The organism is Clavibacter sp. GW821-FHT01D01 (assembly GCF_059422605.1).
The window spans coordinates 1-42,821 of the sequence record NZ_JBWKXC010000015.1; the positions used below are offsets into that span (position 1 = coordinate 1).

Annotated in this window: 47 protein-coding genes; 17 read left to right on the plus strand and 30 right to left on the minus strand. The window is 70.6% G+C overall.

Annotated elements, in window-relative coordinates:
• Window positions 1-429: 429 nt before the first annotated feature.
• Window positions 430-828, minus strand: a complete 399-nt coding sequence (locus AC07VC_RS15095) for an SdpI family protein (RefSeq protein WP_494676397.1) — start codon at window positions 826-828, stop codon at window positions 430-432.
• A gap of 142 nt (window positions 829-970) precedes the next feature.
• A complete protein-coding gene (locus AC07VC_RS15100) occupies window positions 971-1,474 on the minus strand; it encodes a helix-turn-helix domain-containing protein (RefSeq protein ID WP_494676396.1) in 504 nt (167 codons plus the stop codon).
• A 206-nt stretch (window positions 1,475-1,680) separates the two neighbouring features.
• Between AC07VC_RS15100 and AC07VC_RS15105 the strand changes: the two genes are divergently transcribed.
• Window positions 1,681-2,442 (plus strand): alpha/beta fold hydrolase, encoded by a 762-nt coding sequence (locus AC07VC_RS15105; protein WP_494676395.1) that lies wholly within the window; start codon window positions 1,681-1,683, stop codon window positions 2,440-2,442.
• A 315-nt stretch (window positions 2,443-2,757) separates the two neighbouring features.
• On the opposite strand, the gene AC07VC_RS15110 is transcribed toward AC07VC_RS15105, so the two are convergent.
• The gene (locus AC07VC_RS15110; protein ID WP_494676394.1) at window positions 2,758-3,000 is read right to left on the minus strand and encodes a hypothetical protein; all 243 of its coding nucleotides are present in this window, start codon (window positions 2,998-3,000) and stop codon (window positions 2,758-2,760) included.
• 513 nt (window positions 3,001-3,513) lie between these two features.
• Here AC07VC_RS15110 and AC07VC_RS15115 point away from each other — a divergent pair.
• Window positions 3,514-3,930 carry a hypothetical protein gene (locus AC07VC_RS15115; RefSeq protein WP_494676393.1) on the plus strand — a complete coding sequence of 139 codons (417 nt, stop codon included), beginning with the start codon at window positions 3,514-3,516 and terminating at the stop codon, window positions 3,928-3,930.
• Between the two features lie 164 nt (window positions 3,931-4,094).
• Here AC07VC_RS15115 and AC07VC_RS15120 read toward each other — a convergent pair whose 3' ends face one another.
• The 15 genes from AC07VC_RS15120 to AC07VC_RS15190 all read right to left on the minus strand — a co-directional run bounded on the left by AC07VC_RS15120 (window position 4,095) and on the right by AC07VC_RS15190 (window position 18,526).
• On the minus strand, window positions 4,095-5,270 hold the full coding sequence (locus AC07VC_RS15120; RefSeq protein WP_494676392.1) for a hypothetical protein: 1,176 nt from the start codon (window positions 5,268-5,270) through the stop codon (window positions 4,095-4,097).
• Between the two features lie 519 nt (window positions 5,271-5,789).
• Window positions 5,790-7,748 (minus strand): serine hydrolase domain-containing protein, encoded by a 1,959-nt coding sequence (locus tag AC07VC_RS15125; RefSeq protein WP_494676391.1) that lies wholly within the window; start codon window positions 7,746-7,748, stop codon window positions 5,790-5,792.
• A 449-nt stretch (window positions 7,749-8,197) separates the two neighbouring features.
• Entirely contained in the window at window positions 8,198-8,635 is a 438-nt protein-coding gene (locus AC07VC_RS15130; protein ID WP_494676390.1) for a hypothetical protein, read from the minus strand.
• Window positions 8,636-8,786: 151 nt separating this feature from the next.
• On the minus strand, window positions 8,787-9,593 hold the full coding sequence (locus AC07VC_RS15135; RefSeq protein WP_494676389.1) for a DsbA family protein: 807 nt from the start codon (window positions 9,591-9,593) through the stop codon (window positions 8,787-8,789).
• A 25-nt stretch (window positions 9,594-9,618) separates the two neighbouring features.
• On the minus strand, window positions 9,619-10,269 hold the full coding sequence (locus AC07VC_RS15140; RefSeq protein WP_494676388.1) for a vitamin K epoxide reductase family protein: 651 nt from the start codon (window positions 10,267-10,269) through the stop codon (window positions 9,619-9,621).
• Window positions 10,266-11,504 (minus strand): Dyp-type peroxidase, encoded by a 1,239-nt coding sequence (locus tag AC07VC_RS15145; protein ID WP_494676387.1) that lies wholly within the window; start codon window positions 11,502-11,504, stop codon window positions 10,266-10,268. The genes AC07VC_RS15140 and AC07VC_RS15145 overlap by 4 nt, the downstream gene beginning before the upstream one ends.
• Window positions 11,501-12,082 carry a copper chaperone PCu(A)C gene (locus AC07VC_RS15150; RefSeq protein WP_494676386.1) on the minus strand — a complete coding sequence of 194 codons (582 nt, stop codon included), beginning with the start codon at window positions 12,080-12,082 and terminating at the stop codon, window positions 11,501-11,503. The genes AC07VC_RS15145 and AC07VC_RS15150 overlap by 4 nt, the downstream gene beginning before the upstream one ends.
• A gap of 37 nt (window positions 12,083-12,119) precedes the next feature.
• Window positions 12,120-12,722, minus strand: a complete 603-nt coding sequence (locus AC07VC_RS15155) for a copper resistance CopC family protein (protein ID WP_494676385.1) — start codon at window positions 12,720-12,722, stop codon at window positions 12,120-12,122.
• A gap of 50 nt (window positions 12,723-12,772) precedes the next feature.
• The gene (locus AC07VC_RS15160; RefSeq protein ID WP_494676384.1) at window positions 12,773-14,857 is read right to left on the minus strand and encodes a bifunctional copper resistance protein CopD/cytochrome c oxidase assembly protein; all 2,085 of its coding nucleotides are present in this window, start codon (window positions 14,855-14,857) and stop codon (window positions 12,773-12,775) included.
• 168 nt (window positions 14,858-15,025) lie between these two features.
• Window positions 15,026-15,664 carry a hypothetical protein gene (locus AC07VC_RS15165; protein WP_494676383.1) on the minus strand — a complete coding sequence of 213 codons (639 nt, stop codon included), beginning with the start codon at window positions 15,662-15,664 and terminating at the stop codon, window positions 15,026-15,028.
• Between the two features lie 294 nt (window positions 15,665-15,958).
• On the minus strand, window positions 15,959-16,513 hold the full coding sequence (locus tag AC07VC_RS15170) for a GNAT family N-acetyltransferase (RefSeq protein ID WP_494676382.1): 555 nt from the start codon (window positions 16,511-16,513) through the stop codon (window positions 15,959-15,961).
• A gap of 192 nt (window positions 16,514-16,705) precedes the next feature.
• Window positions 16,706-16,987, minus strand: a complete 282-nt coding sequence (locus AC07VC_RS15175) for a hypothetical protein (protein WP_494676381.1) — start codon at window positions 16,985-16,987, stop codon at window positions 16,706-16,708.
• Window positions 16,984-17,514 carry a hypothetical protein gene (locus AC07VC_RS15180; protein ID WP_494676380.1) on the minus strand — a complete coding sequence of 177 codons (531 nt, stop codon included), beginning with the start codon at window positions 17,512-17,514 and terminating at the stop codon, window positions 16,984-16,986. The genes AC07VC_RS15175 and AC07VC_RS15180 overlap by 4 nt, the downstream gene beginning before the upstream one ends.
• The gene (locus AC07VC_RS15185) at window positions 17,511-17,876 is read right to left on the minus strand and encodes a hypothetical protein (protein ID WP_494676379.1); all 366 of its coding nucleotides are present in this window, start codon (window positions 17,874-17,876) and stop codon (window positions 17,511-17,513) included. The genes AC07VC_RS15180 and AC07VC_RS15185 overlap by 4 nt, the downstream gene beginning before the upstream one ends.
• Entirely contained in the window at window positions 17,873-18,526 is a 654-nt protein-coding gene (locus tag AC07VC_RS15190) for a DJ-1/PfpI family protein (RefSeq protein ID WP_494676378.1), read from the minus strand. The genes AC07VC_RS15185 and AC07VC_RS15190 overlap by 4 nt, the downstream gene beginning before the upstream one ends.
• 112 nt (window positions 18,527-18,638) lie before the next feature.
• On the opposite strand from AC07VC_RS15190, the gene AC07VC_RS15195 reads away from it, so the two are divergent.
• Together AC07VC_RS15195 and AC07VC_RS15200 are read left to right on the plus strand one after the other, a co-directional pair.
• Window positions 18,639-19,577 carry a GlxA family transcriptional regulator gene (locus AC07VC_RS15195; protein WP_494676377.1) on the plus strand — a complete coding sequence of 313 codons (939 nt, stop codon included), beginning with the start codon at window positions 18,639-18,641 and terminating at the stop codon, window positions 19,575-19,577.
• A 309-nt stretch (window positions 19,578-19,886) separates the two neighbouring features.
• Window positions 19,887-21,101, plus strand: coding sequence for an MFS transporter (locus AC07VC_RS15200; RefSeq protein ID WP_494676376.1), 1,215 nt, complete (start codon window positions 19,887-19,889; stop codon window positions 21,099-21,101).
• A 128-nt stretch (window positions 21,102-21,229) separates the two neighbouring features.
• Here AC07VC_RS15200 and AC07VC_RS15205 read toward each other — a convergent pair whose 3' ends face one another.
• On the minus strand, window positions 21,230-21,634 hold the full coding sequence (locus AC07VC_RS15205; protein ID WP_494676375.1) for a nuclear transport factor 2 family protein: 405 nt from the start codon (window positions 21,632-21,634) through the stop codon (window positions 21,230-21,232).
• 74 nt (window positions 21,635-21,708) lie between these two features.
• Between AC07VC_RS15205 and AC07VC_RS15210 the strand changes: the two genes are divergently transcribed.
• Window positions 21,709-22,086, plus strand: a complete 378-nt coding sequence (locus AC07VC_RS15210) for a winged helix-turn-helix transcriptional regulator (protein ID WP_494676374.1) — start codon at window positions 21,709-21,711, stop codon at window positions 22,084-22,086.
• Between the two features lie 70 nt (window positions 22,087-22,156).
• On the opposite strand, the gene AC07VC_RS15215 is transcribed toward AC07VC_RS15210, so the two are convergent.
• Both AC07VC_RS15215 and AC07VC_RS15220 read right to left on the minus strand, forming a co-directional pair.
• Window positions 22,157-22,915, minus strand: coding sequence for an SDR family NAD(P)-dependent oxidoreductase (locus AC07VC_RS15215; RefSeq protein WP_494676373.1), 759 nt, complete (start codon window positions 22,913-22,915; stop codon window positions 22,157-22,159).
• Window positions 22,912-23,781: a fumarylacetoacetate hydrolase family protein gene (locus tag AC07VC_RS15220; protein ID WP_494676372.1), complete on the minus strand. Its 870-nt coding sequence runs from the start codon at window positions 23,779-23,781 to the stop codon at window positions 22,912-22,914. The genes AC07VC_RS15215 and AC07VC_RS15220 overlap by 4 nt, the downstream gene beginning before the upstream one ends.
• A gap of 135 nt (window positions 23,782-23,916) precedes the next feature.
• Here AC07VC_RS15220 and AC07VC_RS15225 point away from each other — a divergent pair, with 135 nt between their 5' ends.
• From AC07VC_RS15225 to AC07VC_RS15235, 3 genes are read left to right on the plus strand one after another with little or no spacing between them, the layout of a single operon-like run.
• Window positions 23,917-25,224 (plus strand): enolase C-terminal domain-like protein, encoded by a 1,308-nt coding sequence (locus AC07VC_RS15225; protein ID WP_494676371.1) that lies wholly within the window; start codon window positions 23,917-23,919, stop codon window positions 25,222-25,224.
• A gap of 13 nt (window positions 25,225-25,237) precedes the next feature.
• Window positions 25,238-26,152 carry an aldo/keto reductase gene (locus AC07VC_RS15230; protein WP_494676370.1) on the plus strand — a complete coding sequence of 305 codons (915 nt, stop codon included), beginning with the start codon at window positions 25,238-25,240 and terminating at the stop codon, window positions 26,150-26,152.
• A complete protein-coding gene (locus AC07VC_RS15235; RefSeq protein ID WP_494676369.1) occupies window positions 26,149-26,982 on the plus strand; it encodes an amidohydrolase family protein in 834 nt (277 codons plus the stop codon). Before AC07VC_RS15230 ends, AC07VC_RS15235 begins: the two co-directional genes overlap by 4 nt.
• Before the next feature lie 42 nt (window positions 26,983-27,024).
• Here AC07VC_RS15235 and AC07VC_RS15240 read toward each other — a convergent pair whose 3' ends face one another.
• The 5 genes from AC07VC_RS15240 to AC07VC_RS15260 form a co-directional block, all read right to left on the minus strand.
• Complete coding sequence (locus AC07VC_RS15240; RefSeq protein WP_494676368.1) at window positions 27,025-27,699, minus strand: FadR/GntR family transcriptional regulator; 675 nt, start codon at window positions 27,697-27,699, stop codon at window positions 27,025-27,027.
• A gap of 63 nt (window positions 27,700-27,762) precedes the next feature.
• Window positions 27,763-29,289 (minus strand): alpha-L-fucosidase, encoded by a 1,527-nt coding sequence (locus tag AC07VC_RS15245; protein ID WP_494676367.1) that lies wholly within the window; start codon window positions 29,287-29,289, stop codon window positions 27,763-27,765.
• A 32-nt stretch (window positions 29,290-29,321) separates the two neighbouring features.
• The gene (locus AC07VC_RS15250; protein WP_494676366.1) at window positions 29,322-30,218 is read right to left on the minus strand and encodes a carbohydrate ABC transporter permease; all 897 of its coding nucleotides are present in this window, start codon (window positions 30,216-30,218) and stop codon (window positions 29,322-29,324) included.
• Entirely contained in the window at window positions 30,211-31,152 is a 942-nt protein-coding gene (locus AC07VC_RS15255) for a carbohydrate ABC transporter permease (protein ID WP_494676584.1), read from the minus strand. The genes AC07VC_RS15250 and AC07VC_RS15255 overlap by 8 nt, the downstream gene beginning before the upstream one ends.
• 11 nt (window positions 31,153-31,163) lie before the next feature.
• A complete protein-coding gene (locus tag AC07VC_RS15260; protein WP_494724483.1) occupies window positions 31,164-32,441 on the minus strand; it encodes an ABC transporter substrate-binding protein in 1,278 nt (425 codons plus the stop codon).
• A 187-nt stretch (window positions 32,442-32,628) separates the two neighbouring features.
• On the opposite strand from AC07VC_RS15260, the gene AC07VC_RS15265 reads away from it, so the two are divergent.
• From AC07VC_RS15265 to AC07VC_RS15275, 3 genes are read left to right on the plus strand one after another with little or no spacing between them, the layout of a single operon-like run.
• Window positions 32,629-33,693, plus strand: a complete 1,065-nt coding sequence (locus tag AC07VC_RS15265) for an aldo/keto reductase (protein ID WP_494676364.1) — start codon at window positions 32,629-32,631, stop codon at window positions 33,691-33,693.
• Window positions 33,680-34,693 (plus strand): LacI family DNA-binding transcriptional regulator, encoded by a 1,014-nt coding sequence (locus tag AC07VC_RS15270; protein ID WP_494676363.1) that lies wholly within the window; start codon window positions 33,680-33,682, stop codon window positions 34,691-34,693. The genes AC07VC_RS15265 and AC07VC_RS15270 overlap by 14 nt, the downstream gene beginning before the upstream one ends.
• Window positions 34,694-34,699: 6 nt before the next feature.
• Window positions 34,700-35,128, plus strand: coding sequence for an RbsD/FucU family protein (locus AC07VC_RS15275; protein ID WP_494676362.1), 429 nt, complete (start codon window positions 34,700-34,702; stop codon window positions 35,126-35,128).
• Window positions 35,129-35,338: 210 nt separating this feature from the next.
• Here AC07VC_RS15275 and AC07VC_RS15280 read toward each other — a convergent pair whose 3' ends face one another.
• The gene (locus AC07VC_RS15280; RefSeq protein ID WP_494676361.1) at window positions 35,339-35,680 is read right to left on the minus strand and encodes a hypothetical protein; all 342 of its coding nucleotides are present in this window, start codon (window positions 35,678-35,680) and stop codon (window positions 35,339-35,341) included.
• Window positions 35,681-35,889: 209 nt separating this feature from the next.
• Here AC07VC_RS15280 and AC07VC_RS15285 point away from each other — a divergent pair, with 209 nt between their 5' ends.
• From AC07VC_RS15285 to AC07VC_RS15305, 5 genes are all read left to right on the plus strand, one after another.
• Window positions 35,890-36,408 carry an SgcJ/EcaC family oxidoreductase gene (locus AC07VC_RS15285; RefSeq protein WP_317230918.1) on the plus strand — a complete coding sequence of 173 codons (519 nt, stop codon included), beginning with the start codon at window positions 35,890-35,892 and terminating at the stop codon, window positions 36,406-36,408.
• A gap of 50 nt (window positions 36,409-36,458) precedes the next feature.
• On the plus strand, window positions 36,459-37,136 hold the full coding sequence (locus AC07VC_RS15290; RefSeq protein WP_317230919.1) for a response regulator transcription factor: 678 nt from the start codon (window positions 36,459-36,461) through the stop codon (window positions 37,134-37,136).
• On the plus strand, window positions 37,136-38,629 hold the full coding sequence (locus tag AC07VC_RS15295) for a sensor histidine kinase (protein WP_494676360.1): 1,494 nt from the start codon (window positions 37,136-37,138) through the stop codon (window positions 38,627-38,629). Before AC07VC_RS15290 ends, AC07VC_RS15295 begins: the two co-directional genes overlap by 1 nt.
• A gap of 41 nt (window positions 38,630-38,670) precedes the next feature.
• Window positions 38,671-38,829, plus strand: a complete 159-nt coding sequence (locus AC07VC_RS15300; protein ID WP_494676359.1) for a hypothetical protein — start codon at window positions 38,671-38,673, stop codon at window positions 38,827-38,829.
• Window positions 38,830-38,891: 62 nt separating this feature from the next.
• A complete protein-coding gene (locus AC07VC_RS15305; protein ID WP_494676358.1) occupies window positions 38,892-39,116 on the plus strand; it encodes a hypothetical protein in 225 nt (74 codons plus the stop codon).
• Window positions 39,117-39,128: 12 nt separating this feature from the next.
• On the opposite strand, the gene AC07VC_RS15310 is transcribed toward AC07VC_RS15305, so the two are convergent.
• The gene (locus AC07VC_RS15310; protein ID WP_494676357.1) at window positions 39,129-40,163 is read right to left on the minus strand and encodes a helix-turn-helix transcriptional regulator; all 1,035 of its coding nucleotides are present in this window, start codon (window positions 40,161-40,163) and stop codon (window positions 39,129-39,131) included.
• Between the two features lie 124 nt (window positions 40,164-40,287).
• Here AC07VC_RS15310 and AC07VC_RS15315 point away from each other — a divergent pair, with 124 nt between their 5' ends.
• Window positions 40,288-40,722 carry a VOC family protein gene (locus tag AC07VC_RS15315; RefSeq protein ID WP_317231263.1) on the plus strand — a complete coding sequence of 145 codons (435 nt, stop codon included), beginning with the start codon at window positions 40,288-40,290 and terminating at the stop codon, window positions 40,720-40,722.
• Between the two features lie 61 nt (window positions 40,723-40,783).
• Here the strand turns inward: AC07VC_RS15315 and AC07VC_RS15320 are convergent, their stop codons facing one another.
• Together AC07VC_RS15320 and AC07VC_RS15325 are read right to left on the minus strand one after the other, a co-directional pair.
• The gene (locus tag AC07VC_RS15320; protein ID WP_494676356.1) at window positions 40,784-41,839 is read right to left on the minus strand and encodes a FecCD family ABC transporter permease; all 1,056 of its coding nucleotides are present in this window, start codon (window positions 41,837-41,839) and stop codon (window positions 40,784-40,786) included.
• The coding region (locus AC07VC_RS15325) for an iron chelate uptake ABC transporter family permease subunit (RefSeq protein WP_494724484.1) at window positions 41,836-42,821 on the minus strand (986 nt) is incomplete at its 5' end. The genes AC07VC_RS15320 and AC07VC_RS15325, both read right to left, overlap by 4 nt.

A 42,821-nucleotide genomic window follows, 5' to 3' on the forward strand; every position in this document is an offset into this window, starting at 1 on the left:
TCCGGCCAAGAGGACTGCGGTGGGGATGCGATAACGGTGCGCGTTCATCATTCTCCTTCATCGAGTACTGATTGGTGTCACCGAACGTACGCAGGGTGCGCCCAGCTCGACAAGCAGTCGACCACCACCGCGTACGCCCACTATCTTGTGAATCCGGCTCTCGTCAGGTAGTTAGGCCGTTGCTCCAAAAAACCTGGCAATGCCTAGGTGGGGCGATGAAGCTACTATTGCTGAACTGAACACGGCGAATCTCATCTTTAGGGGCCGTCTACCTGATGTAATCTCGGGGAATCTGCGGTTGGCCACTGAATGACCAATTGGTGATGAGGTGGATCAGCGATGCGATTTCCGTTTCTGGCCGTGCTCATTTGCTCGGCGGGGAAAGACTCTGCTGTTCAGGTCTCACGCGGGTCAGTACCTTTTCCCGGCTCAGCGCCCCCGGTCGCGCTCCGGCCTCCGCCCGTGCTCGCTCTGCAGCGCCTCGCGTGCCGCCCGCCCGCCGACGACCGTCCCATGGATCGCGAAGCCGAGCATCGCGAGGCACCCGGCGAGAACCGTGGCCAGCACTGCTCCGATCGGCACGGGCAGCACCGTGGGCACCGCCGAGGCGATCGCGCACGCGCCCGCCGCGAGGGTCGACCGCTTTGCCCGCTGATGCGCGGCGAGCCAGGCGGCGTCGCTCGCGAGCGTCGATGCCGTGCGGATGCCCGCGACCTGGTTGCGCCCCAGCCTCCCGCTCGCCGTGCTGTGCGCGACCCGGATGACCAGTACCCCGCTGGCGACCATGACCAGGCCCAGCACGATCCGTCCGATTTCGTCCTCGTCCATCTTCCGAGCCTAGGAAGGGCCGGCCGGGACGGCGAATCCGATCCTCCCGCTCCAGGCGCGCCCGTCGGTGCACTCCTCCCGCGGCGTCCCGGCAGGCATCCCTCGCCGACGCGCCGGTGCAACGTGGTCCGTCGTGCCCGGCTCAGGTTCGCGCGTCGGATGTCGGCGGCTTCCGGTTGCTCGACAGCGGGTAGCGGCGGTCCAGGCGCGGGCTAAGGATGACGAGGAACAGGAATAGCGACAGCAGCCATCCGGCGATCCAGTAGGCGGGGATGAGGAAGATCGCGAGGTTCGTGAACGTGTTCGAGGCGACGCCGACGATGACGGCGATCGTGAACAGCGCGCCGATGCCGTAGTAGAGGGCCTCGAGTCCGTCGGTGATGGTGTCGCGGCGTTCCTGCTGCCGTGCGGCTCGGGTGTCGAGGGCGGTGACGGAGCGTCCGTAGTCGCTCTGGTCGACGGTGGCGAAGAGGTCCCGCACGGGGACCTCGAGTGCCTTGGCGACGCGGGTGAGGGTGTCGAGGCTGGCGTCGTTGCCGGCTTCGAGGCGCTGCACCGTACGGACGGTGATGCCGCTGGTCTCGGCGAGTCGTTCCTGGGTCCAGCCGCGCTGTGTGCGGAGGTCGACGATTCGTATCTCGTTCATGCTCTCCACGGTAGGGACGGGCATCCGCGCGGACCACGACATGAACCCGACAGCACCCCGACAGCCACGCGACAGGCCGCGGAGGGCGACCCGGTCCACCCCATGAGGGAGAGGTGGGAGCCCCGGAGGAGACGACCGATACGGGATCCCCTTCCGGGCTGGTGGAGGCGGCGACCGCCCGCCACCTGGTTTGCCTGGATGCGATCATGACGTCCATGCACATCGCCAGGTTCGGCACGGACACCAGCGCTGCCGTCCTGCTCCTTCACGGCGGTGGAGTAGCCGGCTGGATGTGGACCTCGCTGTGGCAGCACCTCGAGTCCACGCATCTCGTGCTCGTTCCCGACCTGCCAGGACACGGGAAGAGCGCTGGCGAGCCCTACCGCTCACATGCAGCCACAGTGGATCCTCTCGCCGCGATGCTGAGCCGTAACGCCGAAGGAGTGATCGCCGTGATCGGCTTCTCTCTGGGTGCCCAGCTCGCCATGCAGCTTGCGTCCGAACATCCACACCTCGTCAGCCGAGCCATGATCGTTAGTGCCCAAGCGCGCCCGATCCCGTTCACGCGACTCACGCTGAACACACTGGCGATCTCGGCGCCTCTAGCGCGACGCCGCTGGTTCGCCCGGATCCAAGCCCGCGAACTCTTCATCCCTTCTGAGCTGATGGAGGACTACATCGCGACGAGCGCCGCCATCACCCGACATACGCTGCTCGAGGCCGTCGGGGAGAACATGCGCTTCCAGATCCCGACGGAGTGGCCGGCCTTCCCTGGTGCGGCGCTTGTTCTGGCCGGGCGGGAGGAGCGGGCCGTGATGCGCGAGTCTGCGACGGCGATCCAGGCGGCGCTGCCCGGTAGCGCCCTGGAGCTCGTTGACGGGGCCGGGCACGGCTTGCCCCTTCAGTGCGCGGAGTGGTTTAACGCTCGCGTCTCTACTTGGCTATCCGCGAGCACGGCTGCAGTTTGACGCCATTGGCGGTCACTGCCTTTGGATTTACGGCCGTGCGTGTCCGGGTAGGAATCCCCTGATGGAACACGCTTGGAAGGCTGGGGGTTGACGCTTCCCTGCGTTGGGGGAGTGTGGATGGGTGGCAGGGGATGAGAAGAAGGTGCTGGTCGGGGAGGTGGTGGAGTGGTTGCGGGTGCGTCTGGCGGGCCGTTCGGATGCCGAGCTCCGGGCGATCGCGGAGGAGGAGGTGATCTGGGCGCGGGTACGGGCGGTGATCGCGTGGCGTCGTGTAGGAGACGCTGAAGCACCCGACGGCGGGTGCTCGCGGACCGCCTAGTAGTCGTAGTCGGGGACGTGCAAGGGCGTGTCGTCGGCGCCCGGGTCCGCGTCGTGGATCTCGAGGGTGTGGAAGGTGATCGGGATGCCGGCGCTGACGAGGATCTCGAGCTCGGTGTGGTCGGCGAGCGTGACCTCGACGATGTCACCGTCGTGTCGGACGGCTGCCAGAGCCTCCTCCTTGACGGAGTCCACGTCCTGGTCCTGGTCCAGCACGTAGTCCTTGGCGCTGATTTGCATGATCGTTCGTTGCATTGTGCGTCCGAGCCAACACCGGCGCGCTGCTTTCTCCGCCCCCCTTGCCAGACGGCACGACCTACCGTTACGGAAGCCTGCGAGCACGATGCGTGCGGGTAGGCGCACGGATCACCCGCTCGTAGCGTCATGGTCGTTCGACAGCGACGTCGGATCGAGGAGGCAGCGCCGAACCTGCGTGACACCCCTACCGCAGTTTGGCTCGCGTCGCGTCACCGGGTTTCCCGAGGATCACCCGAGGCATGGACGCTCCTGATGAAGCCGGCCCAGACCCTCCGGTGGCGGGCTCGTCGTCCCCGAGGCGAGCCCGCCGGCTCCTCGTTGCCTCCACCCCGGCACGGGGCGGTCGGAGCCGCGCACCGGGCGCTCGGGGTGGCGGCGACCGGAAGTCCGGGTGGGAATCGGCTGCCGGGACGCCCTGGGATGAAAAGCGATAGCCGTCCGCGGACCGCGATCAAGACCCTGGCTTCCACTCTCGACGCGGAGCAGGATCGGGGCATGACTGATGAGCATGAGGCGCTGGCCGTCTTCCTCGGAGACTGGAGTGCCACGGGAACGGCGTACGGTGCGGACCTCACCGGCGCTGAGTGGCGCAGCGTGCACTTCGCCCGCTGGCACTCGGGCGAGCAGTTCGTCGTGCAGGACGAACGGGCGAATGGTCCGTTCGACACTCTGAGCTTCCTCGGCTGGGACACGGAGCGCGGCACGTACTTCTCGTGGAGCATCGAGAACCACGGATTCGCCCGCGAGTACCTGGTGACCGGCAATGGGGCGACCTGGACGTTCACCGGAGCCACCGAACGCGCCACTGTCACCTTTAGTGACGACGGCCGCACCCAGACTCACCACTGGGAGTTCACTCCCGACGGCGAGTGGATCACCCTCTGCGATCGAGTCGCCACCCGCGTGGACTGATCGCTCAGCGAATCGTCCGGAGACCTAGCCCACTATCGGACGCCATGGATCTACTGGGAGTGGTCTCGTCCTGAAGGTCAGCGAGCTCGAGGGTTTCGGCTTCGTTAACAAAGGAGAGCCCGGCGCACTGAGGGTGCGCCGGGCTCTTCCTTCACGCGGTGGGTTCAGCGGATGAGTCGTCCGCTGCTGGTGCGGGTGGCGAAGGGGTAGTTGAATTTCGAGCCGGTGATGACGGCGGTGATGGTGTGTCCGCGGTCGGCTTCGGTGAGCGTGTAGGTGCTGGAGTAGGCGTCGGTGATGATTTCGCCGTCGCGCTTCCAGTTGTAGGAGAGGAAGACCTCGCCGGGTCCCCATGGGGCAGTGCTGGCGGTGAGAGTGCGGCCCACGGCGCCGGTGCCGGAGATGGTGGGCGTGCGCGCGATGAGGGACGCCTTGGGGACGCGAGGGGTCGGGGCGGACGTGCGGGCGACCGCGATGTAGCCGGTACGGCTGCCGCGGACCTCGACCGTAATGCGCTTGCCGACCTCGTCCCAGCCGACCTGGAACGTCGGATTCGTGGCCCGCTGGATCGGCTTGCCGTCGCTGAACCACTGGTAGGTAAGTGCCACGGGCACGGGCTGCCACGTCCCGGTGCGCACGGCGAGGGTCTCTCCGAAGAGCGCTCGGCCGGTGATGCTCGGCAGGGGCGTGGCGGTGAGGGGGAGGGAGCCGGGTGCGGCAGGCGTGTGGGCGAGGACCTTGGTGTAGCGCTGGAAGTCGGCGCCGCCGCCGTAGTAGAAGGTGAAGTCGACGCTCTGCCCGTAGCCGGCCGGCACCGTCACCGACCCCACGACGGTGGTGAGTATCGGCTCTGCTCCGTTGATGGAGTACAGGATGTTGTACTCGGTGGGCCAGCCGTTCTGGGCGTCGCGGGCGTCCCAGTTGAAGGTGATGTCGGGTCCGTTTACCACGTAGCTGGGCGCGTAGTCCTTTGCCCAGCCGCGGGCGTTTACGAGTGTCGGTTCCGTTCCGGGGCTCACGATTCGCTTCCCGTCGACGACCGCGGAGGTGCGGAGGCTGATCAGGTGATCTCCAGGAGGAGCGAGCGCATACGTCTCGGTGCTGGGGAACTCCCCTTGGTATCCGGTGACGTCGACGAGGGTGAGCCAGGGGCCCGTGTTGTCGAGCTGGTACTCGTATCGGGCTTCCTCGATGGAGGGGTCGAGCTGTGTGGCGACGAACAGGTGCACGGAAGACTCGTCGATGAAGTACGCGGTCTCGTAGGTGACCAGAGGCGCTGGCAGCGTGATCGCGGTCTGGATCGCGGCGGGCTGCGGTGTCGCGGCGGTCGCCGGGGACATTCCGACGAGGGAGGCGCCAGCGGCGATCACGAGGCCGAGAGCGGTGAGTGGCAGGCGTCGCCGCCTGCGGGTGGGAAGCATGAGCATGTACATCCATTCCGAGACGCCATCGCCTCACCGCGATCCTTCTCCGGCGGCGTCGGCTATCGCATCCCCCCTTCCGAGTCTGAGCCGCGCGCTTCTTCCGCCTGGCTCGAGGCGCCTGGAAGACGCACGTGACGGGCCGGTATGCCGTCGCGGGAGCCCGGGTAATGATGCGTTGCCGGGTTACCCGCGGCGCGCTGCGTTCCGGCGGGCAGCAAAATGACCCTCAATGGGCGCGAATTCAGGACTGGTACCTGACAGTCGTACACCCGTCTGCCCCCTCGTGGCCGGCCGTTGGTCTGAGCGACATCCTGTGCGTCAATCCGAAAAAGACCACGCGCTAAGAGCGCGTCATGCGGTTTTGCGCCGCTATGACCGGCTCCCTCACTTCTCTGACGTCATCACGGAGGGAGGCGACATCAAGAGTCAAGTGGGTCAGTAGCTGATGCTGGGCAACAAGAGGCCGCCTATGCCGACGGTGTAGCCGATTCCGATGAATGCGAGCGCTGTCAGTGCGAGGCCGGTCGTGCTGGCCCATCGCCGCGGTTCTGTCAGGGGCGGGCGGTGTCGTATCTGTTGGACGAGGAGCGTGACTGCTGGCAAGACGCCCAGGATGCTGAGGGCGGTGAGGATCTGGGCGGCGCGGATAATGGTGTCGCCGGGGCTTGCGTCGTTGAGGATCGCGGTGGCGCTGATCGACCAGCAGATGACGGCGCCGGCGAAGGCGATGCTGGCGCCGAGCAGGGCGATGTGGAGACGGCGCTGGGTCGTGGTGCGGCGCCGCCTGATGCGCTGCGTCCACCGCACCCCGGCGGCAATGGGTCGTACGGCGATCCCCGACAGGAGAACGGCCGCGGAGAGCAGCGCGATCAGGGGGACCGCACGTGCTGGTGCGGACATGGGTACGAGCGTGAAGGCGGCGTTGAAGCCGACGGAGGTGACGTTTCCGTCGGTGTGGTCGACCGCGATGCGGCGCTGGCCGTCGACCTCCTGCCAGACCCACGGCTCCACTTCCTGGAATCGCAGCGGTGTCCCGTCCGGGTGTACGGCAGCGGTCAAGGAGATGGTGTCGTCGTCGTTCGCGGTGATGTCGATGCCGGAGAGGTAGGAGAACAGTCGGCCGAAGTTGCTCTCGCTGCGACGTGACACGAGGTAGGTGCCTGCGAGCTGGGCGCCGTGCTCCGCCGATGTGGCGGTGGGCCCGGCAGGGTCGCGTAGGTCGGGGAAGTAGCGGTCTGCGAAGCCGTTCATGACCTGATCCCGGATGGCGGTGGTCGCCTCGCCTCGGATGCCGGTGCTGTTCAGGGCGATGTAGATCCCGGTGTCGTCGTCTGGGTAGAGCTGCATCTGCGCGTGGAAGGCGGTGAGGTCGCCGCTGTGCTCGAGGATGCGGTGCCCGTTGCGGTCCTGTTGGAAGAACCCGATGGTCATACGGGGGCCGTTCGCGAGGCCACCGAGGGTGTCCGGTCCCAGCGCGGGTTCGTGAAGAGTGTCGAACGTCGTAGGTGAAAGCAGCGGTGTGTCGGACCGGGGGTGGCCGAGGTGTGCGAGGAGGTAGCCGCTCATGTCGGAGCCGGTGGCGCTAATGGCGCCGGCGGGAGCGGGACCGACCATCTCGAACGGGACCTCGTTGCCGGCGACGGAGTCGTACCCGCGCGACATGCGGTCACGAAGGTTCTCGGGCAGCGGTTGCTCCATGGTGGCCGTCGTCATGCCGGCGGGACCGAAGACGCGCTCCTTGACATGGTCCGCGTAGGGGCGGCCTGTCACGCGTTCGACGATGTACCCGGCGAGGGCGTTGGAGTAGTTGGAGTACGAGGGCATGGTCCCGGGCTCGAACACCTGCTCTGGCGGATCGACGGCGACCGATGTGCGAAGGCTCGGGGCGGGCGCGTCGGGATTTCCGATGACCCCAGCCCACTGATCCTCGAAGCCGGCCGTGTGGGTGAGGAGGTGCCGGAGGGTGATGGGCTGGTTGAACTCGTTCGGCAGGGTTATGTCGAGGTAGTCCTGGGCTGGCCGGTCGAGGTCCAAGGTGCCCGCTTCGACGAGTTGCATGACCGAGGTGGCGGTGAACGTCTTCGAGATGGACCCGATACGGAACAGGGTCGCGTTCGGGTCGACGGGGACGGGGTCACCACCGGAGCGGCCGAGATCGGCCCACCCGTACCCGCGTTCCGTGATGACCTCGCCGTCATGGACGATGGAGACGACAGCGCCGGCGATGCCCTCTCGTTCGATCGCACCGGCGAGGAGCCCGTCAAGCCACGCATCGGCGTCGACTGCGGAGAGCTCGACGGGCTCAGGTGACGGTGTCCTCGCGGGCAGGCTTGCGTGTGCAGGGGCGGTGGTACCCGCGAGCACGCCGCCGATGATGAGCGCGGTACCGGTCACCGCTTCGAGGGCGCGACGAGCGTTACTAGGAAGGCGGAGATGGAAGATGGTGTGCTCGCAATCGCGGTCCAGAGGGGCGGTGTCACGCAGCTGCTAACGCTCAGCGGACCGCGGACGGATGGTCGCAGAACTCGGACCGTGCGGGCTCTTCGGATATCGACTCAGAGCTTCACCGATCACGAAGAACTTAGCGGGCAAGGACGAGGTGCCGCTCGAGCCTCGCAAGCCTGTCCACCGAAGGGACCGTCACAAATCATCGCGAGGAGCTGGTGCACGGAGCTTTGCTCCGTCCCCCGTCACGGTGCGACTGTCGATCGTGGTGCTGTGGGCGGGTTGATCTGAGACTCTCCTCGCCGTGACAGGGGCCGGCCGATGAGCCCAGTGGCCCGAGGACGTGGCCAGCCCATGGCCCGCCACCTGGCGTCTCGTATCTGCAGCGGTTCCCAGTGTCAGCGGGGGAGGGGCAGCTCCGTGAGCACCCGTCCGGCGGTCCGCCACGCCTCGACTTCTACCGAGCTCAGAGGCTGCTCCGGGCTGATGGCCCAGTCCGACAGCTCCCGGCTGAGCAGCGTCTGGGCAAGCCGCTCGATCACCTCACTTGCCAAGCCAACGACCATGGACGCTCCGAAGTGTTCGGCATTCGGCACGTCGGCGAGCTCGGTGAGATAAGCCTGCGCAAACCACTCCGCCGCCTCCGCCCGCAGGTAGGGACTCTCCAACCTGGCGTACCAAGAGGTCACAAACTCACCATACGGAGCACTGTCCGTCATGGCTCCGCCGGTTGCGAACAGCGATTTGCGAACCGACCGCGGCGGGAGGTCACGCGCGGCGGCGAGTGCGCCGGCGACGTCGCCTCTGTCGACGAGCTCTTCGAGGTTGAGGGTCATTGGACCCACCCATTGCTGACGTGTCCTTCAAGTGATGTCCGCACCACGACAGTCTGCCCCTGGTCTGTTGCCTGCTTGTCCGAGCTTCGGCTCACGCCCGCTGGGAGTCCGCAGCCCAGGCAGTCGCCGAAGCGCCCGCAGGCGTGGCCACTCATTCCGCGGTGATCCCGGCGGGCAGCGTCGCACCGGCGGCGGTGAGGGCGTCGACGAGGTCCTGACCGCTGACGGTCGCCGTCTCCTGCCCGTTGATGCGGAGCGTCGGGGTGCCAGTGATGCCGGCGGTGGCAGCGGTTTCCGTGTTGGCGGTGATCCACCCAGCAAAAGTCCCCTCCGTGGTGCAGCTCAGGGCCTCGGCGTCCGTGACGCCCTGGGATCCGAGCCAGGAGGAGAAGTCCGCGCCGGTCCAGGAGTCGGTCTCGGCGGAGTGGTTCGCGAACAGGGCGGCGTGCACGTCGGGCCATGCGGGCGCATCGTGCTGGAGGACGCAGGCAGCGGTGCTGCCGGCGGCGCGTCCGTAGTTGGTGACGATCTGGATCGGGTGGTAGGCGACACGGACCTGTCCGGACGCTGCGAGCCGATCGAGAAGGGCGCCGGTGGCGGCCTCGTACTCCTGGCAGTGGGGGCAGGAGTAGTCCTCGTAGATGTCGAGCGTGACTGGAGCGTCGGCTGCGCCGACGGAGACGGCGTCCTCCTCCGCCGCGACCTGCGCCTGGCCGCCGCTGGCCAGGTCCACGATGGCGTCCGCGGTCGGCGGGGTGCTGCCGGCGGCGGCCTGATCCCGCAGCAGGGAGGCGCCGCCCCAGATTCCGGCGACGACGATCACGACGGCGCCGGCGACGCCGAGCTGGGTGAGCAGTCGTCGGCGCTTCCGCTTCGTCTCCTCGAGGCGGCGTTGGGCGTTGGCCTTCTCCCGGATCTCGCGGGTGCGGTCACGGTCGGCGGTGGTCTTCTTGCTCATGGTGGTGGTCCTTCTTGTTCGGAGTTCAGGGGAGGAGGGAGGGGATCAGTGTCGGGAACCAGGTGATGATCGCGATGATGATGACGGCGTAGTTCAGCACCACGACCGCCCATGTGTACGGGGCGACCGCCGCGGCGACGCGCCTGACAGCGGCGGGTGCCGGTACGTGTCCGTGCTGGAGGCAGTGGATGAGGGTCGTCCACCACAGCGGGATCATCGCGGTCCACACGAGCAGGCAGTACGGGCAGAGGGCGCCGATGACGAACACGGTCTGGGTGAAGAGCCACGTGATGAACACGTACCCGGATAGCAGGCCCGCCGTGAAGACGCTCCAGAACCATCTCGTGTACTGGGCGCCGGCGAGCAGACCCATTCCGACCACGACCGGTGCGATGAACGTCGCGACGCCGATGAGCGGGTTGGGGAATCCCAGCAGCGAGGCTTGCGGTGACTGCATCACCGTGGCGCAGGAGACCAGCGGGTTGATGTCGCAGGACAACGCCCGGCCGGGGTGCTCGAGCAGCGACATGCGTTCGAGCACCAGGATGAAGGATCCCGCCCAGCCGAGGATCCCGGTGATCACGAGCAGCACGGCGAGACCGATGGGTCGACGGGCCGGACGATCGGCAGGCGACGCCGCGGCGGTGCTCGACTCGGGGTCGGTGTCGACGATCACAGGAGGGTGTCGCCGATGTAGCCGTCGGGTCCGCACCCGGGTGGGATGGCGAACACGGCGGAACCGACGGGGGTGACCCACTGGTTGAGCAGGTCGAGCTCGTCGAGTCGCCGCTGAAGGGGGACGAACTGGGTGTCGACGTCGGCTTGGTAGGAGACGAACAGCAGCCCGGAGTTGGACACGCTGTCACCAGGGATCGCGGTGTCGTCGTAGTTGTATGCGCGGCGGAAGATCCGTTCGTCGGGGTCGTCGGAGCGGGCCCTTCGCATGTGGGAGAACTCCGGGATGACGGGGAACCCGATGGCGGTGGTGGCGGTGAAGTCCGCCTCGTCGGTCTCGTTGACCCCGGTGAGCGGGGCGCCGTTGGACAGGGTGCGTCCGACGGACTGCTCGCGCCCGGACCGGTCGAGCTCGTCCCATTTGTCGAGGTCCATCGCTATGCGCCGCAGCACGAACCCGGTGCCGCCGGCCATCCATGACGGCCCTGTCTCGCGCCAGACGAGCTGTTCGAAGTCCGGGGTACCGGGGGCGAGGTTCACGGTGCCGTCGACCTGTCCGAACAGGTTCCTCATGGTGGTGCCGGGCTTCTCGGACCCTGTTGCCCGCCGGAACCCCGTCTGCGTCCAGCGGAGCGTCGCGAACGACCGGGTGTCCTTCAGGAGCATGCGGCTGGCGTGCGCGACGGTGAGGGGGTCGTCGGCGGCGATGTGCAGAAGCAGGTCGCCATTACCGAAGGCGGGGTCGAGCCGATCGACGGTGAACGCCGGGAGCGGGCGCAGCCAGGACGGGACCGCCTTCGCGCCGGCGGCGCGGCCGATGAGGCCGGGTCCGAAGCCGAAGGTGACGGTGAGGCGCGCGGGGATCGTCGCGAGCTCGGGTTCGGAGTCCGCGAGGGCGGTGACTCCCTGGCTGAGGCGGCGGGCATCATCGGTGAGGATCCGCATCATCCGCCGCAGGGCTGGCCCGTCTGTCTCCGTCCGCAGATCCAGCGCGTGATAGGCGGCATGAGCTTGAGGTGCCGTCTCGACGCCGGCCTGGTGGATCCCGTGGAAGGGGACGGTCTCCGCACCGGCGAGAGCGGCGACGGGGGCGGTCGTGGGTGCGCCCGGCGTGCGGCCGAGGAGGTCGATTCCGACTGCTCCGGCCGCGCCGAGGGTGCCGGCGGCACCTCCGAGGAGGAGGTGCCGCCGGCTGACGCGGCGACCGGCAGGGATCTGCTCGTCGCCGGGTGTCACTGGTCCATGTCCATGTCCATGTCCATGTCCATGTCCATGTCCATGTCGCCGCCCTCGTACGTCTCGTTCGCGCCGGAGTAGTCCTTGACGGGGGCGCTGAAGTCGTACGTGGAGCCGTCGGAGAGGGTGAGAGTGACGTCGACCTCGTCGCCGGCGGCCAGGGGAGCGGCAAGTCCCATCAGCATGAGGTGGTTCGCCCCCGGGGCGAGCTCGAGGGAGCCGCCGGCGGGGATGGTGAAGCCGCCGTCGCGGGGCCGCATCACCATCTCGCCTGCGTCGTTCGCGACGGTCTCGTGCAGCTCCATCATCGGTGACGCGGGGGAGTCCGCGGAGACGATGGTGACGTCCTGGGCGGAGTCGTTCACGATCGTGCCGAAGGCGGCGGACATGCCGCTCTCGGCGGATTTGACCCACGCGTCGTCGACCTCGAGCTCCGGCGCAGACGCCGCCGCCGCGGTGGCGGACGGGGCCGCGGCGGGTGAGGCGCCGCTGCTCTGGGCAGGGCTGCCGCAGCCGCTGAGAGCGAGGACGAGGATCGCGCTGGTCGCGAGCGTGGTGGTGAGGGTGGTGGTGCGCATGGTGTTCTTCCTTTGCTAGGTGGTGGATCGAGGTGGTCTAGGAGGTGCGGCGGCGGCTGCCGTACGTGACGGCGGCGGCGAAGATGCCGATGCCGAGGAGCGCACCGATGGTGCCGACGCCGACCGTCGTCGCGATGCGGCTGCCGGTATCGTCCGGAGCAGCGGCCTCGTCGGCCGGCGCCGAGGTCGCGGACGCTTCTTCTGCGGTGACCTCAGGGGTCGGGGTTGCAGCAGCTGCGCTGTCCGCGGCGGCTTCTGCAGGGGCGGCGGCCGGGTTTGCGTCTCCGACGGCGAAGGCGTACGTGCCGGCGATGGGGTGCCCGTCGCTGGAGACGACGCGCCAGCGGACTTCGTACATCCCGTCCGGCATGCCGGCGCGCAGCGGTTGGACGGCGTCGGTACCGGCGAGCGTGACCGGCCCGTCGGCCCAGTCCGTGCCGTCCTGATCGACGATGACGACGGCTGCGCCGACCGCGATGAGGCTGTCGGTGTAGAGCATCGACACCTGAGAGGGAGCGGTCTCGACATGAGCGCCGTCGGCGGGCGTGGTGGAGACGATGCTGTCGTGTGCCCACGCGGCGCTGGTCGGTCCGGGTGCGATGGCGCTGGTGATCGCGAGTGCGACAGCGGGCAGAAGCACCAGGGCAGCTCGTCGCGCCCGTGAGCGGCGGCGGGGGTGGTTGTCCGGTGTCATGGGGTCCTCCGGGGGTCGTGGGTGTGCTCGTCGAGGGCGGACAGGCGGGCGTTGTAGGCGTTGAGCTCGGCGTCGCCATCGCGGGCGGCCGCCCGGTCGTAGCGCTTCGCGGCCCGGGTGTCGGAGCTGGACCACTGGCGGACCACCATGAGGGCGACGAGGACGACGGGCAGCTCGCCGGCACCCCAGGCGATGCCGCCGCCGGTGGCCTGGTCGGCGAGCAGCTGCGTGTCGGGCTCGAGGCCGAGCTGGTGCCACCAGTCGATGGCGAGGATCTCGGTGCCGGACATGATCGCGAGGCCGAAGAAGGCGTGGAACGCCATCGTGGCGAGCAGGAGCATCAGGCGGATCGGGTACGCCGGGCGGCGGGGTCCGGGGTCGACGCCGATGAGGACGAAGAAGAAGAGGTACCCGCTGATCAGGAAGTGGACGCTCATGATCATGTGCCCCTGGTGCGTGGAGAGGGACCACTCGAACCAGGGCGTGTAGTAGAACGCGACGAGGCTCCCGGCGAAGACCACGGCGGCGACGACGGGATGCGTCACGAGCTGCGCGTAGCGGGAGTGCGTGCCGGCGAGCACCCATTCGCGGACGCCGCGGCTGCCGTCCTGCCGCGCGGGCAGCACCCGCAGGATCAGGAGGACGGGGGCGCCGAGCACGAGCAGCGGCGGCACGTACATCATCAGCAGCATGTGCTGGATCATGTGCGTGCTGAAGTGCACGGCCCCGTACACGCCGGGCCCGCCGCTGGTGGCGTAGACGAGCATCGCGCAGCCCAGGAGCCACGGGATGGTCCGGGCCGCCGACCATGCGTCACCGCGTCGTCGCAGGCGCGCGACGCCGATGAGGTAGAGGCCGGCCATCACCGCGGCGACGCTGAGGAAGAGGAAGTCCGGGTGGAAGGCGGTGAGCATCCGCAGCGGGGTGACGGGGTCGGGGAACGTGAAGCCGATCAGCGACGCGAGGGGGTCGACGTCGGCGATCGTCGTCTGCGGCACGGGCGGCTCGCTGCGGGACAGGGCGACGGAGATGCCCATGGCGACGGACATGACCACCACCTCCCCGACGGCGAGCCGGATGAACGCGGTTCGGCGGGTCCCGTCCCGGACGAGTCCGGGGATCACGATGCGGCGATGCGCGAACCCGGCGAGGCCCAGCGCGATCAGGAACGCGGTCTTCACCAGCAGGAGCGCCCCGTATGCGGTGGTGACGAGGTCCAGGGGCGTCCCGATCCGCAGGGACGCGTTGACGATCCCCGATAGGGCGACTGCGGCGAACGACCGTCCGGCGAGCATCGAGTAACGGCTGACGACGGTGGGCAGCGACGCCTTGGCGAGGCCCTGGCAGAGGATGACGGCGACCAGCCCTCCGGCCCAGACGGTGACGCCGATGAGGTGGATGCCGAGGCTGTTCACGGCGTTCGCGTGCTCGTACGTGCCTGCCGCGTGCCCGGAGAGGGACAACGGCAGCAGCGAGGCGAGGGCCACGCCGGCGGCGATGCCTGTCCCGGACGTGCGCCGAGTCCAGACGCTGATGCCGAACACCACGGCCACGCACATCAGCGATGCGAGGAGCGTCTGCCCGAGCTCGAGCTGGAGGGTGAAGTACCCGAACTGTCCGCGGAAGGTGGGCGATGTCAGCGGCACCCCGATGACGTTCGCTCCTGACAGTCCGAGCACGGCGATGCTGGCCGCCAGCCACACGGCGGCGGCGTAGGAGGCCCATCGTGTCGCCTTCCACTGCGCGAAGCTCGCCATGCCGGGATGCCGGCGCTGGCCCGGGAGCGCGAACGCGGCCACCACGAGCAGGCCGATGGTCACCGACGCCGCTGCGTCGTGGATGACGCGCGCGGTGGGGAGCGCGTAGGTGACGAAGTCGCCGGGGTAGACCAGGAGGGTCCGGGCCGTCGCACCGGTGAGGGCGGCGGCGGCGAGCATCACGGCGACCGCGAGCGGCAGGGAAGCCCACAGCGCGACGTCGCGGACGCGGACGCGGGGGAGAGCCAGGGTCCGCTGCTCGAAGACGGGATCGTCGGGATGGGTCCCGGGGTCGACGGAGGGCAGGGGGAAGTGCGAGGGCACGAAGGTACGTCCTGAGGTGGGTGCCGCGCGAGCAGCACGGAGGGCCGAGCACGACCGGGGCCGCGGATCGGTTCAGGCCGCGTCAGGCGACGCGGAAGCCGCACGGCGCGCGCAGAGGCGCCATGCAGTCTCGGGGCGCGGGAGAGCGCTCCGGACGTGGAGGTCGGGTCAGGCGGTCGCCGGTGGCCCGCGATGCGGGGACGCGGCCACGCACACGCCGAGCTCGCGGATGTCCGACCTCACGATGCGGGCGACCCGGTGTCGCAGCTCGACCCGGGGGAGGATCACGAGCGCGACGACGCGGAACACGACCGCGAGGCTCGTGCGGGCGAGGGCGAGGAGATCCCAGAAGGCGCGCTCTCCGAACCGGAGCGCGACGATGGTGACGACCGCGGCGAGAGCGTGGGCGACCCACATGGAGTAGCCAGCGTGCATGCCGGCCATGTCCGCCATACCGGGGGCGGCGGAGCCGGTCGTGATCAGTTGGCCGCCGTGGCCGTGATGTCCGCCGACGACCTGCATGGTGGTCGCTGTCGGGGTGCCGACGGAGAAGAGCAGGTGCATCACCGCCTGGCTGCAAGCCACCGCCACGGACAGCCGGACGGCGGAGACGGCGCGGCCGGCGAGCAGGATGCACGTGGGGACGGCGAGAGCGGCCGCGAGGACCAGGCCGACGGCGCCGGGCGCGTGCCCGCCACCGGCCATGTGGGACAGCATGGCGACCAGGATCGCGAACACTGCCGTCACGGTGCCGCGCACCACGCGCGTGCCCCGTCCGGCCGATCCGAGCGTCCCTGATTCCATCATCTGTAGAACAGCGTAGGTGCGGCAGAGCGATCGCGCACCCATCGTGGGGCACGGACTCTTACGGATCGGCCGTCCTTTGGCGACTCGCCATCTCGTCGTGGCGTGGAGCTTCGATCACACATGGGAGATTGTGGAATTTTACGAGGCGTGGCTTTAGGGCAGAGCCTCGGCCGCGACACTGAAGGGTCGGGACGGCGCCTGCGTGCGCCGGCCGTTAGGGCTATGACGTCGTGTCCTGGAAGGCCTCCGAGGACTGCCGTGCCCGGAGCGGACGCGCGTCTCCTACGTGCAGAGTCAGATGTGGGGTGGTGTCCGCGTCTCAACGTCACTGTGGTCGATGCTGCCGGCTCGGCGCTCGATGAGAAGCGTGTCACGCCAGACACCGGCATGAGGACCCGCGAGGGCAGCGGCGATGCGTTCCCGGCGGCCGACGACGCGGAATCCGAAGCGGTCGTGCAGAGCGAGGCTTGCATGGTTCTCGGGAAAGACGACTCCTTGGATGGTCCAGATTCCCGCAGCCTCGGTGGATGTGATGAGCGCCTCGAGCAGGGCCGAGCCGATGCCGCGTCCGGCTGCCGCGGCACCGACGTAGACGGAATGCTCAACGACGCCGGCGTAGACGGCGCGAGAGGACACGGGGGCGACAGCGGCCCAACCGAGGGCCTTGTCTGCAGAGTCCACCGCTACCAGGCGATGCTCGCGCGAACGGTGAGCGTCGAACTGCGCCCATGTGGGGGACTCGGCTTCGAATGTCGCCGCACCTGAGTCGATGCCTTCTCGGTAGACGCGCTCCACCTCCGGCCAGTCGCGTTGATGCATCTGGCGGATGGCCGGACTGATTCTGGTCATCACGGTGCCCTCGCAGATCGTCGGTGGAAGGGCATGAGCGCGGCAACGGGCTGCGCCTGACGATCCCGTCGCTGGTCAAGGATGGCAGGGCTGAACCCGTGAGACGATCGACACGACCGGCTAGCTGGCGTCCTTGGCGTCTCCATGCTCCGTTCGAAGTGCAGGCCGCTGGGGTACCTCGATGGCGCCGCCCTAAGCACCAGGGTGAGCAGTGCGCGCACGTTCGCGTCGGACGTTGATGAGGGTGAATACGCCGCCGAGCAGGGGTACCAGCGCCAGCAGCCGCGTGCGGAGCAGCAGCCCGCGTCCGAGGAGGGCTGTGACCGCGACCGCGAGGTAGAGGGCGCCGTGCACCGGTCCGAGGATTGCCGCGAGCCCTGGGACGTGCACCGTGACGAGGTTCCCGAACAGGGACGCGATGCTCACGAGCTCCAGCATCGACAGGACCTCCAGGGTCCGGAGGAGGGGCCTCATCCGTACGCCCCCGGCCGGAGGACCATGAGCACGACCACCGTGACCCACAGCAGGTTGAAGATCCCGGTCAGCGAGCGGAGGGCGCGCAGGTCGGCTGGGGCCGCCGGCCGGTCCAGCGTGTCGGCCTGCAGTGGAACGATGCGCAGGGCAAGCAGGCCGCCGGCGACCGCGGTGAGGATCATCGCCGCGACGATCCAGATCTCCGTCAGCCGGCCGTGCGTCGCCGCGAGGACCAGGCCGATCACGGGCACGGCCAGGGCGGCGACGGCGTACGTGCGGGTGATCCGGTGCAGCGTCGCCGCCACGGGTGCGCTCTCCCGTCGCCGCATCTGCCGCGGGAGGGATCCGCCAACGCCGCCGCCGCTTGCACCGGTGCCTGCGCTAGCGCCGCCGCCGACCACGGCGGCTGCCGCTGCCGGCACCTCCGACGGCACCACGCGGGGGAACATGCTCGTCGTCACGGCGACGGGCCCGACGAACAGGATCCCGGCCACCACGTGCGCGGCCAGGAGGATGCCCTCGATCATCGGGCGACCACGCGCGTGCCGGTCACGGCGGTGCCGGGGAGCCGTCCCGCCCGTGACCGGCCCGACATCCGGTCCCCGTCCACCATGACCTCGAAGTCGAGATCGAGGCGCAGGGGCTTCGTGATGGTCTGTGACCAGGTCACCCGTAGGCCTGCGCTGGTGGGTGCCGTCCGGATGTCCCGGAGCTGCACGGTCTCGCCCTTGCCTGCGGCGGTGCCGACCACCGTCCCGGTCTCGTCACGGAACGCGAGCGTCGCGTGCATTGTGCCGATGGGCGTGCGCATCGCGAGCTCCCAGGTGCCGAGGAGGGTATGCGTCGTGGGGTCCTCGGGCGCGGCAGCGGAGGAGCGGTCGGCGTTCACGCGGGCACCGCCTCGAGACCGCGCGCGGCCCACACGGTGCCGCGGCGCTCGTGCTCGAACAGCACCTCCACCGCATGCGCGATGCGCGGGCCGAGCTCCCGCTCGAGGAGGTGCAGGGCGAGGTCGAGCCCGGAGGTGACGCCGCCGGAGGTGACGAGGTCGCCGTCGTCGACCACCCGTGCGCGGACCACCTGCGCACCCGTGGCCTCGAGCACGTCGTTCCCGAGGTGGTGCGTGACGGCGGTCCTTCCCTCGAGGAGGCCCATCATGCCGAGCGCGAGACCGCCGCCGCAGACGGTCGCAACGATCACGTCCGGGGCCTCGAGCGCGCGTCGCATGAGGTGGGGGAGGGCGGTGGTGGCGAGCTCGGCGAGGACGACGGGGATCGTCCGCACCTCGTCCGGGTCGCCCGTGACGGGGCCGGCGGCGCCGGGGAGGATCACGATGCCCGGTGCCTCGGGGTCGAGCACGTGCGTCGCCGTGAGTGCGAGGCCGCGCGTGCCGCTCACCACGGGACCGGCGGCGTCCATCCCGACGAGGCGGACGTCGAGACGGCCGCCTGCCGCGTCGGATCCGGCGGCGAGCACCTCGAAGGGGGCGATGACGTCGAGCGGGTCGAACCCGTCGAACAGGATGATCTGGGCGAGCAATCGTTGTCCTCTCGTTGACCCTGCCGACGCTACGGACGCCGGATCTCGGCCACGAGTGGCGGATCAGACTCCTTCCGCCAGGTTTCCGCCAGGGCGGCCCTATGGTCGGAGCATGCATCGGATCGTCGTGCTCGCCCTGGATGGCGTCATCGCCTTCGACCTCGCCACGCCCATCGAGGTGTTCGGACGGGCGGTCGACGACGCGGGACGGCCTCTGTACGACGTGCGCGTCGCCGGTCCCACGGCGTCAGCGGGTTCGGGGCCCCTACGGATCGGCATCCCGCACGGCCTCGACGCACTCGGCGACGCGGACACAGTCGTCGTCCCCGGACGCTACGACCCCACCGCGCCCGCGGACGCCGCGGCCCTGGACGCGGTCCGGAGTGCGGCGGGACGCGGCGCCCGAGTCGCGTCGATCTGCGTCGGAGCGCTCGACCTCGCCGCCACTGGTCTCCTCGACGGACTCCGCGCCACTACGCACTGGCGAGCGGCCGACCTCCTCGCGGCCCGGCACCCCGGCGTGGACGTGACGCCCGACGAGCTGTTCGTCGACAACGGCCAGATCCTCACCTCCGCGGGAGCGGCGGCCGGCATCGACCTGTGCCTGCACCTCATCGGCCGGGACCACGGCGCCGCAGTCGCCGCCGATGCGGCCCGGGCCGCTGTCGTCCCGCTCACGCGGGAGGCCGGCCAGGCGCAGTACGTGAAAGACGACTCCCTGGGGGAAACGAGCCTCACGGCGGCGCTCCGCTGGATCGACGCCCACGCCGCGGAGCCGATCACCGTCGCGGACATCGCGGCAGCCGCCTCGGTCAGCACGCGGACCCTGAACCGCCGCTTCCTCGCGGAGCTGAAGCTGCCGCCGACGCGCTGGCTGATCCGCGCGCGCGTCCGCATCGCCCAGCGGCTCCTCGAGACGACCGACCTCGGCGTCGACCAGGTCGCCCAGCGATCGGGCCTCGGCTCCGCCTCGAACCTGCGCGAGCACTTCACCAACGTTGTCGGGACCACCCCGGGCCGCTATCGCCGAGCCCTGACGATGTCTCGATGACGCGTGAATACGCATCCGCAGCCACCTCCTGCACGCCGGCGCTGCAGGCCACTGGGGAGGGAAGGCTTGTCGACCAAGCTGCTTTGCTGCTGCGCGGGTCCGACGGTTGGCGACGGAACAATGGCTACTGGTCGCCCGGGCCGCGACGATCCTTTCGCTCCGTCAAGTTCTTCCGCTTGGGCCGGAATGGCGAGCACTCAACAAACGAGCGACGGTTATCGCGGTTCGAGGCACGTGGCGCCGGGCGATAGTGACAGCCAAGGTTCTCGGGCCCTAGGCTATTTTTACAACGTTGTAATCGGAGGCGGCATGTACCGGATCGACCCTGCACGAGCTCGGAACCGCTGGCTCCTCGCCATCCTGGGCGGGTTCGCGCTGGGCGGCTTCACGCTGTCGAGCTGGGCCGCCCGGCTCCCGTCCATCCGCGCGGGGCTCGACCTGGGGGATGCGGAGCTCGGGTTCGTCCTGCTGGCGACGACCGCGGGATCCGGTGCGGGCCTCGTCGCGTCGCGCCTGCTGCTCGGCGGCGGGGGAGCCCGGCGGTCGCTCGCCGTCGCGGCCCTCGCGATGGCCGCGGGCGTCGGCGTCGTGGGGGCGGGCGTGGCCGCAGGGAGCGTCGCGGTGCTCCTCGTCGGGTTCGCGATCGCGGGGGCGGGGGTCGGCGCCACCGACGTGCTCATCAACATCGACGGCGCCGTCATCGAGCGGCTGTCGCGCCGCACCCTCATGCCGCTCATGCACGCGGCCTGGCCGGCCGGCGCGGTCGTCGGCGCCGGGGTGGGCGCGGGATGCGCGGCGCTCGGGATCACCGCCGAGGCCCAGTTGATCGCGCAGGCCGTGGTCATCGCGGTCGCCGGGCTCGTGCTGGTGCGTGCCGTCCCGGCCGGCAGCCGCGGGACCCGTCGCGCGCGGCGACGACGCGGCCAGGCGCGGGCGCGACGGGCCCCGCACGTGGACGCGCGCCTGCTGGCGATCGGCGTCGTCATGCTCGCCGCGGAGTTCGGCGAGGGGGCCGCGAACGGCTGGATCAGCGTCGCCGTCCGCGACGCGATGGGCCGTCCGGAGGCGTTCGCCGCCGCCGCGATCGGCATCTACGCGGCGGCGCAGGTGGTGGTGCGGGGCGCCGCCGGCCCGCTGGTGGACCGGTTCGGCCGGGCCGCGATGATCCGCTGGACCTCCGCCCTCGGCCTCGCGGGCGTCGTCCTGTTCGTCCTCGACCTCGGGACGGTGACCCTGGTGATCGGCGTGGTCCTCTGGTCGGTCGGCGTCTCGATGGGCTTCCCGCTCGGCATGTCCGCCGCGGCGGAGGGCGACGACCCGACCGCCCGCGTGACGCTCGTCGCGAGCGTCGGCTACGTCGCGAGCTTCATCGGCCCGCCGCTCATCGGCCTGCTGGCCCAGGGCTTCGGGCTCCTGCCCGCGCTGTGGCCGGTCGCCGCGCTGTTCCTGGTCGCGGTGCTCCTGGCCCCTGCCTTCGCGCCGCGCCGCCGGGGGCCGGATCCCGTGGCCGCCGCGACGGCGTGAGGCCGCGGGCCCGTCACGCTCACCGGTACGCGTAGAACCCCTCGCCCGACTCCACGCCGAGCTTGCCCTGGTCGAGGTACTCGCTCGTGAGGTGCGCGGCCCCGGCCCGCGCGCCTCGCAAGTCGGTGCTAGGCCTGCGTACCCCAGAACGCGTCCTCTGCGGGGCCGTCCTCAGAGAACAGGCGGACCTCGACGATACGGCCGCCCCGAACCGTGAGTAGGTCGATGCCGCTCATGTCCATGGCGACGTCGCCGCGGGACCCGCTGAAGCGGATGGGGACGGCGACGTCGTTGCCGTTTAGCATGGGGGCGCCGGAGACGACGAGCTGGAAGGTGCCCTGGCTGGCCTCTATCATTCCGCCGAGGAGAGCCCCGACGCCGCTCGTGCCGTGGTGCTCGCCGGAGAAGCGGTTCGCGCCGGGCTGGTGCCAGACGACATCATCGCCGAACTGCGCCATGACAGTGGGAATGTCGCCCTCGGCGAGCGCATCAAAGTAGGTGGTGGCGACGGTGGTGGGGGTGCTGTCGGACATGTTGTCTCCTCTGTGGTTGATGGCCTTATCATCACAATTGGTAACCTGTTACCTCAACGTAACTAGGAGCATCTGTGGAGAACGAGCCACCTGTCTGGAACGTGATGCTGGCGACGTGCCCTTCACGTATGTCTCTGGCCCGCATTGCAAACAAGTGGACAGCCATGATCGTCATCGCCCTGAGCAGCGGACCGCTGCGTTTCGGCGCCCTTCGGGAGGCGGTAGGTGGGATCAGCGGCAAGGTCCTCGCGGACACTCTGCGCGATCTGCAGCGCGACGGGATCCTCACACGCACCTCCTACGACGAGATGCCGCCGCGGGTCGAGTACGAGCTCACTCCGCTCGGACTGACGCTTCGAGCCCCGCTCACGGCTCTCGGCGAGTGGGCGGAGCACCACATTGAAGAGGTCCTCCGTGCCCGATCCGCCTATGACGACGGCTTCCTGAACTGATGCGGATCGTCTGTCCCCGCTGCGCGTGACAGGGCGTGACCTAGCAATCTGAGGCCGCGCCTCTTCCGATCTAGTGAAGGCGGGAACGTAACCGCAGCTCCTGCATGCCGCCGTCGACCGCGAGCGATGTACCTGTGGTCGATCCCGCGCGCGGGCTAGCCAGAGATGCCACGGCGTAGGCGATCTCCTCGGGGGCTACCAGGCGACCGTGCGGCTGCCGCTCCTCCAGGGCGGTGCGCTCCGCTGCCGGATCGGCGGAGTTCGCGAGGAGACGAGCGACCCACGGTGTGTCGGCCGTACCGGGTGCGACCGCGTTGACGCGGATCCCGTCCGGCAGGTGGTCGGCGGCCATGGCTCGGGTGAGTGCGAGGACTGCGCCCTTGCTGGCGCTGTAAATGGCGCGTTGCGGCAGGCCCGCGGTCGCAGCGATGGAGCTCGTATTCACTACCGCAGCAGACGTGGACTGGAGCAGGTGCGGCAGGGCGTTGCGCATGACGCGGGCGATACCGACGACGTTGATGTCGAGGACGCGCAGCCATTCCGCCGAGGAGTTGTCGGCGACGGTGCCCTGGGCGCCGATCCCGGCGTTGTTGACCACGATGTCGATGCCGCCCAACGCTGCTGCAGCCTCAGCGACGGCGTGCGCTACGGAGAGGTCGTCCCCGATGTCGCCGACGATGGCGATGGATCCCGGAGGTGCCCCGTCTGTGTGGAGGTCGACCGACGCGACTGTGGCACCGCGATCCATCAGCTCCTGCACCACTGCGGCCCCGATGCCGGACGCGCCTCCGGTCACGATGGCGCGGAGTCCGGCGAACTCGGCGCTCATGCCTGGCCCACCGTCTGGCGCTGACGGCCCAGTCCGTCGATCTCGACCTCGATGACCTGCCCGGGACGCAGGTAGGGCGTGCCCGGGAGGCCGAGGGCTACGCCGGCTGGTGTGCCGGTGTTGATGACGTCCCCAGGGCGAAGCACCATGAAGCGGCTGAGGTACCAGACGATGTACGCCGGGTCGAAGACCATGTCGGCGGTCGAGCCGTGCTGCCGCGGCTCGCCGTCGACGCGAAGATGCAGGCGCAGGGCGGACACGTCCAGGTCCGGCACCAGGACGGGGCCGAGCGGGTTGAAGGTCTCGCACGACTTCCCCTTGTCCCACTGCCCTCCTCGTTCGAGCTGGAACTCTCGCTCGGATACGTCGTTCGAGATCGCGTAGCCGGCGATGACGGCACGAGCGTCGTCCGGCGAGCCGAGATACCGGGCGGTGGACCCGATCACGACGGCGAGCTCGACCTCCCAATCGGTCTTCGTGCTGTCCCGTGGGATCAGCACCTCGTCGTCCGGTCCGATCACGGTGTCCGGGTCCTTCATGAACACGATCGGCTCAGCCGGGATGGGTGCTCCGGTCTCTGCCGCGTGGTCGCGGTAGTTCAGCCCGATGCAGACGACCTTGCCGGGACGGGCGACGGGTGCGCCACGGCGGAGCGCTGTTGCGTCGTCGAGGACCGGCAGCTCCCCGGCGGCGTGTGCTTTTCGTGCCCGCGCCACACCGCCGGCGGCGAGGAAGGCGCCGTCGATGTCCGACGTCAAGGCCCTCAGATCGAAGGCGCGGTCGCCTTCCCACAGGACGGGCGTCTCGCGCCCGATAGGGCCTGAACGGCCGAAAGAAAGCGCGGGAGCCGGAGCAGAGGAAGTCATGAATGGATCCTAACATCGGGTGTATAGCGCGTTCCCTGCCCCATTGCCGGCTGACAGCCAGTTTCAGGTTGCGGAAGATCGGATGTCTGTACATCCTTGATCTGTTGGCGCTTCCCTGCGCTGAGAAGGAGTGCCATGACCGAGATCACCGCCCTGGACACGCTCGACGTCCGCTTCCCCACATCCCTCGGACTCGACGGCTCCGACGCGATGAACGCCGATCCGGATTACAGCGCGGCCTACGTCATCATCCGCACGGACGCGGAGGACGGGCTCGAGGGGCACGGGTTCGCCTTCACGATCGGACGCGGGAACGACGTCGTGGCGGCCGCGGTCGCCGCCCTCGCTCCTCACCTCGTGGGGCGCAACGCGGAGGAGGTCCTCGGCGACATGGGCGCCGTCTACCGCTTCCTGGTGCACGACTCCCAGCTGCGCTGGCTCGGCCCGGAGAAGGGCGTGATGCACATGGCCATCGGCGCCGTGGTCAACGCGCTGTGGGACCTGCGCGCCAAGCGGGCGGGTCAGCCCCTCTGGCTGCATCTCTCCGACCTGTCGCCGGTAGAGATCGTGGACCTCGTGGACTTCCGCTATCTCAGCGATGCGCTCACCCGGGACGAGGCGCTCACCCTCCTGGAGACCGCACGGGAGGGCCGGGGAGCACGCGAGCTCGACCTGCGGGAGCACGGCTACCCGGCGTACACGACGACGCCCGGGTGGCTCGGTTACGACGACGACAAGCTCGCCCGCCTCTGCCGGGAGGCCGTCGCGGACGGCTTCACCCAGATCAAGCTCAAAGTCGGCGCGGACGTCGACGAGGACGTGCGACGCCTCGGCATTGCCAGGGCCACCGTGGGCCCGGACATCCGCATCGCCGTCGATGCGAACCAGCGCTGGGACGTGGACTCGGCCGTCGACTGGATCGGACGCCTCGCGCCCTACGACATCGCCTGGGTTGAGGAGCCGACCAGTCCCGACGACATCCTCGGGCACGCCGAAATCGCCCGGCAGGTCGCCCCGATTCCCGTCGCGACGGGGGAGCACGTCGCCAACCGCGTCGTGTTCAAGCAGCTTCTCCAGGCGAAGGCCCTCTCCTACGTGCAGATCGACGCTTGCCGCGTGGCCGGCGTGAACGAGAACATCGCGATCCTGCTCCTGGCTGCAAAGTTCGGCGTCCCGGTCTGCCCGCACGCCGGCGGCGTCGGCCTATGCGAGATCGTGCAGCACCTGTCGATGTTCGACTACCTCGCGGTCTCCGGATCCCGAGACGGACGCGTCATCGAGTTCGTCGACCACCTGCACGAGCACTTCGACACTCCGGTGCGCATCGTCGACGGTCGCTACCGAGTGCCGCTGGCCCCCGGTGCCGGTACGGAGATGCTTGCAGCCTCGCTCGCTGACCACGCCTTCCCGGCCGGCCGGGTCTGGTCCACGACGGATGCGTGAGCCCGCGCTACCCATGGACGCGTTCGTCCTGGGCACCGCCCAGCTCGGCAACGTCGGCCGACCCATGGACGACCGGACGGCCAGGGACATCATCGACACGGCGTGGGACCTCGGGATCCGCAGGTTCGACACGGCTCCCCACTACGGGCTGGGCCTCGCCGAACGGCGCCTCGGCGAAGCCCTCCATGATCGCCCGCGGGACGAGTACCGGGTGTCGACGAAGGTCGGCCGCCGACTCGTCCGGCAGGATCCGACCGGGTGGGACGATGAGGGCTTCGTCGTCCCGGACGCATTCCGCCGGGAATGGGACCCGACCGTGACCGGCATCCGCCGGAGCCTGGACGAGAGCCTCGAGAGGATGGCGATGTCACGCATCGACACCCTCTACCTGCACGATCCCGACGCGTACGGGATGGCAGGGATCGGGACCGCGCTAAACGGCCTGCGCGAGCTGCGCGACGAGGGCCGCGTGGGTCGCATCGGCATCGGGTCGACCTCGCTCGACGCCCTCCTGTTCGGCGCGTCGTACGGCACCGTCGATGAGCTCATGGTGGCCGGGCGCTACACGCTGCTCGAGCAGCCGGCCGCCGCCGACGTCCTACCTGCCTGCGACGCGGGAGGCGTCGAGGTCGTCGCGGCGAGCGTCTTCAACTCCGGGCTCCTCGCTACTCCGGCACCCGATGAGGGGCACCGGTATGATCACGGCCCCGCGCCGGCAGCCCTGGTCGCCCGCGCACGCCGCCTCGCGCGAACCTGCGAGTCGTTCGGCGTCGAGCTGCCCACCGCGGCGCTGCAGTACCCCCTGCGTCACGGAGCCGTGACCGCGATCGCCGTCGGTGTCGAGGACCCCGGGCAGCTGAGGCAGACCGTCGAGCGCTTCCTGACTCCTCTGCCGGGCGACCTCTGGGAGCGGCTGGAGTCTGCATGAGGGTCATCGACACCCACGTGCACGTGTGGGAGCTCGACCTCGTCGACTACGGGTGGCTCACTCCCGCGCAGGGCGCGCTGTATCGCGACATAACCGTCGACGAGGCGGTCGCGGTGACCGGCGCCGCCAGCGTCGACCGGCTGGTGCTCGTCCAGGCGGCGGACTCCCTCATCGAGACGCGACGGCTCGTCGAGATCGCGCGCGCCACCGACGCCGTCGTCGGCGTGGTCGGGTGGCTGCCGATCGCATCGCCTGCTGACGTCGAGCGGCTCCTCGAGGGCGAGTTCGCAGGGGCCCTGGGCGGCGTCCGCACGCTGGTCCATCAGGCGCCCGACCCCGACCTCCTGACGTCGTCTTCCGTCGTCGCGACCGTCCGCCTGCTCGGCCGCCGGGGTCTGCCCTTCGAGATCCCCGACGCCTACCCCCGACTCGCCGACGCGGCGGAGCGGCTCGTGGCGCGCTGCCCCGAAACGGTGATCGTGGTAGATCACCTCGGCAAGCCCGGAACCCGCCGACCCCTGCGGGCATGGGCCGAGTGGATTCACCGCATGGCTCGCTGCCCCAGCACGGTCGCCAAGCTGTCGGGTCTCGCGTCGTCGACCCGGCGCTGGACCGCGTCCGAGGTGCGTCCCCTGGTCGACGTCGCCCTGGACGCCTTCGGCCCGGACCGGTTGATGTTCGGGGGCGACTGGCCGCTGCTCGCGACGGCGCCGGACTACCGGAGCGTGCTCGACGTCACGCTCGAGACGCTGGACGCGTTGTCCGACGATGAGCGGTCCCGCATCCTCCACGGGACCGCGGAACGCGTCTACAGTCTGCCGCCAGGCTGATCGCCGCCCGGAGCCCCGCGGACCGGAAAGGAAGGCCGCCGATCAGGCGAGCGCCGCCCGCAGCCACGCCTCGACGCCACTGACATGCACCGACGCCCACGCACGTACGTCGTCCGCATCATGTCGGGCGAGCGCGTCGACGATGTGCTCGTGCTCGCGCAGCGTCTGATGCACGGCGTGCTCCTCGGTGAGGCCGCGCCAGACCCGGGCGCGCACGGTGTTGCTCGCGAGGCCGTCGAGGAGGGACACCAGGTAGGTGTTGCCAGCGAGCTCCGAGATCTGTCGGTGGAACGCGAGGTCGTGCATCACGAGGTCCTCGACGCCCGTCTGCTCGTCCACCTGCGCAAGCAGCTCTCGCAGCCCGGCGATGTCCTCATCGTCCACCCGGACCGCTGCCATCGCGGCGGCCGCCGGCTCGAGGATGCGCCGAACCTCGAGGATCTCGAGCAGTGACCGGTCGTCGTGGAAGTCGACCACGAACGACATGGCCTCGAGCAGCAGGCGCGGCTCGAGGCTGGTGACGTAGGTGCCATCTCCGCGGCGGACGTCGAGGACGTTCATCAGCTCGAGCGCCTTCACCGACTCGCGCAGCGAATTGCGGGAGATGCCGAGGTGCTCGCTCAGCTCCTTCTCCGGAGGGAGGCGGGATCCGGGCCGCAGGTCGCCGGAGACGATCATGGACTTGATCTTCTCGATTGCCTCGTCGGTGACCCCCACGGGCTCATCGTATGGTCATGGCGGCCAGGCCCGCCGTGACCATACGCTCCTGGCGCCCCGATGTCACTGGTGCAGGAAGTCCATCCTCGGCTGAACGTCCTCGGGCTCTAAGAACAGCTTGACCACCGAGGCGCCAGGTGCGCGCACCACCAGGTCGCCGGCGGACTGCTCCCAGTCGAGGCGTCCGGTGTGACCGAGGACGGTCACCTCGGTGATGCGGCGGGTGAGGAGTCCGGCGCCGCGGCCGAACGCGCGGATGCGCATCTCGCCCTCTTCCGACGGGGCCAGCGAGATGGCGTAGACGTAATCGCCCGTCACGTGGGCCCGGGAGGTGAACCGGAAGTCGGCGTCGGTGAACGCGGCGGGGGCGCCGTCGACGAAGGAGCCGACGACGACCTGGGTCGGGCCTTCGGCGGCGATGGCCCAAGGTCGGGTGCCGTAGATCGCCTCGCCGTTGACCGAGAGCCACGCGCCAATACCGCGCAGCATCTCCGCCTCGGCCTCCGGGATGGTTCCGTCGGGCTTGGGCCCGATGTTGAGCAGGAGGTTGCCGTTCTTCGCGACCACGTCGGCGAGTTCCGCGATGAGGTCCTGGACGGTCTTGTACTCGTGGTTCCGAACCCACGACCACGAGCCCTTGGACACGGCGGTGTCGTTCTGCCAGACGGTGGGCTGGATGACGCCCATCGTGCCGCGCTCGATGTCGTAGACGGCGGTGCCTTCGGCGAAGGCGTCCCACTTGTAGTTGATGACGACCTCGCGGCCCCACTGTGCGGCGCGGTTGTAGTAGTAGGCAGCGAGCTGCATGACGTAGGGCTCGAACGCGGGGTGCTCGATCCACCAGTCGAACCAAAGCACCTGCGGGCGGTACTTGTCGATGATCTCGGCGGTCCTCAGGAGCCAGTCCTCGAGGTAGCGCTCGTTCGGGCCGGTCTCCTCGCGTTGAGCGGGGCCGTAGAAGTCCTGGTACTCGGGGTCGAGGACGTCGGAGTCGAAACGGGCGCCGCCGTTCATGAAGAACCAGTGCTCCGCCCGATGCGACGAGGCGCCGCGGACCATCCACGCCCTATCGGTGGCGGCGGAGAGCTCGCCGAACACGTCGCGGCCGGGTCCCATGCGGGCGGCGCTCCATCTCGACCGGTCGGTGTCGTACATGGCGAAGCCATCGTGGTGCTCGGCGACGGGCACGACGAACTGCGCGCCGGCCTGGCGAAAGAGCTGCGCCCACGCGTCGGGGTCGAAGTCCTCCATCGTGAAGGACGGGATGAAGTCCTTGTAGCCGAACTCCCTCTGGGGCCCGTAGGTCTCGACATGGTGGGCGAACTCGGCGGTGCCCTCGCGGTACATCTCGCGGGAGTACCACTCGCTGTTGAAGGCGGGCACGGAGAACACGCCCCAGTGGATGAAGATGCCGAGCTTCGCGTCCGCGTACCACTCCGGCGGCGTGTAGCTGCGGAGGGAGTCCCAGTCGTCGCGGAACGGGCCGGCGTCGATGACGGCACGAAGGCGCGCCAGGGCGGCGTCGTTGTCGGACACGTCGACGGGGTGCGGCAGGGTGGCGGGGTCGAGCGGGCGGAGGTCGTGGGTCATGGCTGTGCTTCCAATCGCGATGTCGCGGCCGCTCAGCGGCCGCCGAAGGCGCCGGCCTGGATGGCGGCGACGAGCTGCCGCTGCGCCAGGACCACCACCAGGATGACGGGGAGGATCGTGAGGATGCAGGCCGCCATGAGCAGCTCCCACTGCGTGCCGGTCTGCGTGGAGAAGCCCGCGATGCCCAGGGGGATCGTCCACTTCTCCGAGGAGTTCAGGATGATGAGGGGCCAGAGGAAGTTGTTCCAGCTCCCCAGGAACGAGAACACGGCGAGCACCGCCAGCGCGGGCTTCACGAGCGGCACGATGACGCTCATGAGGATCCGGAGGCTGGACGCACCGTCGATGCGCGCTGCCTCCTCGAGCTCGACCGGGATCTGCAGCATGAACTGGCGTAGGAGGAACGTGCCGAAGGCCCCGAAAAGGCCCGGGAGGATCAGCGCCAGCCAGGTGTCCGTGAGCCGGAACGAGTCGAAGCCCAAGTAGAGGGGGATCAGGGCGATCTCGCCGGGCACGGTGAGCGTGAGGACGAACAGCAGGAACAGCCCGTTGCGCCCCCGGAAGCGCAGGCGTGAGAACGCGTACGCGGTGAGCGTGCTGACCACGAGCGTCAGCACGGTACTGATCGCGGCCACCGAGAGCGAGTTCACGAGCAGCCGCCCATAGTCGATCTGCTCCCAAGCGTCGGCGAAGTTCGACCAGAGGACCTCCGTGCCGAAGAGGCTGAGCCCGCGTCCGAAGACCTCGTTGCCGGGCTTCAGTGCGGTGAAGAAGGTCCAGATGAGCGGGAACGCGAACAGGACGCCGACGATCCAGGCGGCTGCCGTGTTCAGCCCGGTGAGCCATGGCCGGAGGCGACGGCGTCGGGTGATGAGCGTCCGCGATCCGCCGCGAGCGGGACGGAGGGTCGAGCTGCGGACGTCAGTCATAGTGCACCCACTTCTTCTGGCCCCACACCTGCACGAGCGTCACGAGGGCGATGATCACGAACAGGACGGCGGAGATGGTGGAGGCGTAGCCGAGCTGGTCATAGGTGAAGCCGGTTCGGTAGAGGTACATCACGATCGTGGACGTGCTGCCGCCCGGGCCGCCGCCGGTGATGATGTACGCCTGGATGAAGACCTGCCACGCACCGATCACGGTGAGAACGGTCGTGAAGAACAGCGACGGGCTCAGCAGCGGCAGCACGATCGACCGGAAGCGGCGGAGGGTTCCAGCGCCGTCGATGCGGGAGGCCGCGAGCACGTCCTGGCTGATGCCGTCGATGCCGGCGCCGAGGACGATCATGTTGTAGCCGAACGACTGCCACAGTGAGACGAGGATGATCGCGACCAGGGCCCAGGACCCGTCGCTCAGCCAGGGCACCGCCGGCAGCCCGATCGACGCGAGGCCGGAGTTGACGGCTCCGTCCTGCTGCAGCAGCAGGCGGAACACGACCGCGTTGGCGACCGTGGGGGAGAGGGCGGGGATGAGGAAGATGACACGCAGCCACCGCTTCCCGCCGAGGCGCGTGTTCAGCCACAGCGCCATCCCGAGGGACAGGGCCATGTTCAGCGGCGTGTAGACGACGACGAAGACCGTGGTGACCGCGAGGCTCTGCAGGAACGCCGGATCACGCAGGAGCGTCAGCAGGTTGTCAAGGCCCGTGAACTCACCGCCGCCGAGGAGGCTGTAGTCGAACAGGCTCAGCGCGAGCGAGGCCACGACCGGCACGACGATGAACAGGGCGAGCCCGAGGAAACCGGGGAGCACGAACACCCAGCCGACCCATCCCGAGTCGCGGACGTCACGGCGCCGACGCCCGCGGGGCGGCGCACCGGGCCCGCTGCCGAGCGCCGTGGGGGCGCTCGGCACCGGCGTCATGGTCCCGGACGTCACCGTGCGGCCCCGTCCGACACCTGCTGCAGGACCTCTTCGACCGTGCTCGTGCCGGAGAAGGCATTCGCCTCGTACTGCTGGAACAGGTCACCGAGCTTGTCGGCGTCCACGGCGGACGGGACGACCTGCCCGTTCTCCGTCAGCGCGGCGACCACGGTGGCGGCCTCCTCGCCCACGGCACCCTGCCACGCCTCGAGGGAGTCCGCACGGGCGGGGACCTGCTTGCGCGAGGCCGCGACGGACTGCTGCGCCTCCGCGCCGGTCATGGCCGAGATGGCCGCGAACGCCGCGGGCTTGTCGCTGCAGGTCTCGGTGATCGCGAACCCGGTGCCGGCGATAGAGCCGCGAGGATCGCCGTCATCGGTGGGGATGGTGGCGACGCCGAGGTTCTCCTCGCCGATCTCCTCCTGCTGGTGGGTGAGGTCCCACGTGCCGTTGATGAACATCGCGGCCTGTCCCGAGCTGAACTGGTCGATGTCGGGGAACGTGCCGCCGGAGGCCTCGAGGGGCTTGGCGACGCCCTTCTCGGTGGCGAGGTCGACAACGAACTGGAAGCGGTCCACGAAGGCGGGGTCCTGCAGGTCCGCGACGCCGTCCTCGGAGATGTACGTCTCGCCGTTGGCCTCGAGCCAGACGGAGATACCGCCGATGCCCTGGCCGATGGCGAATCCTGAGACGCCGTCCTTCGTCGTGGCCTCGGCGGCTGCGAGGAACTCGTCCGTGGTCCATCCGACCTCCGGCTCGGCCACCCCCGCCTCGGCGAACAGTGCCTTGTTGTAGTACATGACCATGGGCTCGGCGTCGTACGGGAGGGCGTAGACCGACCCTTCATGGGAGAGCTGCGCGATCATCGACTCGTCGTACTCGCCGATGTCGACGCCGGCGTCCTTCGCGAGCTCATCCAGCGGCTCGAGCGCTCCCGCGTAGCGAGTGACCCGCCCGTTCTGCAGGGTGACGATGCACGGTGCGTCCGAGCCGCGGAGCTGAGTGGCGAGCTTCGTGTAGTACGAGCCGATCGCCGGCCCGGAGAAGGCGACGTCCACGTCCGGGTCGGCCTGCTTCGCCGCATCGACGTAGGCCTGCCACTGGGCCTTCTCGTCGGGGCTGCCGACCCAGGTGAACATCGAGACGGTGCTGCCGTCCATGCCGGAGTCCGCGCTGCCGCCCGAGCAGGCGGACAGGCCGAGCGCCAGACCGGCCACGGCGGTGAGCCCCACGGTGCTGCGGACACGACGACCGAGACGGCCACGGTTAGCGGGATTGGTGCGCTGCATTGCTCCTCCTTGAGCATCGGGTGCGAGCCGGAGCCCGACAAAGCGAAACGTTACGCCTTAGTGCCTCGGACGATAGCCGCCGTAGATTGGCCCTGTCAACGCGTTCGGCAAAGTTGCGCCTTGACGCAAGACGAACGCACCCATACTCTTCAGACGAATCATTTCGCCTTTGAGAACGGACGAGTGCATGGACGCCCTCAGTACCGAGCAGCCGCATCCGCCTGCCGCCTTCCGGCGACTCGCCGACGGCAGCGTGATCCCCGCCATGGGCGTGGGCACGTTCGGATCAGACCGCTACGACGCCGAGTCCGTGGCCCGTGCCGTCGAGGAGGCCCTGAGCATCGGCTTCCGGCTGGTCGACTGCGCCTCCGTCTACGGCAACGAGAGCCGCGTGGGGGAGGCGCTACGGAAGGGCATGGCCGGCGGCATCGCCCGCGCCGACCTGTTCGTGATGTCCAAGATATGGAACGACGCGCACGAGCCATCCGCGGCCATCGCGTCCGTCGAGGCCTCCCTCGCGGATCTGGGCCTGGACCACCTCGACGCCGTGTTCGTGCACTGGCCGTTCCCCAACCACCACGCGCCCTTCGCCGACACGGCGGCTCGCGATCCTCGTGCCGTTCCGTACATCCACGACAGGTACATGGCGACGTGGGCCGCGCTGGAGACGCTCGTGGACCGCGGGCTCGTGCGGCACCTCGGGACGTCCAACATGACGATCCCCAAGCTCACGCGCGTCGTCCGGGACGCTCGCATCCGACCGGCGCTCAACGAGATGGAGTCGCACCCCTGCTTCCCGCAGTCGGAGCTGTTCCGGTTTTGCGTCGATCACGGCATCCAGCCGATCGCCTACTCGCCGCTGGGCTCGCCCTCTCGACCGGAACGCGACCGCACCCCGGACGACGTGTCGGAGGTCGACCACCCCGTGGTGCGACGGATCGCCGACGCGCACGGCGTCCATCCGGCATCGATCTGCCTCGCCTGGGCCGTCCAGCGTGGACAGATCCCGATCCCGTTCGCTGTCAAGCCCGAGCAGATCCGCGCGAACCTCGCCGCGGCGAACATCCACCTGTCGCCGGCTGAGATCCATGAACTGGAGGGCATCACCCCGGGGGACCGGCTCATCAAGGGCCAGGTGTTCCTCTGGCCCGGCAGCGGGGACTGGCGTGACCTATGGGACGTCGACGGCACGATCCCCGGCTGGTCCGGCTACGGGTCACCCGAGGCGGTGACGCCGGATGGCCACGTATAAGGACATCCAGGCGAAGACCGGACTCTCCCTCTCCACCATCTCCAAGTACTACAACGGCCTCCCCGTGCGGGAGAAGAACAGCCAGGCCATCCAGGCAGCCGCCGACGAGCTCGGATTCCGCGTGAACGGCTTCGCCCGGAGCCTCCGCTCCCGCAAGTCGCTCTCGGTCGGCGTGCTGCTCCCCGACCTGGAGAACATCTTCCATCTGACCATCGTCGCCGGGGTCGAGGCCGCACTGCGTTCGGACGGCATCAGCGTCCTCGTGTGCTCCAGCCGCCCCGGCCCCGGCGACGCTGTCGACTTCCTGATGAGCAAGATGGTCGACGGCATCATCGCCGTCCCCACCGCCGGCGATGTGGAGGCGCTGCGCGCCATCGCAGCGCAGGGCATGCCTGTCGTCACCATCGACTGGAGCGCCCCGGACCTCGTCACCGACAGCGTGGTCCTCGACAACGTCGGCGCCGGAGCTGCCGTCGCCCGCCACCTCGTCGACCACGGACACCGACGCATCGCGATGGTCGGCGGGGACCCGGCGATCTCCACCATGCGCGAGCGCGCCGAGGGCTTTCGGGACGCCCTGGCTGTGCGTGGAATAGAACTCGACGATCGTCTCGTCACAGCGGGCCCGCTCACCGCGGAGAACGGGCAGGCGGCCACCGAGCGGCTCCTCGCTCTCCCAGAACGCCCGACCGCCCTGTTCTCCGCGAACTACCACCTCACCCTCGGGGCGCTCATGGCGATCAACGATTCCGGGCTCCGGGTCCCCACGGACCTCTCCATCGTCGGCTTCGACAGCCTCGAGCTAGCGCGCACCTTCCGGCCCCGTCTAACGATGTTCGAGCAGCCCACCCGTGCCATCACGGACGAAGCCGCACGGCTGATCCGCGGCCGGCTCAACGGCGAGATCGAGGGCCAGACGCAGAACATGCGACTGTCCGGTCGCCTCCTCGTCGGCGCCTCCGTGGCATCCCTCCACGAACACCCCGAACACGACGGATAGGCCCCCATGCTGACCACTCAACTCATTCACCCGCCGCTGCTCGCCGCCCTGGCAGCCTGCGGCCACGGCTCGAAGATCCTGATCGCGGACGGCAACTTCCCGTCCTCAAGCGTCACCAACGGCAGAGCGGAGATCGTCCACCTGAATGTGCGCCCGGGCATGCTCTCCGGCGACGAGGTCCTCGACGTGCTCCTGACCTCGGTCGTGTTCGAGTCCGCCACCCTCATGGCAACCCCCACCGACGACGTCGTCCCGGCCCACCAGGGCTACCGCGATGCCCTCGGCGACGACGTCGCGATCGAGAGCGTCGAACGGTTCGCCTTCTACGGCGCCGTCCGGAGCGACGACGTCGCCCTCGTCATCGCCACAGGCGATCAGCGCACCTACGCCAATCTGCTCCTCACCGTCGGCGTAGTCGCTAGCCAGGTCCTTTAGCCACAGAACAGGGGTGAGAGCCCGTTCGATCCTCAAGCTGTCCCGCGATCAATGCTGACGCGCCATGCTCGACGGACCCAACCGGACCTCATGACCCAAATATGACATAATAATAATTATCAGCGGTCGAGGAGCTCGGTGCGAGGGACACCCACCGCCGCCGCGCAGCCGGACGCCGCGCGGCGCGTTCCCGGCGTCCCTCCCGGAGCGTCAGGCCGCGGCCCGCTCCGCGAGCATGAGGACGAGCATCAGGCCGAGCGCAACGGCGCCTATCACGATCATGATCCAGGCGAGCACCAGGTTGCGCGTCCGGGTGGGCCGCACCGTGACGGCGGCGACGAGCATCGCCGCGTACAGCAGCACCAGGGCCGTGATCCCGGTCGCCGAGATCAGCGTCTCCCGCTGGAGCGCCGCGACCAGCAGGCCGACGGCCACCGCGGCGAGGAGCCCGGCGGGGATGAGCCAGGAGCGGCGGCGGCCGTGGCGGATGGCGGGCTGGTCGCGGACGCGCGTCGGGTCGAGGTCGGGGGCGGGATCGGCGTCGGATGGCATGGCCCACCCTCCCGCTCGAGACGCCCGTCGCCCACGGGGTTGACCTCTCCGGCATGCGGGACGGTCGATGCGGCGCCGCGGCGCATCCGAACCTCGTCCTGACGCTCCCCTGGCCGACCGCTGGCCGGGTGCTGGCAGGCCCCCCGCGAGGCTGGAGGGACTTCAGCGCGGGACGGAGGAGCCGCCCGCCGAGACTCGAGGAGCATCCCATGCCCACCACCCGACGTCCCCTCAGCCGCCGCGCCGCGACGGGCGCCGTCGCGGCCTCCGTCGCCGCGATCGCCATCGCGGGGATCGCCGTCTCCGGCGCCGCCGCGTCCGGCGGCCGGGACGCCGCCCCCGACGAGGGGACCCTGCGCGCGGACGCCCGGGAGCTCTTCGACGAGTGGAACGGCACCCTGGCGACGGGCGACCCCGCGGCCGTCGACGCGATGTACGCGCCCGACGCCGTCCTGCTCCCCACCGTCTCGCCGGGCGTGCACGACACGAGCGCCGAACGCCTCCGGTACTTCGAGGGCTTCCTCGCGAACGACCCGAGCGGCGCCATCACCGAGGACCACGTGCGCAGCCTCGGCCCGGACTCGATTTCGCATTCCGGCCTCTACACGTTCACGATGGGGGAGACGGGCGACGTCGTCGCGGCCCGCTTCACCTTCGACTGGACCCGGGTCGACGGCGAGTGGCGCATCGTCGAGCACCACTCCTCGAAGGAGCCGGTCGCGCAGTAGGCAGCACCCGGCTCGTCCCGGGCACCATCGGAGGCGGAACCGTGATCGTGATGCTCGTGGAGGACGACCCCTCCATCGCCGGATCCCTCACCGACGGACTCGAGCGCTACGGCTACGAGGTGCGGTGGGTGACCACCGGCCAGGAGGCCCTGGCCGCCGCCGAGCCCGACGTCGTCCTCCTCGACCTCGGACTGCCCGACATGGACGGCCTCGACGTGTGCCGCGAGCTGCGGACCCGGTCGAGCCTGCCGATCATCATCATCACGGCCCGCGACGACGAGGTCGACACCGTCGCGGGCCTCGAGGTCGGGGCCGACGACTACGTCGCGAAGCCCTTCGGCGTGCGGGAGATCGTCGCCCGCATCCGCGCGGTCACGCGGCGCCTCGGCGCGGTGGACGCGCCGGCCGCGGACGATGCCGACCCGCAGGCGGCGGTGCGCGCCCTGGTCGTCGGCCGGATCCAGGTCGACGTCGCCGGTCGCCGCGTGCACAGCGACGGCAGCGAGGTGCGCCTGTCGCCGAAGGAGTTCGACCTGCTCGCGGCGCTCGTCGCCGAGCCCGGCACCGTGTTGACCCGGGAGGCCCTGATCGAGCGGGTGTGGGACACCCACTGGTTCGGGTCGACCCGGACCCTCGACGTGCACATCGCGGCGCTCCGGCAGAAGCTGGCCGGCGCGATCGTCATCACGACCCTCCGCGGCGTGGGGTTCCGCCTCGAGGCCGCCTGATGCGTCGGCGGCTGGTCCTCTCCTACCTTGTCATCGTCACCCTCGCGGTCGTCGCGTTCTCGGTCCCCGTGGGGATGAGCCTCGTGGCGTCGCTGCGGGACGAGCAGCGCGACGTGGGCCTCCGCGAGGCGCGCACCGTCGCGGTGCTGCTCGCGACCGCGGCGGAGGCCGACGCCGCGACCGCGCGCGGGGCGCGGCTGGCGCTCGAGGACCTGCGCGGCGCCCTCGAGGAGCAGACCGGCGGGCGCGTGGAGCTCCTCGACGCCGATGCGCGGCCGGCGCTCGGCCGTCCCGTGGCGGGCAGCGGCGACGCCGACTTCGCCGCGGCGCTCGACGGCGACGACCGCGTGCGCCGCCTCGACGTGTCCGTGCTCGGCGAGCCCGGCCTCCAGGTGACCGTGCCCGCGGCATCGCCCGCGGGCCGCATCGACGGCGCGGTGCGCCTGACGTTCCCCGACGCGCCCCTGCAGCAGCGCATCGCCGGGATCGTCGGCGTCGTCGTCGCCATCGGCACGGTCGTCCTGCTCGTCTCCGGCCTCGTCGGATCGCTGCTCGCCCGGTCGCTGACCCGCCCGCTCCGGCTCCTCGACGGCATGGCGGCGCGCATGTCGGACGGCGACTACGGCGCCCGCGTGGATCCCGCCGCCGCCGGCCCCGCTGAGACCCGCCGCCTCGCGGAGACCCTCAACGACGGCGCCCGCCGCACCGGCATGCTCATCGACGCGCAGCGCGCCTTCACCGCGGACGCCTCGCACCAGCTACGGACGCCGCTCACCGCGCTCCGGCTCAGCCTCGACAACCTGCACGCCCGCCTCCTCGACCCCGCGGACCGCGCCGCCGTCGACCGGGTGCTGCAGGAGGCGGGCCGCATGACCCGGCTCGTCAACGACCTCCTCGTGCTCGCCCGCGCGCAGGGCACCAGCCGGCGGCCGGCACCGCTCGACGTCCGGGCCGTCGTCGCGGGGCGGGTCGCGGCGTGGGCGGCGGCCGCCGAGGAGTCCGACGTCGCGCTCGTCGCGATGCCGTCGGAGACGGACGGGCCGGACGCGCGCCGCCGTCCGCTCGCCTCCGCCGAGGCCGCGGCGTCCCCGTCCGCGGCGTCCGCGTCCGCGGTGGTGACGGCGACACCCGGCCACCTCGAGCAGGCGCTCGACAACGTGCTCGAGAACGCCCTCCACGCGGCATCCCCCGGCGGATCGGTGCGGGTCGCGGTGCGCGTGACCGCCGCGTCCGTGATCGTCACCGTCGAGGACGACGGCCCCGGCCTCACCGCGGAGCAGCGCGAGCGCGCCTTCGACCGCTTCTGGAGCCGGACCCCGGGCGGATCCGGCCTCGGGCTCGCCATCGTCCGCCAGCTCGTCGAGCACGACGGCGGCGAGGTCGCGCTGGAGGAAGCCGGCGACGACGGACGGGACGGCCGGGACGACCCCGACCGCCGGGCGGCGCACGGCCTCCGGGTGCGGCTCGTGCTCCGGCGCGCCGCCCCGGCCTGAGCGGGACCGTCGCCCGCGCGGACGCGCCCTGGGCTCTCGCCGTGGACAGGAACCGGATCAGCGACCTCGAGCACCCCGACGACCCGGACCGCGCGCAGGTTCTGAGCGCGTCGTTCGAGCACCGGCGAGCGTGGTTGGAGGGCTACCGCGGCACGCTCGGCTTCCTCACCATGCTGCTCGGGCGTCCCCAGGGCGGGTGAGGGTCCGACCCGCGCCTCCTGCCGGGTCCGGCGGACGACGGTCCGGTCGGTACCGTGGGGGCATGGGCGATGATGCGGACCGGCCTCCCGGGGGCGAGCCGAAGGCGCCCTTCACGGCCGGGCGGACCATCTCCGCCTGGGGCGCGGTGATCGGCGGCCTCATCGCGACGTTCCGCGGCGCGACCGGGGACCTCGGCCCGGTGTTCCTCATCGGCGGCCCCGTCCTCGTGGTCCTCGGCGTGGTGGCGTTCGCCGTGTTCCGCTGGATGGCCCGGCGCGGCCTCTAGCGCGGCCAGCGGTCAGCCCGTCGCGACGGATCCCGCGGCGGGTGGCGCGACCGCCGCGCGCACGTACCGCTCCGCGAGCTCGCGGCAGGCGTCCCGGAGCTCCGGCGGGTCGACGACCTCGAGGTCCGCGCCGAAGCGGCCGAGCTGCGCGGCGAGGGCCGTCCACGACCAGGAGCCCGAGCGGTAGCGGCAGCGGACGGACCCGAGGTCCTCGACCGTGCCGTCGCCCGCGAACGGCCGCACCTCCGCGGCCGGCAGATCGAGCACCACCGTCCCCACGCAGGGCCAGCCGCCGTCCGCCGCCGTCGATCCGCGGAAGCGCGCCTCGAGGAAGGCCGCGGCGTCCCCGCCCGGCACCGTGCGGCGGGTGAAGCGCCGACCGCCGTGGAGGCGGAGGTCCATCCGGTCCACCCGGTGCACGCGCCAGTCGTCGTGCTCCGCGGAGAAGCCGACGACGTACCAGCGGCCCGCCCGGAGCACCAGGTGGTGCGGCTCGAGGCGGCGCGGCGGCCGCGGCTCCGCATCCGCCTCCGGGGCCCCGGGCTCGGCCCGCCGGTCGAAGCGGATCTCCTCCCGCCGCTGGATCGCGTCGCCGATGCGCAGCAGCGCCTCCGGGTCGACGCGCACCGCGTCGCCCCGCGCGCGGTCCGCCGCGGCCTCGACCTCGAGGCGGCCCACGCGCGCCGCGAGGTGATCCGGCATGAGGCGCGTCACCGTGCGGAGGGCGCGGAGCGCGGCCTCCTCGAGCGCGGTGCCGGTGAGCTCGGCCGTGCGCAGCGTGATCGCGACGGCCATCGCCTGCTCGTCGTCGAGCAGCAGCGGCGGCAGCTCGGATCCGGCGCCCAGGCGGTACCCGCCCTGCGGCCCGCGCGTGGTGTCGATGGCGTACCCCAGCTCGCGCAGCCGCTCGACGTCGCGGCGGATCGTGCGCGGCGTCGTCTCCAGGCGCGCGGCGAGCACGGGCCCCGGCCACTCGCGCGGCGACTGGAGCAGCGAGAGCAGCGCGAGCAGGCGTCGCGAGGTGAGGGCGGAGGATCCGGTGGGCACGGACCCATCCTGCCGCGCGTAGCGGACGCAAGGTGACCTGTATGCACGATGGACTCGTCCTGCGTCGACATCCCGACGACGCACGAGCGGCGCTCACCCGAGCGCCCGACACGAGGAGCACCCCATGAGCATCACCACCACCCTGCACGTCAACCTCCGCGGCCAGGCGGCGGAGGCCCTGGCCTTCTACCACTCCGTCTTCGGCGGTGACATGGTCGCCGTGCCCTACGGCGACACCGACTCCGGCCAGGCTCCCGGCCAGGCGGAGCAGATCGTCTGGGGCGAGGTCCGCTCGCCCGACGGCTTCCACGTGATGGCGTACGACATCCAGGACTCGCTCCCGTACGCCGCGGGCGAGAACGCGTTCTACCTGTCGCTCCGCAGCGAGGACGCGGAGCTCGTCCAGCGCCTCGGCGGGGCGCTCGCGGCCTCCGAGGGCGCGACCGTCCACGTGCCGTTCGGCCCGTCGATGTTCTCGCCGCTCTACGGCAAGCTCACGGACCGCTTCGGCGTGACGTGGATCATCGACGTGATCGTGCCCTGGCAGACGGGCGCCTAGGCGGACGGGACCCGGGCCGCCCGCGCGCGGGGGCGGCCCGGCGCGGCGTCCGCGGCACGGGTCAGCGGCGGCGGCGGATCTCCCCGACGAGCAGCGCCACGAGGTAGCAGCCGCCGATCACGACCGTGACGACGCCCACGGGGACCGTCACGGGGAGCGCGTGCTGCGCGACGAGGTCCGCGCCGAGGAGCAGGGCCGCGCCGACGAGCGCCGCGACCGCGGCGGGCACGTGCGGCGTCCGCGTCAGGCGGCGCGCGATCTGCGGGGCGGCCAGCGCGACGAAGTCCACGGGGCCGGCGACCGTGGTCGCGACGCACACCAGCGCCACGCCGATGCCGAGCGCCGCCAGCCGCGCACCGGCGACGCGCACCCCCGTCGCGGCGGCGAGGTCGTCACCGAGCTCCAGCTGCCGGAGGGCGGGGGAGAGCACCGGCACCGCGACGAGCAGCGCCGCGACGAGCGCCGCGGCCGTGCCGACGCCCGTCCGGTCGACGCCCGCGAGCGTGCCGGCACCCCACGCCGACGCGGTCATCGCCACGTCCAGCTCCACCCGCAGCAGCAGCCAGGTGCCGAGCGACGCGGCCATCGAGGAGACGGCGATCCCCACCACGATGAAGCGGAACCCGCCCGCCGCCGTGCCCGACGACAGCAGGACGATGACGAGCGCCGCGGCGAGCCCGCCCGCGAGCGCGCCGACCGTGCGGGACTCCCACGACGAGCCGACGAGGACGACCGCGCCCAGCATCCCGACGAAGGCCCCCTGGGAGAGCCCCAGGATGTCGGGGCTCGCCAGCGGGTTGCGCGTGACGCCCTGGAACAGCGCGCCCGCCACCCCGAGGGCGGCGCCCACGACGACGGCCGCGGCGATGCGCGGCATGCGCCAGTCGAGCACGACCGTCCGCGGCAGGCCCGTGGTCGACCCGGTGAGGGAGCCGATGACGTCCGGGAGCGCCACGGGGAAGTCTCCCGTCATGGCGGCGATCGCCCCGAGGGCCGCGATGGCGACGAGGAGGGCGCCGGCGACCGCGGCGACGCGGAGGCGCGCCGGCGCCGACCCCCGGCGGACGCGGGTCGCGGATCCAGCCGGGGGAGCGGGGCGGGCGAGGAGCGCGCTCACGGGCCCGACACCCGGCGTCCGCGGCGCACGAGCCAGATCAGCACGGGCGCCCCCACGAACGCGGTGACGATGCCGACGGGCATCTCGCCGGGCGGCGCGACCACGCGGCCGACGACGTCGGCGAGCAGCACGAGCACCGGCGCCGCGGCCATCGATCCGATGACCACGCGGCGGTGGCCCACCCCGAGGCTCCAGCGCACCACGTGCGGGATCATCAGCCCGACGAAGGAGACCGGCCCCGCGAGCGCCGTGGCGGTGCCGGCCAGCAGCGTGACGGCCGCGATGGTGACGAGGCGCGTGCGCGGCAGCGAGACGCCCTGGCTCCGCGCGGTGTCGTCGCCGAGCGCCACGGCGTCGAGCGCGGGCGCGATCGCGACGGCGAGGAGCACGCCCGCGCCGAGGAGGGGCAGCACGGGCGGGAGCAGCGCGAGGTCCCGCCCGAGGAGGGTGCCCGCCGACCAGCCGAGCATCCGCTCGAACGCTTCCGGGTGCGTCAGCGTCACGCCTGTGGTGATGCCGGAGAGCACCGCGCCCACGGCGATGCCGGCGAGCGTCAGGCGCACGGGGTCCGCCCGCCCGCGGCCGGCCGTGCCCAGCGCGACCACGACGACCGTGAGCACGAGGGCACCCGCGTACGCGGAGGGCGCCTGCCCGGCCGGGTCCGTCACCCCGAGGAGCACCACGGCGCCCGCGACGGCGGCGGCAGCGCCCGCGTTCACGCCGAGGATGCCCGGATCCGCCAGCGGGTTCCGCGTGAGCGCCTGCATGAGCGCCCCGGCCCCACCGAGCCCCACCCCGACCGCGAGCGCGAGGAGGGTGCGCGGGATCCGCTGGTCGAGCAGCACGAACCGGGACTCGTCCGTGCCGCCGCCGGCCAGGGTGTCGAGCAAGAGGCCCGGGGTCAGCCCGTTGGCGCCCACCGCGAGGGAGAGGACGAGCGACCCGGCGAGGGCCGCGGCGACGGCGACGCCCCACGCCGCCC

Bases quoted from the DNA above. Each gene is read 5' to 3' on its own strand.
- AC07VC_RS15095 (WP_494676397.1), bottom strand. From the start codon at position 828: ATGGACGAGGACGAAATCGGACGGATCGTGCTGGGCCTGGTCATGGTC.
- AC07VC_RS15100 (WP_494676396.1), bottom strand. From the start codon at position 1,474: ATGAACGAGATACGAATCGTCGACCTCCGCACACAGCGCGGCTGGACC.
- AC07VC_RS15105 (WP_494676395.1), top strand. From the start codon at position 1,681: ATGACGTCCATGCACATCGCCAGGTTCGGCACGGACACCAGCGCTGCC.
- AC07VC_RS15110 (WP_494676394.1), bottom strand. From the start codon at position 3,000: ATGCAAATCAGCGCCAAGGACTACGTGCTGGACCAGGACCAGGACGTG.
- AC07VC_RS15115 (WP_494676393.1), top strand. From the start codon at position 3,514: ATGACTGATGAGCATGAGGCGCTGGCCGTCTTCCTCGGAGACTGGAGT.
- AC07VC_RS15120 (WP_494676392.1), bottom strand. From the start codon at position 5,270: ATGTCCCCGGCGACCGCCGCGACACCGCAGCCCGCCGCGATCCAGACC.
- AC07VC_RS15130 (WP_494676390.1), bottom strand. From the start codon at position 8,635: ATGACCCTCAACCTCGAAGAGCTCGTCGACAGAGGCGACGTCGCCGGC.
- AC07VC_RS15135 (WP_494676389.1), bottom strand. From the start codon at position 9,593: ATGAGCAAGAAGACCACCGCCGACCGTGACCGCACCCGCGAGATCCGG.
- AC07VC_RS15150 (WP_494676386.1), bottom strand. From the start codon at position 12,082: ATGCGCACCACCACCCTCACCACCACGCTCGCGACCAGCGCGATCCTC.
- AC07VC_RS15165 (WP_494676383.1), bottom strand. From the start codon at position 15,664: ATGATGGAATCAGGGACGCTCGGATCGGCCGGACGGGGCACGCGCGTG.
- AC07VC_RS15170 (WP_494676382.1), bottom strand. From the start codon at position 16,513: ATGACCAGAATCAGTCCGGCCATCCGCCAGATGCATCAACGCGACTGG.
- AC07VC_RS15175 (WP_494676381.1), bottom strand. From the start codon at position 16,987: ATGAGGCCCCTCCTCCGGACCCTGGAGGTCCTGTCGATGCTGGAGCTC.
- AC07VC_RS15180 (WP_494676380.1), bottom strand. From the start codon at position 17,514: ATGATCGAGGGCATCCTCCTGGCCGCGCACGTGGTGGCCGGGATCCTG.
- AC07VC_RS15195 (WP_494676377.1), top strand. From the start codon at position 18,639: ATGCATCGGATCGTCGTGCTCGCCCTGGATGGCGTCATCGCCTTCGAC.
- AC07VC_RS15200 (WP_494676376.1), top strand. From the start codon at position 19,887: ATGTACCGGATCGACCCTGCACGAGCTCGGAACCGCTGGCTCCTCGCC.
- AC07VC_RS15205 (WP_494676375.1), bottom strand. From the start codon at position 21,634: ATGTCCGACAGCACCCCCACCACCGTCGCCACCACCTACTTTGATGCG.
- AC07VC_RS15215 (WP_494676373.1), bottom strand. From the start codon at position 22,915: ATGAGCGCCGAGTTCGCCGGACTCCGCGCCATCGTGACCGGAGGCGCG.
- AC07VC_RS15220 (WP_494676372.1), bottom strand. From the start codon at position 23,781: ATGACTTCCTCTGCTCCGGCTCCCGCGCTTTCTTTCGGCCGTTCAGGC.
- AC07VC_RS15225 (WP_494676371.1), top strand. From the start codon at position 23,917: ATGACCGAGATCACCGCCCTGGACACGCTCGACGTCCGCTTCCCCACA.
- AC07VC_RS15230 (WP_494676370.1), top strand. From the start codon at position 25,238: ATGGACGCGTTCGTCCTGGGCACCGCCCAGCTCGGCAACGTCGGCCGA.
- AC07VC_RS15235 (WP_494676369.1), top strand. From the start codon at position 26,149: ATGAGGGTCATCGACACCCACGTGCACGTGTGGGAGCTCGACCTCGTC.
- AC07VC_RS15245 (WP_494676367.1), bottom strand. From the start codon at position 29,289: ATGACCCACGACCTCCGCCCGCTCGACCCCGCCACCCTGCCGCACCCC.
- AC07VC_RS15250 (WP_494676366.1), bottom strand. From the start codon at position 30,218: ATGACTGACGTCCGCAGCTCGACCCTCCGTCCCGCTCGCGGCGGATCG.
- AC07VC_RS15255 (WP_494676584.1), bottom strand. From the start codon at position 31,152: ATGACGCCGGTGCCGAGCGCCCCCACGGCGCTCGGCAGCGGGCCCGGT.
- AC07VC_RS15260 (WP_494724483.1), bottom strand. From the start codon at position 32,441: ATGCAGCGCACCAATCCCGCTAACCGTGGCCGTCTCGGTCGTCGTGTC.
- AC07VC_RS15265 (WP_494676364.1), top strand. From the start codon at position 32,629: ATGGACGCCCTCAGTACCGAGCAGCCGCATCCGCCTGCCGCCTTCCGG.
- AC07VC_RS15270 (WP_494676363.1), top strand. From the start codon at position 33,680: ATGGCCACGTATAAGGACATCCAGGCGAAGACCGGACTCTCCCTCTCC.
- AC07VC_RS15275 (WP_494676362.1), top strand. From the start codon at position 34,700: ATGCTGACCACTCAACTCATTCACCCGCCGCTGCTCGCCGCCCTGGCA.
- AC07VC_RS15280 (WP_494676361.1), bottom strand. From the start codon at position 35,680: ATGCCATCCGACGCCGATCCCGCCCCCGACCTCGACCCGACGCGCGTC.
- AC07VC_RS15285 (WP_317230918.1), top strand. From the start codon at position 35,890: ATGCCCACCACCCGACGTCCCCTCAGCCGCCGCGCCGCGACGGGCGCC.
- AC07VC_RS15290 (WP_317230919.1), top strand. From the start codon at position 36,459: ATGCTCGTGGAGGACGACCCCTCCATCGCCGGATCCCTCACCGACGGA.
- AC07VC_RS15295 (WP_494676360.1), top strand. From the start codon at position 37,136: ATGCGTCGGCGGCTGGTCCTCTCCTACCTTGTCATCGTCACCCTCGCG.
- AC07VC_RS15305 (WP_494676358.1), top strand. From the start codon at position 38,892: ATGGGCGATGATGCGGACCGGCCTCCCGGGGGCGAGCCGAAGGCGCCC.
- AC07VC_RS15315 (WP_317231263.1), top strand. From the start codon at position 40,288: ATGAGCATCACCACCACCCTGCACGTCAACCTCCGCGGCCAGGCGGCG.